Origin of the sequence: Thiosulfatihalobacter marinus (genome assembly GCF_016019955.1) — a bacterium.
Classification (GTDB): Bacteria; Pseudomonadota; Alphaproteobacteria; order Rhodobacterales; family Rhodobacteraceae; genus Shimia; species Shimia marinus_A.
Map to the genome: position 1 here is coordinate 1 of NZ_JAECRZ010000018.1, position 47,830 is coordinate 47,830.

Consider the following 47,830-nt stretch of genomic DNA (forward strand, 5'->3'; position numbering starts at 1 on the left):
CGTTTCGCCATCTCGTATCCCTCCAAAAAGTTCGGGATACACCTTAGCTAACTGTCCGGATTTCCGGGACCACTTCACTCCAAAAAGTTCGGGATACACCTTAGCTAACTGTCCGGATTTCCGGGACCACTTCAGGTGACAACGGATTTCGGTAGGAACTGTCAAGTGAACTAAGGAGGGGATCCCGCGATTGCGGGGTCCCTTTTTTCATGTTTGGGACGTGCGGTCAGCCGTGAAAACAGCATAGAATTCGGTCCAAGAGGGCATAGTCGGTATACCCAGTAGCTCTAAAAGGTGTCATAGTATGACACTTTTGGCCATAAGTCTCGATAACAGACATTGGCGCCACTTCCCTTGGGTGGGGAGAATTTTCACGCAATCTCAGGGGGATAGTGGCGGAGAGACAGGGATTCGAACCCTGGGTGGGCTTGCACCCACAACGGTTTTCGAGACCGCCCCGTTCGACCACTCCGGCACCTCTCCGCGGGGGTCTTGGTGAGGGCGTCGTTTAATGGCGTTTGGGAAGGGGCGCAAGAGCGATTTGCATTGTTTTGCGCAGGAAATTCGATAGCCTGTGTTCATGCTGACCAAATCGCTTTCCGCACACCGTGCGCACCCGCTTGGAATATGGATACTTGCAACCTTCATCGTGCTGTCGGTGTCGGCCATACCTGTGCGTGCGGCGGAGCGAGACAAGGTTGCGGCCTTTCTGAAGATCACCGGATTTGATGTGGCGATCGAGTCGATCGCCCAGTCGGCCAGAACCGCGCCGGAGATGCTGGGACTGGACGCCGGGGATTTTGGCAGCCAGTGGATGCTGCTGGCGGATACGGTGTTTGATCCGTCGTATATGCGCGATCGTGCCACAGACATATTGGAGGCCACTCTGGAGGACGACTTGCTGACCCATGCGGCAGGTTTCTACGCCTCAGAACTGGGACAGCGGCTTGTCGCGGCGGAAAATCAGGCCCATATGGCCGATGACGACGAAAAATACTCTCAAGGCGCGCTGTTGCTGGCGGAATTGCAGGAGGCGGACGACCCGCGGATTGACTTGTTCGATCGCATGGGGAAAGCCATCGATCCCAACAATATCGGCTTGCAAGCCATGACGGAAATTCAGGTCCAATTCATTCTTGCCGCGTCTTATGCCGGGGTCATCACGTTGCGGGTCGACGAGCAAGGGTTGCGCGCGGCGCTGGCCGAAAATGCCGAGGAAGTGGCAGCCTCAGTTGAGATTTCCGCGCTGCAAAATGCGGCCTACACCTATCGTGATTTCACCGTGGAAGAATTGAAAGCCTATGCCGCAGCATTGGAAGCGCCGGAAATGATGACGGTCTACGAGTTGATGAATGCCGTGCATTTCGAGGTGATGTCCAACCGGTTTGAGGCGCTGGCCCTGAGGCTGGGACAGTTGCAACCCGCGCAAGATTTGTAAGGCGGCGCAGAATCAGCCCGCGACCTTCTTGACGAATTGCGACTTAAGCCCGATCGGCCCGACACCGGGCACTTTGCAGTCAATGTCATGATCGCCGACAACCAGCCGGATTCCCCGGACTTTCGTGCCCACCTTGATCACGCTGGATGTTCCCTTGAGTTTCAGATCCTTGATCACGGTGACGGTATCGCCGTCGGCCAGGATATTGCCGACACTGTCACGCACGGCAGTTTCAAAAACCGCGTCTGGCGTCCATTCATGTCCACATTCCGGGCATGTCAGCAGCGCGTCCATCTCGTAGGTATATGAGGATCGGCAATTGGGGCAGGGGGGCAAGGTATCGGGCATGAACGCGCTATAGGGACGGATGCGGCGATCGTACAGCCCTAATTGATGGACTTGCGCCTGGTCTTCGCCGCAAGCGACTGCCGTGTAAACAGGCCGAGGCCGGGATAGCCTGCCGGGGGATATGTCTTGTGCAATCAGGCTTGGGGCAAGGCGGTTCATCCGGACCCCGCGCGCGCATTCCCTTGCACAAAGTTTTCGCTAGGACAGTGCCAGTTCAAACGTTACTTTCGCATGATGTCAGATCTTTTTACAAGAAAGTTGGCGGCAATTGTCGCAGCCGATGTCGCCGGATACTCGCGCATGATGGCAATGGACGAGTTTGGCACGATCAACGCCATTCGCCGATTGCACGAGGAAACAATTTCCCCCATTGCCGCCCGTCACGGTGGCAGGGTCGTCAAAACGATGGGAGACGGATTCCTGCTGGAATTCGCATCGGCAGTTGCCAGTGTCGAAGCGGCCGTCGGAATCCAGAGGGCGCTGGACAAGATCAACGGCGACGCCCCCGAAGACAGGAGTCTTCGGCTGCGGATCGGTATTCATGTTGGCGACATTGTTTTTGAAGGGGATGACATCTTCGGAGATGGTGTGAATGTCGCGGCCCGGATAGAACCTTTGGCGCAACCGGGTGGCATTGGCATATCCGACGAAGCCTATCGGCAAGTCAGGGATCGGGTTGCAATTGAATGGACGGATGGCGGCGCGCAACAGTTGAAGAATATCAGCCACCGGATGCGCATCTGGCATTGGAACGGGGCGCCGAATTCGAAGAATGTCTTTGTACCGGTGGAACCGGCACCGACCGAAATGCCATCTGTCGCGGTGCTGCCATTTGACAATATGTCAAACGACCCCGAGCAGGACTATTTTGCCGACGGAATGACGGAAGACCTGATCACGGATTTGTCGAAAATCTCGGGATTGTTTGTCGTGGCGCGGAATTCGACCTTTGCTTTCAAGGGGCAGGCGGTCGACATTCCTACCGTGGCACGCCGGCTTGGCGTGGCCAATGTCATCGAGGGGAGCGTGCGCAAGATGGGTGGCCGCGTCAGGATAAATGTTCAGCTGATCGATGCGGCGACTGGCGGGCATCTGTGGGCGGAACGCTATGACGGGTCGCTGGACTCGGTGTTCGAATTGCAGGACGCCGTGTCGCGCGAGGTTGTTTCGGCCCTTTCCGTGCGGCTGACGCCTTCGGAATCCAAACGTTTGTGCCATGTTCACACGACGAACCTGGAAGCCTACGAGCTTTTTGTTCAGGCCAAGGCAACGCCATATCCGCCGATCCCGGGGCGGATCGAGGCCGCGCGCGCGCTGTTTGAACAGGTGGTCGAAATGGCACCAGAATTCGCCGGCGGATATGCCGGCCTGTCCTGGTTGATCAGTTTCACAGCCTTATGGGGTCATGAAGACCCAGCCAAACTTGGCTTGCGTGCCGAGGCTTTGGCGCAAAAGGCCCTTGCGGCGGATGTCTGCTTTGGATGGGCCTACACGGCGCTGGCACTGGCGCTGTTGGCGCAGCGTCGGTTCGACGAGGCAGTAGATGCCGGGCGGCAGGGCCTGGATTATTTGCCCAATGACGCGGATACCAATGCCTTCATGTCGGTGATCCATGCCATGCGCGGCAACCACGAAGACGCAATCAAGGCTGCTGACCAGGCGGTGAAGCTGAGCCCGAATTTCATCAATGGCCCGTACCTGAACGTCATGAGCCATTGTCTGTTCATGGCCGGAAAATATGAAGACGCACTGGTCTGGTATGAAAGGAACATCGTGCGGGGCGGGCCGGTGGGCCCGCCAGCCCTATGCTGGGCAGCCGGCAGCTATCAGGTAACCGGCAATGTGGAGGCTGCTCAGAATGCAGTGGCCGAATTGAAGCTGCGCTTTCCGACATTCGGATTGAAGGGTTGGAATTTGCTGGCCCTGATCGAACATGACGCGGACAGGGCGCGGATCGAAGCCCTGTTCCGCAAAGCGGGAATCGGCGACTGACAGGCCTGATTGCGCAGAGGACGGGGCGAAGCGTGGCTGGCCGGTTGAACAGGAAAAGTTACCGCTTGACGGCGCCGCCAATTCAATGGATAAGCGCGCATCCCGGCGTGAAGCGCGTGCTTTGCGCCGTGTTTTATTGACACCACAGCCCGAAAAGGGCGCGCTGTTCGAGGCGGCTGAAAGCCAAAAACTCCCGGATGGGGGCCACAGGACGCGGTAGATCGAAGGATAAGGACATGTTCGCAGTCCTCAAGACCGGCGGCAAACAGTACAAGGTCCAGGCAGGTGATATCCTGCGCGTGGAAAAACTTGCTGCGGATGCCGGAGAAAAGGTTCAGTTCAACGACGTGCTGATGCTGGGCGGTGACAACACCGTTGTGGGCGCGCCGTTCGTTGATGGTGCCGCCGTGCAGGCAGACGTGATCGACCAGATCAAGGGCGAGAAGCTGATCAATTTCGTCAAGCGCCGTCGTAAGCACAGCTCCAAGCGTACCGTTGGCCACCGTCAGAAGCTGACCCTGGTCAAGATCACAGACATTCTGGCGTCGGGCGCCGATAAATCGGGTGTGAAGGCTGCCATGGGCGCAGGCTCGGTTGCCGCGGCCCCCGCCGCCGCTGCTGCCCCCGCCAAGAAGGCTACCAAGGCCGAGGCCCCCGCAGCCGCAAGCGACGATCTGACCGCCATCACCGGCGTTGGACCTGCCGCCGCAAAGAAACTGGCTGACGCCGGCATTACCAGCTATGCTCAGCTGGCCGCCGTGGATGTGGAAACGTTCGATGCCGTCAAAGTGAAGCCCGAGTGGGTTGAACAGGCCAAGGAACTGGCCAAGTAAGGCCCAAGGATTAGGAGAACAGCGATATGGCACATAAAAAAGCTGGTGGTAGCTCCCGTAACGGACGCGACTCTGCTGGTCGCCGCCTTGGCGTCAAGAAATACGGTGGCGAAGTTGTCGTTCCCGGCAACATCATCCTGCGTCAGCGCGGTACCAAGATGTGGCCCGGCGAAGGCGTTGGCATGGGCAAGGATCACACTATCTTTGCGACCGTCGACGGCAACGTGAAGTTCCACAAAGGCCTCAAGGGCCGCACCTTTATTTCGGTCCTGCCAGTGGCGGAGGCCGCGGAGTAAGCCGACCTTAAAGGTTTTCGAACATGAGGGGATCGGCACAAGGCCGGTCCCCTTTTTCGTTTTGCCGCAATGAGATTTTGCCATGGGCGTTGCCATCGCCAGTTTCAGCGTATTTGCCGCAAGTCAGGTGGGCACACCGGGGCCTGCCAATATGGCACTGCTTGCCACGGGCGCTCGCTATGGGTTCCGGGCGGCGCTGCCTTTTGTGGCGGGCGTGGCGCTTGGCAAACAACTGATCATCTGGCCCGTCGGATTCGGGCTGATGGGACTGGCGGCCCGGATGCCCTGGGTGTTCGAACTGCTGAAATGGGTGTCGGTGGCCTATATCTGCTGGCTGGCGTGGAAAGTGGCGCAACTGCGGCTTGACCCGGACCGGGCCGGACTGGACACCGCGCCGGGATTTTTCGCGGGGCTGTGGATACATCCGCTCAACCCCAAGGCCTGGGCGATGATTGTCGCGGGTTTTACCGGGTTCGTCACCCCCGGCACCCCGGCCTTGCAGGCCACGGCAACGATCGCCATCTCGTTGTTGGCCTGCCAGGCACTGTTTCACCCGATCTGGACCCTTGCGGGCGACCGGATCGCCCGGCTTGTCGCGGGACGCCCCGCGGAACGCTATCTGATGCGCACTCTGGCCGCGCTGACCGTGGCCTCGGTGATGGTTGTTGTGTTTTGAGGAGGACGCACATGAAACTTGATGCGATCGTGAACCAGCCCGTGATCGAAACGGAACGGTTTGTGCTGCGCCCTTTGCGCAGGTCAGACCAGGGTCTGATCGAATTCTATGCCAGCCAGGCGGACGTGGCCCGCATGACCACGTCGATCCCGCATCCGCTGCCGCCCGGCGCGGCGGAAGCCTTTATCGCGCGTGCGCAGACGGCGGACCGGATCGAGGATGTCTGGGCGATGGACGGGACAGCCTCGGGCGAGCCCGAGATCATGGGGCTGATCGGCCTTAAACGGCTGGATAATGAGGTGAGCGAAGTGGGCTATTGGGTTGGTCCGGCCTTCTGGAATACCGGACTGGCCTCGGACGCGGTACGCGCCCTGGTCCACGCAAATCCGCTAAAAAACCGCGCCTTGTTTGCCAGCGTGTTCCAGGACAACCCGGCCTCGGCGCGGGTGTTGACGAATTGCGGGTTCCAATATCTGGGGGACGCCGAAAGCTTTTCGGTGGCACGCAACGCGACGGTGCCAACCTGGACCTATACGCAAAACCTGCGAACAAATTGAATTGAGCCAAGGGCCGGACCGCGTTATCAGGCGGGCGTTGCCCCATAAAGGACATCGACATGAAATTCCTCGACCTTGCCAAGGTTTATATCCGCTCCGGCGCGGGCGGGTCGGGCTGTGTGTCCTTCCGGCGCGAAAAGTACATTGAATATGGCGGGCCGGATGGCGGCGATGGCGGCAATGGCGGCTTTGTCTGGGCCGAGGCGGTCGACGGGCTGAATACGTTGATCGATTTTCGCTATCAGCAGCATTTCTTTGCCAGAAACGGCCAGCCGGGTCGCGGGCAGCAACGCACGGGCGCCTCGGGGGATGACATCATTCTGCGGGTGCCCGTCGGCACCGAGATCCTGGACGAGGATCAGGAAACCGTGATTGCTGACCTGACCGAGGTGGGCCAGCGCGTCCTGCTTGCCAAGGGCGGCAATGGCGGCTTTGGCAACCTGCACTTCAAATCCTCTACCAACCAGGCCCCGCGCCGGGCCAATCCCGGCCAGGCCGGTGTCGAACGCACGATCTGGCTGCGGCTCAAGCTGATCGCCGATGTGGGCCTGTTGGGCTTGCCCAATGCCGGCAAGTCCACCTTTCTGGCGGCCACGTCCAACGCGCGGCCCAAAATAGCCGATTACCCGTTTACCACGTTGCACCCCAACCTTGGGGTTGTGGGTGTTGACGGGGTGGAATTTGTGGTTGCCGACATTCCGGGCCTGATTGAGGGTGCCTCTGAAGGACGGGGTCTGGGCGATCTGTTTCTGGGGCATGTCGAACGCTGCGCGGTACTGCTGCATCTGGTGGACGGGACCTCTGGCACGTTGTTGGATGACTATAAGACCATCGTGCAAGAGGTTGGCAACTATGCGGAAATTCTTGCCACCAAGCCACGAGTTACGGTGCTCAACAAAATCGATTCGCTGGATGAAGAGGAGCGTGCCTTCTTGAAGGAAGAGCTGGAAGTGGTCGCCGGCGGCCCCGTGTTGATGATGTCGGGCGCCAGTGGCGAGGGCACGGTGGACGTGTTGCGTGCATTGCGGCGCGAGATAGACGAAGACCGGCTGCGGCTGAAGAAGGTCGACGAGGAGGACGAGACTTGGCAACCCTGATCGGGGCGAAACGGGTTGTTGTCAAGATCGGGTCCGCGCTGTTGGTGGATCGGACAAGCGGCGCATTGCGCCATGACTGGCTGACCGCGCTGGCCGAAGATGTGGCCATGCTCAAGGCGCGCGGCACGGATGTTGTGCTGGTGTCCTCCGGCTCGATCGCACTGGGCCGCGGCGTGCTGGGCCTGCCCCGAAACGAGTTGCCGCTTGAGCACTCACAGGCTGCGGCCGCCGTGGGACAGATCCGGCTGGCACGGGCCTATGAAGAGGTTCTGGCGCCCCACGCGATCACCACGGCGCAGGTGCTTGTCACTCTGGAAGACAGCGCCAACCGCCGTCGCTATCTGAATTCCCGCGCCACACTGGAAGCGCTGATCGGCTTTGGCGTGGTGCCCATTGTCAATGAAAACGACACCGTGGCCACTGACGAAATCCGCTATGGTGATAACGACCGTCTGGCAGCGCAGGTGGCGCTGACCACCGGGGCGGACCGGTTGATCCTGCTCTCGGATGTGGATGGGTTTTATTCGGATAACCCGATGAAAAATCCGGCCGCACGCCGTTTTGACGTGATTGACGAGATCACACCCGAAATCGAGGCCATGGCCGGAGAGGGCACAAGTGGCCTTTCCAAGGGTGGCATGATCACCAAGCTGTTCGCGGCCAAAACGGCCATGACGGGCGGCTGCGCCATGGCGATTACCGAGGGCAGCGTCCTGCGCCCGCTCAGCGCGCTGGAAAACGGCGCCAACGCGACCTGGTTCACCGCACAGGGCACACCGCAACTGGCACGCAAACGCTGGATCGGATCGATGAAACCGCAAGGCGACATTACAGTTGATGCAGGCGCGGTCAGGGCGCTCAAGGCCGGTAAAAGCCTTCTCAGCGCAGGGGTGCGCGCGGTGAACGGGACGTTTCAGCGCGGCGATCCGGTGGCCATTCTTGGCCCCGATGGGCACAGGCTGGGGCAGGGGCTGGTGGCCTATGCCGCCAACGAGGCCGTCGCCATAAAGGGCGCGCATTCGTCGCAGATCGAGGCTATTCTGGGCTACCCTGGGCGCACGGCGCTGATCCACCGTGACGATATGGCCCTGTGATCTTCATTTTGCTAAAAATACTCACGCCGTAGGCTCCGACCTCGCACCACATACAAAGGACCAGGACGATGAAAGACATCGCGGATATCCCCAATCTGATGGCTGAAATTGGCACCAGCGCCAAGGCCGCGAGCGCGGAGCTGGCCTTTGCCCCGGCGACGGCCAAGACCCGGGCGCTGAACGCCGCCGCCGATGCTGTTTGGGCCAAACGGGCCGGGATCATTGCCGCCAATGTCAAAGATATGGCGTATGGCCGCGACAAGGGCTTGTCGGCGGCGATGCTGGACCGGCTGATGCTGGACGAGGCGCGTATTCAGGGCATTGTGGACGGGCTGCGCGCGGTGGCGGCGCAGGACGATCCGGTCGGAGAAGTGCTGACCGAGTGGGACATGCCGTCGGGCCTGCATATCCGCCGGGTGCGCACGCCGCTGGGCGTTGTGGGCGTGATCTATGAAAGCCGTCCCAACGTGACGGCGGATGCCGGGGCGTTATGCCTGAAATCGGGGAATGCCGTGATCCTGCGTGGCGGATCAGAGAGCTTCCATTCCTCCGGCGCAATCCATGCCTGTCTGGTCGAGGGGCTGAAGGCTGCCGGGCTGCCGGAAGCGGCGATCCAGCTTGTACCGACACGGGATCGCGCGGCGGTGCAGGAATTGCTCACCATGGTCGATACCGTTGACGTGATTGTTCCGCGTGGCGGCAAAGGTCTTGTCGGTCTGGTACAGCGTGAGGCGCGTGTGCCGGTCTTTGCGCATCTTGAAGGTATCGTGCATATCTATCTGGACGCAGCCGCGGATCCGCAAAAGGCGCTGGACGTGGTGATGAACGCCAAGACCCGGCGCACCGGGATTTGCGGCGCGGCGGAATGCCTGCTGATCCATGAAAGCCTTGTCGATACGATCGGGCAGGGAGTGCTGCGCGCCCTGATCGACGCGGGGGTTCGGGTCCATGCCAATGAAACGCTGCAAGGGATCGAGGGGACCTTGGCGGCCACGGCGGACGACTGGGGCAAGGAGTATCTGGACCTGGACATCGCCGCGCGGGTGGTACGTGACGTAGACGATGCCATTGCGCATATCCGTCAATATGGCTCGCATCACACCGATTGCATCATCACCGAAGATGACCCAACCGCCGAACGTTTCTTTGAGCGGCTCGACAGTGCGATCCTGATGCGCAACGCCTCAACCCAGTTTGCCGATGGCGGCGAATTCGGTATGGGCGCCGAGATCGGGATCGCGACGGGCAAGATGCACGCGCGCGGACCGGTGGGCGCCGCGCAGCTGACGAGTTTCAAGTATCTGGTGGACGGCAACGGTACCGTGCGCCCTTAGAAATGCAACGCGAGGCGGGTATCCTCGATGTCCACGGAAATCCGCCGCTCCAGTTCCTGGGCCACCAGAGGCAGTAGCGCAAACTGCACATGCGCCGGTGTCACCGCGGCGGGCGCGCGGGTCTGATCCAGCGCGGCCCATAGCGGCGGGTCGATACGCAGTTTGCCGGCGGTGGCGTGGATCGACCAGGCCGCGCCCACTCGCGAAATTGAGACCAAGCCGCCATAGGGCATCGCTGTTTCGGCACACATCAAGGCCAGAAAGGCCAGACGAAGTTCGGGGCGCGATACGTCGCCCTGCACTGTCCAGTCGAACGCGATTCGCGCGCCGGTGGCGATACCGTCAAGAACGGAATGAATCTCGGAAGCACCGATCTGTTGCCCAGTGCTACACAGACCAAAGGCGATGCGGAAAAACCGGATGCGGGCGCTGGCGTTGCTGACGCTGTCGCTGATCAGGTCAAGTTCGGGCCCGGCAGCGCCCCCCGACAGCCCGATCAATTCCAGCCCGTTGCCGATGGCCCCAACCGGGCTGATCAGGTCGTGACAGATGCGCGACCCTACCAAAGCCGCGATTTCCGTATTATCTGTCATGCGACACACTCCTTTCTGGCGGGGCCGACGATGCAAGACCTGAACGCGTTTCTGGAACCGGGCATGCTTGTTACCCATCCCGACCGCCCGGATTGGGGCACCGGCCAGGTGCAATCCAATATCGGCGGCAAGATTACCGTGAATTTTCGCGAAGCGGGCAAGGTGGTCATTGAAGGATCCCGGATCATGCTTTTGCCCGCCAGTGAGGCGTAAAGTGATTAACAAAGCGTTTACGCAACCTAGGGTGGAATGAGGGGCGTTGTCCACCCATGAGGGATCATTGCGTTTGCGCGTGGGGCTGATACAAGGCGCGCAAACGCCACTCCGACACAGCGCATGACCCGACCAGAGCCCAAATTTATCTTGAAACTGGCCGAGACCGAGGCCGAGCTGAAGGCCGCACAGCGCCTGCGCTATCGCGTGTTCGTCGAGGAACTGGGCGGGGCAGGGCCGATGGTGGATCATGCGCAGCGCTTGGAGCGTGACCGGTTCGATCCATTTTTCGACCACATGATCCTGATCGATGACGCTCTGGAGGCCGAGCCGGAGGACCGGGTGGTGGGGGTATACCGCCTGTTGCGTTCGGATGCGGCCCAAAAAGCCGGGCAGTTCTATTCGGAAGACGAGTATGATCTGGAGGTTCTGCGCACCGGAGGACGACGGCTTCTGGAGCTTGGGCGATCTTGTTTGCACGAAGCCTATCGCGGTGGCGCCGCCATGTTTCACCTGTGGAACGGGCTGGCGGATTACGTGGCCGATCACCGCATCGACGTGCTGTTTGGCGTGGCCAGCTTTCACGGCACGGATATTGATGCGCTGGCACAACCGCTGTCGTTGCTTCACGCCCGCCATCTTGCACCGTCCGATCTGCGGGTGCGCGCTCAGCCCGCCCATTTTCAGCGCATGGACCTGATCCAGAACACGCAAATTGACCGGCGCGCGGCCATGTTGCAGGTGCCCGCCTTGATCAAGGCCTATCTGAGGCTGGGCGGCTTCGTGGGCGAGGGGGCGTTTGTCGATCACGCCTTCAATACCACGGATGTGTGTCTGATCATGGATACCAAACGTATGAATGCGCGCAACAAGGCGCTGTACACGCGGGATCGCGCCCTGTGAGCCGCCCCTGGGACGATCCGGCCGATTATACCCGGATGCCGCCGATTCCGGCCATGGGTTGGCTGAGGGTTCTGCTGCGCGGCGTAACGCTGGCGATGCTGGTGTTCGGCTGTTTACTGATCCTGTTGCTGGTACGACTGATCGAGAGACCTGCGTTTGGAGTGCACCGTCCCTGGACGCCGTGGATCACCCAATTTGTCTGCCGCAATGCCTTTCGCATCCTGGGAATGCAGTTCGAAAGCGAAGGCGCGCTTATGCAGGAACGCGGCGCTGTGGTGGCCAATCATTCCTCGTGGCTGGATATATTTGCGCTCAATGCCCGCAAACGCATCTATTTCGTGTCCAAGGCCGAGGTCGCCAACTGGCCCGGAATCGGATGGCTGGCCAAGGCCACGGGTACTGTGTTCATCAACCGCGACCCGCGCGAAGCACGCGGACAGAAAGCGGTTTTCGAAGCCCGGCTTCTGGCCGGGCACAAGCTGTTGTTCTTTCCGGAAGGCACGAGCACCGACTCTATTCGCGTGCTTCCGTTCAAGCCGACACTTTTTGCGGCCTTCTTTGCGCCTGAACTGCGCGAGGTTCTGCATGTCCAGCCGGTGACGGTGGTATATTCTGCACCCGAAGGTGCCGACCGGCGGTTTTACGGCTGGTGGGGCGAAATGGATTTCGGTCCGCATCTGCTGCATGTGCTGGCGGCAAGGCCCCAAGGCAGCGTGCGGCTGATCTATCATGCGCCGGTGCGGGTGGCCGATTTTGCCAATCGCAAGGCGCTGGCGGCCCATTGCGAGGCGGTGATCCGGGCCGCGCACCCCGCCGCGATCGCTTAATCCTGCCCCAAACCCGAAAATACGGATCGGAGTGCTTGCATCCGGTCCGGGGATCATGTATCGCGCGCGCATTCAAACCCGCAGGCGGGGTTTGGGCTAGGGCAGGGGAGACATCCCTGCCGGTCCGCCGGTTGGAGCATCCGCTCTCACTTCACCCCGCCAAGGCGTAAACCGGAAAAGGAAATACAGCATGGCTCTTCCCGAGTTCACCATGCGCCAGCTGCTGGAAGCAGGCGTACATTTTGGCCACCAAACGCAACGTTGGAACCCCCGCATGGGCGAGTTCATCTATGGTGCGCGCAACGGCATCCATATCATGGACCTCACCCAGACCGTCCCGATGCTAGACGCGGCGCTGAATGCCGTTCGCGACACCGTTGCCAAAGGTGGCCGGGTTCTGTTCGTAGGGACCAAGCGTCAGGCCGCCGGCCCGATTGCCGACGCCGCCGAGAAATCAGCTCAGTACTATATGAACCACCGCTGGCTGGGTGGTACGCTGACCAACTGGAAAACCGTTTCGCAGTCCATCAATCGTCTGAAGGAAATCGACGAAAAGATGGAAACCGGCGCCGACGGGCTGACCAAGAAGGAACGTCTGGGCATGGAGCGTGACCAGACCAAATTGCAGGCGTCTTTGGGCGGTATCCGCGAAATGGGCGGTGTGCCAGACCTTCTGTTCGTCATAGATGTCAAGAAAGAGGCGCTGGCCGTGGCCGAAGCCAACAAGCTGGGTATCCCGGTTGTGGCCGTTGTTGACACCAACTGCTCGCCCGACGGCGTGGATTACATCATTCCGGGCAACGACGATGCGGCCCGTGCCATCTCGCTGTATTGCGACCTGGCCTCGCGCGCGGCTCTGGATGGCATGTCGGCCCAGATGGGTGCGGCAGGTGTTGACCTTGGTGCCTTTGAAGACGCCCCGGTGGAAGAAGCCGTGGCCGAAGATGCACCCGCTGCGGCTGCCGAAGCCCAAGCGTAACATATCTGGTCCGAAGGCAGGGTAAGCCGGCCTTCGGACTCCATTTTTCAGACGAGGAGAGCCGAAAATGGCGATCACAGCAGCTATGGTCAAAGAACTGCGCGAGATGACCGGCGCAGGCATGATGGACGCGAAAAAAGCGCTGACAGAGACCGATGGCGATCAGGAAGCGGCAATCGACTGGCTGCGCACCAAGGGTCTGGCCAAGGCCGCCAAGAAATCGGGCCGCATTGCCGCCGAGGGACTGGTGGCCGTAAAGGTTGACGGCGGCAAGGGCGTTGCCGTGGAAGTGAACTCGGAAACCGACTTTGTCGGCAAGAACGCCGATTTCCAGAAAATGGTTGGCGGGATCGCCGATGTCGCGCTGACCGTTGACAACACCGAGTCCCTTCTGGCAGCGGACATGGGTGGCAAATCTGTCGCCGATACAGTGACCGATGCGGTGGCAACCATTGGTGAGAATATGTCGGTGCGCCGCATGGCCACTGTCGAAGGTGAAACCGTCGTGTCCTATATCCACAATCCTGCCGTGCCCGGAATGGGCAAGATCGGCGTGCTGGTTGCGATGAAGGGTGGCGACGAGGCGTTCGGCAAGCTGGTCGCAATGCACGTGGCTGCGGCTGATCCGCGCCCGCAGGCGCTGACCTCCGATGATCTGGATCCCGCCGTGGTGGAAAAGGAACGTTCCGTTCAGATCGAGATCGCGCGTGAATCGGGCAAGCCCGAGCAAGTCATCGAGAAGATGATCGAAGGCCGCATGAAGAAATTCCTGGCCGAGATCACGCTGGTGAACCAGGCATTTGTGGTCAACCCCGACCTGACCGTTGCGAAGGCGGCAGAGGAGGCCGGGGCCGAAATCACCGGCTTCATTCGCATGGAAGTGGGCGAAGGTATCGAAAAGAAAGAGGAAGACTTTGCGGCAGAAGTGGCCAAGGCCGCTCAGGGCTAAAATTTGCCTTGTCGAAGAGTTGCAATGGGCCGCCGGTGTAATGCCGACGGCCCATTTTCATATTCGGCAGCGCGCCAAAAAAACGGCGCCGCACATGGGCGACGCCGTTCCTTTTCCAAGCCTCCGTAACATGGGGATGGGGAGGCCCAAGAAAACGCCAGCCAACAAGCAAAATAAGACTGCGACTGACATCCGGGTTGGATACCGGTCGACCCCCAGAGCCCCGAAATGGCGAAGGTAGGCGCCGAACTTGTCCCAATGGCCAAAGCCACCACTCACGGAACAAACACAGTTTGACAGCTTGACCCACGGTTAAGCAAGTCAGAAATACCGTACTTTTGACGCTATTATGCGTCAGCTTTGGGATTCTGGCAAGTAAATTTGGTGCATGAAGGACGCCTTGAGCAAGGCCTGCGCGGTGGTTTCGACATTCATGGCCTGGCGCGCCAGTCGCAAGTGCTTTTCCACCGTTGCGGGTGTGCGTTCTATCAGGGTGGCGATGTCCTGGATCGTCTTGCCATCACCAACCCATTCAAGAACCTCGCGCTGTCGTTTGGTCAGCTCGCGCTCGGGATAGGTGTAGGGCAGGGAGTGAATTTTCAGATGCGCGACGTTGTTGATCAGCACAATGTTGCCGCCATGCTGGGCCCAGATATCGTCTACGTCCCTTTGCGTCAGGCCGGAACGCCCTCCTAGGGAAATAGCGCCCTTGGTACGCGAAGAGACAGCCGGGAAACTGATTGTATAGCCAGCGGTCAAATTGAGAGATTGATTGACCCGATAAACTTCGATCTGTTCGGGTGACAACAAACCGGCATCATAGGCATCATGTACCGCTTGCCAGCTTTTGGCGCCGGAGTTGTTCAGCGTCCATTCCATCATCGGCGTATGAAAATACATGCCTTCGCCAAGGAACTTGTCAAGATATTCACGGGAATGATTGGACAGGATGAAGAAATCCTCAACGTCGCCCAAGGAAACACCGCTTCTGAAATTGGTATAGCCGTAGATCAGCCGATCGAACCCGTAATCCGACATGCGAGCCACGTGCATATCCCACAAGGCTTCGAGGCTGGTCTCGTTCATTACCGCTTTGATATATTCGAGCGTGTCCCGCATCCCAATAATTACACTTTCCAATTGCGTACAAATAAGCTCGGCCAGGACGCCAGGGGCCGTTGACGGTGTCCGCGCCGCAAAGCGCAGTCCGAAGTCGCTGCGAAATTGATAACTCTTGAATAATACCTATCGGAAGTATCTTTGTTCTGTCCAGTGCAACCACGACCGTGGGACACAAAAACGCAGGCTGGATCGGTTACGCCTTGTTTTTACATAATACCGATTATGCGAATTTAGCAATCTGAATAACTTGCGTAAATACAATTGGTTGGGAGGCATAGCTCGGGTTGAAATGAACTAATGTAGTACTGTCAACTCTCGTTCAGCCGCATCAAGCCTACAATATTTCCAATCATTTGACCGCATAAATCCACGGTTTCCAACCCACCGCGTTCATCCAAGCGCATAGCCGGCACCGCGAACGGTGCGCAGAGGATCCTCGCCTCCGTGTTCGCAAAGCGCCTTGCGCAGCCGCCCGATATGTACATCCACGGTCCGGCTGTCGACATAGATGTCCCTGCCCCAAACCCGGTCCAATAGCTGTTCGCGGCTCCAGACACGGCCGGGTTTTTCCATGAATGCCGTCAACAGGCGAAATTCGGTTGGGCCCAGCTTCAGCAACTTGTCCTGGCGGGTTACACGATGGGTCTCGGAATCCAGCAAGATGTCCTGGTACTCCAGAGTTTGGCCAGCCGCGGCCGGGCGCACCCGCCGCAACTGGTTGCGCACACGGGCCAGCAATTCCATAACTGAATACGGTTTGACGACATAATCGTCGGCCCCGGTTTCAAGCCCCCTCACCCGGTCCACCTCTTCCGAACGTGCCGACAGCATGATAATCGGAATACCCTTCGTACTGCTCCGGGTCTTCAGCCGTCGGCAGATTTCGATGCCTGACGTGCCTGGCAGCATCCAATCCAGAACAATCACATCGGGTGCAACTTCTTCCACCATCAACAAGGCATCGTCACCGTCTCCGGCGGTTTCAACGTTGTAGCCCTCGGCATGAAGGTTGTAGGACAATACCTCGCGTTGCGCCGGCTCGTCTTCGACAACCAGCACGGTGGGGTGGTCTTTGGTCATGGTCCGAATACTCCAGATCAGCAAGTTGGCGCGTCATTCGGCGTCGTAGCGCGTGGCCTTGGGGCGGTCATCCTCGGGCATTTTTCCGGTCACGAGGTAGATTACCTGCTCAGCAATCGACGTTACGTGATCGCCCATCCGCTCGGTGTTCTTCGCGATGAAATGCAGGTGCATACAGGGCGATATGTGACGTGGGTCTTCCATCATGAAGGTCAGGAACTCGCGGAACAGGGCATTGTACATCTGATCGATCTCGCGGTCGCGCTCCAGCACGTCACGCGCAAGTTCAGCGTCGCGTTGGATATAGGCATCCAGCACGTCCTTGAGCATCAGCTGCACCTCGCGCGCCATACGGCGCAGGCCACCTCGCGCGCCCTCGACCGGGGTCATGTGCACCAGAACAGAGGTGCGCTTGGCCATGTTCTTTGCATAGTCGCCGATACGTTCAAGGTTTCCCGTGATCTTCATCACCGTCAGCACCAGGCGCAGGTCGATGGCCGTCGGCGCCCGCAACGCGATCAATTGGGCGCATTGCGCATTGATAGTGTCTTCAAGTTCATCAATTGCCGCATCCGCCTTGCGCACTCTTTCCGCCAATTCCTCGTCACGGTTCTTGAGCGATTTGGAGGCATCCAGGATTGCCGCCTCAACCAGCCCCCCCATCTTCATCACAAGCGCCTGTACGCCCTCTAGATCCCGGTCGAATGCCGAGACAATATGCTGGTCGTTCATCGTCCGATCCTCTGTGTTAACCAATCCGTCCCGTGATGTAGCTTTCGGTACGCTCGTCCTTGGGATTTGTGAAAATTTGCGAGGTGTCGCCGTATTCCACAAGGTTTCCCAGATGGAAAAACGCGGTTTTCTGGCTGACCCGGGCGGCCTGTTGCATCGAGTGGGTCACGATCACCACCGAATACTGGTTTCTCAGCTCGTCGATCAGCTCTTCGACCTGCGCGGTAGCAATCGGATCGAGCGCCGAACAAGGTTCGTCCATAAGCAGAACCTCGGGTTCGGTGGCCACCGCGCGCGCGATGCACAGGCGCTGTTGCTGGCCGCCAGACAGCCCGGTTCCCGGGGCATGAAGCCTGTCCTTCACCTCGTCCCAGATCGCGCCGCGCCGCAGGGATTTCTCCACGATCACATCCAGATCAGCCCTGGAACGGGCAAGGCCATGGATGCGCGGGCCATAGGCCACATTGTCATAGATCGATTTGGGGAACGGGTTGGGCTTTTGGAACACCATGCCCACCTTGGCGCGAAGCTGTACCGGATCGACCTTCTTGTCATAGATGTCTTCGCCGTCCAAAAGGATATCTCCTTGCACGCGACATATATCAATTGTGTCGTTCATCCGATTGATACAACGCAGGAAAGTGGACTTGCCGCATCCCGACGGGCCGATAAAGGCGGTGACGGATTTCGATTCGATATCCACGTTCACGTCCTTGATGGCATGGGTGTCGCCATAATAGACCTGAACATTTCGGGCCGAGATCTTGGTTTCCTTCTGGTCCACGGTATCCCCCGGGCGTTGTGCGTCAAACATGTGAGAATTCCTTGACTTACCAGCGGCGCTCAAACCGCCGGCGCAGGATGACTGCAAGAGTGTTCATCGACACGAGGAAGATCAAGAGAATGATGATTCCGCCCCATGCGCGTTCATAAAAGGCCGGATCGGCGCGCTTGGCCCATTCATAGATCTGAGCCGGCATGGCCGAGTTGGGTGACAGCAGGCCCTCGCCAATGGTCTGAGGCATGTTCGAGGCGATAAATCCGATCATGCCAATCAAAAGCAGTGGCGCGGTTTCGCCCAGGGCCTGCGCCAGACCGATGATGGTGCCGGTCAGGATGCCGGGCGCGGCAAGAGGCAGAACGTGGTGAAAGACAGATTGCATCCTGGAGGCCCCTACCCCCAACGCCGCGTCGCGGATCGACGGTGGCACCGCCTTGAGCGAAGCGCGCGTGGAAATGATGATGGTCGGCAGGGTCATCAGCGTCAGCACAAGGCCGCCCACAAGCGGGGCCGATTGTGGCAGGTGCATATAGTTGATGAAAACGGCCAGCCCCAGGATGCCGAACACGATCGACGGAACAGCGGCCAGGTTGGAGATGTTCACTTCGATAACATCGGTGATCCAGTTCTTGGGTGCAAATTCCTCAAGATAGATAGACGCGGCGACACCAATGGGCAGCGACAACGCTAGAACGGTCAGCATCATGAACAATGAGCCCATCATCGCCACGCCGATCCCGGCGGCTTCTGGGCGCTGATCCGACGCATCCGCGCCAATGATGAAATCGATATTGAAGGTCTTTTCAAGAATGCCCGCGTTGATCAGTTGATCCGCGAAATCAAGCTGTTCTGCGTTGACGTTCTTGTCATTGGCGATACTCTCGCGGGTCACGCGCCCCTTGAGATACCCGTCGATCCGGCTGTTGGCAAGAAAGCGGAATTCGATCGTTTCACCAATTTTCTCAGGGTTGGCAATCACGTATTCGCGCAGTTGCGACGCGGCCGATTTTGACAGCAGCGCGGCCATTTCCTTGGACTTAAGGTCGGTTTCGATGCCCCTGTCGCCAACGACCTTTTCAAAGGCATCCTTGATCAAGGGCGCATAGCCAAAGGTCGTGACCTTCTTGATTTCTTCGATGTTTCGATTGCCCTTCTTGTCCAGTTTGGCCTCCTGCAATTCGACCTGCATGGTGACAAAGCTCTGGCTAAAGGCCCCGGCCCCTTTGGAGAGGATGGCGTAAACGAGCGTCACAAGCATCAACAGGCCAATTGCGATCGCAGCGATTCCGTATGCCCGGAACCGGCGCTCGGCGGCGTTGCGGCGTTTGGTGCGTGCGCTCATGTGGTGAATCGATGACTGCAATTCACCTTTGGGCGTGGTAGCGTCACTCATTCGTATTGCTCCCGGTATTTGCGCACGATCACGAGTGCAAGGACGTTCAGGCCGAGGGTGAGGACAAACAGGGTCAGCCCGAGAGCAAAGGCCACCAGCGTTTCCGGGCTGGAAAAATCGCCGTCGCCAGTCAGTTGGCTGACAATACGGGTGGTAATGGTGGTCATCGAGTCAAAGGGGCTCAGCGAGAACTTGGCTATCGCCCCGGCCCCCATGACCACAATCATGGTCTCCCCAATGGCGCGGCTGGCCGCAAGTAGGATCGCGCCTACGATACCAGGAAGCGCCGCCGGAATCACCACGTTGCGAATGGTTTCCGAAGGGGTCGCCCCAAGGCCAAGGGAGCCGTCACGAATGGATTGGGGTACGGCATTGATTATGTCGTCCGAGAGCGAGCTGACAAAAGGGACCAGCATGATTCCCATCACCGCGCCCGCTGTCAGAACCGATGTGGCCCCTGACATCCAGTTCACCCCCAGTGTGCCTGACTGCCCAAACAGACTGACCAGCAGCGGACCAACGGTCAGCAGGGCAAAGAGACCGTAAACAATGGTCGGAATCCCGGCCAGAATTTCCAGCAGGGGTTTGGCAATGGCCCGGGTCTTCGGACCCGCGTATTCCGACAGAAATATCGCTGCGAAAAGGCCAATTGGCACCGCCACCAGCAGCGCGATGAACGAAATATACAGCGTGCCCCACAACAATGGCAGAATCGACAGGTCTGAATCCCCGCGAAAATTGGGCGCCCAGGTGGCACCAAAGAAGAAATCCGAGACCGAATGCAGGCGGAAGAAATTGATCGATTCAAACAGCATCGAGAAAACGATTCCGATCGTGGTCAGGATCGCCAGCGAGGCTGCGGCCATCAAGAGCAGCAGGATAACGCGCTCCACCACATTGCGTGCGCGGAATTGCCCATGGCTGATGCGTATCGAGACGCCCAAACCGACCATCGCGAGCGCCAGCACAGTCACCGTCATGGCCAATGCGCCCGACGCCGACAAGTTGCGATAGCTCTGTGCGGCGCGCAGGACTTCGGGGCGCACCTCTTGCCCCAGCGCAACGCCGACCTGCCCCAGAACCGCGCGAATATCGGATGTTTCGGCCCGAAGTGTCCGGGCTTGCTCGTTGCTTATGGCTCCCTGCTGCACCGCCACGTTCAGCCCCTCGGCCACACGTCTTACATCGGCCATGACCAGGTTCAGGTTCGCCCCGTCGGGGATCAGGCTTGAGGGGATCATGCCGGACACCGACCGTTCAACCAGAATCGGCTGGGCCAGCAACCAGATCGCCAGCAGGCCCATCGCGGGAACAAGCACGCTGATCGCGGCACTCGCGCCGTAGTACACCGGCAGGGAATGCAGCACGCGGCTATCGCCGCCCACGGAATTCACCGCACGTATGCGGCCAATAAAATACCCCGCCACAGCCAGGGCGAGGAGGATCAGGACAAGCCAGAATACAGGCATTTCAGGGGAGCCAATTCAGCAGGTAAGGTCGGGCGACGCATAAGCGCCGCCCAAGAATTTCGATTACATGTTCGAGCCCATGACGGCTTCGTCCGCCACGGCTGCCTGGGTTTTCTCCAGTTCCGGATCCGACACCAGGCCGTATTCGGCCAACGGGCCGTCGGGGCCGGCAACCTCGTCGGCCACGAAGAACTCGGCATATTCCTTAAGGCCGGGGATCACGCCGATATGCGCCTTTTTCACATAGAAAAACAGCGGACGCGACACCGGATATTCACCGGTTGCAATCGATTCCGTCGAGGGAACCACACCCGACATGGTGGCAACTTGCAGCTTGTCGGTGTTGTTCTCGTAGAACGCCAGACCAAAAACACCGATGCCGTCCTTGTTGCTTTCGATACGCGCCAGGGTTTCGGTATAGTCGCCGTCGATATCGACCGACACGCCATCAGTCCGCAGCCCGATACAAGCCTTTTCGGCGGCTTTCTTGTCACCGCCATTGGCGGCTTTCAGCGCGTCAAACGCACCGGTTTCTTCACATCCGGCAAGGATCACCTTGTCTTCAAAGACTTCGCGCGTGCCGTGTTTGGTGCCGGGGATGAAGGCCTGGATCGGCTGTGCCGGGAAGGCCGGGTTCACGTCAGCCCAGGTCGTATTGGGGTTATCTGCCAGCGCGCCGTCCACCAGGATCTTGTCCGAAAGAGCAAGGAACCAGTCGCTCGGGGAAAATTCGAACCCATTGCCGTTGATGTCGCTGGCAAAGACGATGCCGTCATAGCCGATGCGCACCTCAATGATATCGGTCACACCATTTTCGGCGCAGGCCTTGATTTCCGAGTCCTTGATCTTGCGAGACGCGTTGGCGATGTCGATTGTGTTTTCGCCGACACCTTCGCAAAACCGCTTGAGCCCGGCCGACGAGCCGCCCGATTCAACAACCGGGGTCGGGAAGTCAAAGTTTTCTCCAAAGGCTTCGGCAACGATCGACGCATAGGGAAGAACGGTCGACGAGCCGGCAACCTGAACCTGCTCCCGCGCGGCGGCGGAAGTGGCTGTGACGACAGCGATGGCAAGGGCCGATGCGGTCAGTTTGACGGACATGTGTAAAGCTCCATTGTTTTCCTGACTGTCTGTTGATCAGTCTCGAACGTGACTTAGGCCGCGCTGGCCAAGCTTTTGTGACATGGGTGTAACGGTTTTATGACAGATGCGGGTTCCGCGAGTGAAATCGCTACGAACAGGGCAAAATCACGCGGAATGTGCTGCCCTGCCCCGGTGTGCTGTCGATTGCCATGCGCCCGCGATGCCGGTGGACGATGTGTTTGACGATGGCAAGCCCCAGCCCGGTGCCCCCCATCTCGCGCGACCGGTGGCCGTCGATTCGATAAAACCGTTCGGTCAGGCGCGGAATGTGAATATGTTCGATGCCCGGTCCGTCATCTGCGACAGCCAGAGCCACGGCGGGGCCACGCAGCGAACGGTCCCTGTCGACCCGATCAAGGGAGAGGCTCACGGTCGTGCCGTGACCACCATACTTCAACGCGTTTTCGACAAGGTTCGTCACAACCTGAACAAGCTGATCGCTGTCACCGGGAATACAAAGTGCCGTTGCTGGCGCTTCGAAGGACAGAGTGCAATCGCTACCTTGGGCCAACGGGGTCAAACTCCTTACAACGGATTGCACAAGCGCACCGAGATCAACGCTTTCGGTAGGCCGCACGCGCGAGTCTTCTTCTACCTTAGTGAGCGACAAGAGATCCCCAACAAGGCGATTCATACGCCCGGCCTCGGTAGCCATGGTGGCCAGGAATCTCTCTCGCGCCGCCGAATCGTCGCGTGCCGGGCCTTGCAAGGTTTCGATGAAACCCAAGATCGCGGTAAGCGGCGTTCGCAACTCATGGCTGACGTTGGCAACAAAATCGCGGCGCATCTGATCAAGCTGGCGTAGTTCCGTAATGTCGCGAAAACAGACCAGCGCTCCCTCCCCGAACGCGCCGTCTACCGGCGCGCAGGAAACCTGGAACCGCAGTTCCTGTGGGCCTTCGCTATGAAAATAAACCGCTTCTTGCGGGCTGCGCGTGTTCAGGCAGGTCTCGACAGCAGAGTTCAGTCCGGGCTGGCGGAACAGCAGAATAAAGGGGCGGTTCTCCCTCGCCTGTGGCTGAATCTTCAGCGCCCGCGCGTTTGCGCCACGAACCCGTGCGGCGCTGTCCACAAACAGCGCGGGCAGTGGGATCGCATCCAGGATCGAGGGGTCCATGGGGTTGGCCATCAGAGATCCTTGTCAATTCGCCTGCGTGGCGGGTCGCAGGCTGAACTTAACCAATCGGATGTGACGGTTGGGTGACGCTGGGCGCGACTGTAACACGATCCGCTCAGCACCACCTGGCGCGGATCGCTCAAACCTCCCGCAGCCCCGCGCGGAACCGGCGCATATTGTCCTGGTAGTGGCGGGCCGACATTTCCAGCCCCTTCACGGCGACCGGGTCCAGTTCGCGCACGACCTTGCCGGGCGTCCCCATCACCAGAGAGCGGTCCGGAATGTCCTTGCCCTCGGTGATCAAGGCCCCTGCCCCGATCAGGCAGTCCCGCCCGATACGCGCGCCGTTCAACACCGTGGCGCCCATACCGATCAGCGCGCCGTCTGCGATCCTGCATCCATGCAGCATGGCCTTGTGGCCGATGGTACAGTTTTCTCCGATGATCAGCGCAAAGCCCGGATCGGTGTGCATCACGGTGCTTTCCTGCACGTTCGATCCCTTGCCGATCACGATCTGTTCATTGTCACCCCGCAAGGTACAGCCAAACCAGACCGAAGCACCCTCCTCGATCACCACATCGCCGATAATGTTGGCATCCGGGGCGATCCAGGTATCTTCGGCAATGGTCGGGCGGCGCCCGTCAAGTTCGTAAAGCGGCATTATTGCATCTCCTCGAATTCAGCTTGCAACTTGCGGACGTGATCCACCAGCGCAGGCTGCTGAATACGGCGCAGCCGGGTGGCGGTGACGATCGAAATCAGGTCGCGCTCGGTCGCGTCGAGATCATCGTTGATCAGGACGTGATCATAACTGCCCCAATGGCTGATCTCGTCCCAGCTTTTCTGCATCCGCTTGGCAATCACCTCATCGCTGTCCTGCCCCCGGCTGACCAGACGGCGGTGCAATTCGGTGATCGACGGCGGCAACAGAAAGATCGACAGCGTATGTTGTCCAAGATCAGAATTGCGGATCTGTTGCGCGCCCTGCCAGTCGATATCGAACAAAAGATCCTGCCCTATGTCGATGGCCTGTTTCACCGGTCCCTTGGGCGAACCGTAGAAATTCCCGAAAACAAAGGCATGTTCCAGCATATCGCCCGCCGCCACATCCCTTTTGAAGACTTCCTCGGGCATGAAGTGATAATCCTGCCCGTCAACCTCTCCATCGCGCGGTTTACGCGTGGTGGCCGAAACCGAAAACCGGATTGTCGGATCCCAGGCGCGCAAGCGTTTGGACAGGGTGGATTTTCCCGCGCCCGAGGGCGAGGAAAGGATAATGAGAAGGCCGCGTCTGTTGGTCATGTTGTTATTCCACGTTCTGTACCTGTTCGCGCATCTGGTCGATCACCGCTTTGAGGTCCAGCCCGATCCGAGTAAGTGCGACCGATTGCGCCTTGGAACACAGGGTGTTGGCCTCCCGATTGAATTCCTGCATCAGGAAATCGAGCTTGCGCCCGGCCGGGCTGCCCTTGGCGATCAATTCGCGCGCGGCCTTGACATGTGCGTGCAAGCGATCCAGTTCTTCGGTCACATCGGTTTTTACGGCGATCAGCGCCAGTTCCTGCGCGACGCGGTCAGGATCGGCCCCATCTGTATTGTCCAGCACGCGTGCAAGATTGACCTGTAGTGCGGCGGCGGTTTCCGCGCGCCGGGCCTCGGCGGCGGCGGCGGCATCGGCGGTGAGGCCTTCGATCCGGTCAAGCTGGCTCCGCAGTACGATCTCCAGCGCCGCGCCTTCGGTCTGGCGCATTTCCAGAAAGGCGGTGATCAGGTCAGGCAATTGTGCAACAAGCGCCTGTTTCAGGGCCGCGCTGTCGCCGTCATCCGAGGCGGTTTCCAACACGCCGCGCGTGGCCAGAAGCTCTGCTCCCGAAGTCGGGGCCAGCGTAACACCGCGTTTGGCAGCTGTGTTTTCAACGTCCTGCAAAGCGGCAAGAATGCTGTTTAGCTGCGCCGGATTCACCACCTGTGTCGTTTGCGCCTCCTCGCGCTGCACCCGCAGCCCCAGGCTCACCGACCCGCGCGCCATCGCCTTGCCAAGCGCACCGCGCACAGCAGGCTCCAGACCGTCGATCCAATCGGGCACCCGCAGGCGCAGATCCAGACCTTTGGCATTTACGCCACGCATGTCCCATGTCCAGCCATAGGCCCCCTGTTCGCCCTTGAGCGTGGCGAACCCTGTCATCGAATGCAGCAAATGTGCCTCCTGATACTGTGTGCACTGCACCTAAACCCAGTCAGGCGTGCAGGGCAAGCCGGGGGCGGTTCGGTTAACCAATCGCATCGCTTTTTCACCCATTTAAGGAAAAATGCGACATATTAAGGAAGTGGTAACTTAGGTTGGGCAGAGGTTAAGGCGCGGATGGTCGGGGGACCGGGGCGGGCAAAGGGGCGGACAGGTTCGTCTTATGCCGCCACGCGCCACACCGGCCCAGCCGCAATGTCAAGGGTGAGTGACGTGGCTTTCTTGCGGGGAAAAAGACCAACCGATACCGAATTGCGCAGTCATCCGGTATTGAACGAAGTAACAAGCTATTGGGAGGCGCTGCGGCACGGGTCGTCAGTGCCGTATCGGTCCGAGGTAGATCCACGTGGGATTCAATCTGCGCTGAAACATGCGTTTGTGCTGGAACGCATGGCGCCGGGCATGGCGCGCATCCGGGTTGCCGGACAGGTTCTGACGGATGTGATGGGCATGGAAATGCGTGGCATGCCGATGTCGTCGCTGATCGCGCCCGACACGCGTGAAATGTTTCGTCGCGCGTTAGAGGATGTGTTTTCCGGCCCCGCAACCGCCAGCTTGCGCATGTGCGCGGAATCAACCGGTTTGTCGCGCCCGGCGCTTTCGGCGCAGATGCTGCTTTTGCCGCTGCGCGGAGAGACCGGCAAAGTGTCACGCATTTTGGGGGCCATGGTGGTCGAGGGCCGTATCGGCCGCGCGCCGCGCCGGTTTCACCTGGAGGGCAGTTTTCTGCGCCAGTTGGAGGGAGGGGATCTGCGCCGCCGTCTGACCCCGCAGGCCCCCGAAGCCGCCGCCATCAGGGCAGCCACTAAACCGACACCCTACCCGCACCTGCGGGTGGTGCTGACGGACGGTTAGGAGATTCAGACTGTCCGACAAGGCAAAGGCGGGGCCCACCGGACATGGCACCCCGCCTTTTCCATTTTCTACGCGTTGTTGCGTTCATACAGCCTGCGCTGCGCGGGTTTCCCGCAGCGCGGACAGTTCCTCGGCGACAAGGAAGGCCAGTTCCAGCGACTGCGACGCATTCAGACGCGGATCGCAGGCCGTGTGATAGCGATCCGACAGGTTCTCGTCTGTCACGGCCCGCACGCCGCCGATGCATTCGGTCACATCCTGGCCGGTCATTTCGAAATGCACACCACCGGGAATGGTGCCCTCGGCCTTGTGGATGGCGAAGAACTCGCGCACCTCACGCAGCACGCTGTCAAAGGGTCGTGTCTTGTAACCGCTGGCCGACTTGATCGTGTTGCCATGCATCGGATCACAGGTCCACAGCACGTTCGCGCCCTCTTCCTGAACGACCTTGATCAGGCGCGGCAGGTGTTCGCCCACGCTGCCCGCACCAAAGCGCGCGATCAGGGTCAACCGGCCCGCTTCGTTTTCCGGGTTCAGCTTTGCCATCAGCACCTTGAGATCGTCGGCAGTGGTGGTGGGGCCGCATTTCAGACCGATCGGGTTGAGCACGCCGCGCGCAAATTCCACATGCGCGCCATCGGGTTGGCGGGTACGATCGCCGATCCAGATCATGTGGCCCGACCCGGCCAGCCATTTGCCAGAGGTCGAATCCAGCCGCGTCAGCGCCTCTTCATATTCCAGCAACAAGGATTCGTGGCTGGTATAGAAGCTGACCGTGCGCAGCGCCTCGGCGGTGTCGCTGCCAACACCAGCGGCCTGCATGAAATCAAGCGTATCGCTGATCCGGTTGGCCAGATCGCGGTATCTTGCGGCCTTTTCGCTTTCGGTAAAGCCCAGCGTCCAGGCATGGACCTGATGCACATCGGCATAGCCCCCGGTGGAGAAGGCGCGCAGCAGGTTCAGCGTGGCCGCCGCCTGGGTATAGGCCTGAAGCATCTTGCGCGGATCGGGGATTCGCGCCTCGGGTGAAAAGGCCAGTTCATTGATGATATCGCCACGATAGCTGGGCAGTTCGACTCCATCCACCACCTCGGTAGGAGCCGAGCGCGGTTTGGCGAACTGACCGGCCATGCGGCCCACCTTCACCACCGGCACTTTGGCGCCATAAGTCAGCACCATGGCCATCTGCAACATCACCTTGAACGTGTCGCGGATCGCATCCGCGCTGAACTGTTCAAAGCTTTCCGCACAGTCGCCGCCTTGCAGCAAAAACGCCTCGCCGCGAGAGGCGGCCCCGAGTTTCGCTTTCAGCGACCGCGCTTCTCCGGCAAAGACGAGCGGCGGATAGCTTGCAAGCTGCGCCTCGACGGCTTTCAGCGCTTCTGCATCCGTATACTCAGGCATCTGAACTCGCGGCTTGGCGCGCCAGTCAGATTTGTGCCATTCTGCCATAGTCTTTACTCCGGTTGGACAGGTTGAGCCCGCCTTATACAAAAGCGGACCACCAAGAGCCATAGAGGAATTGCCGCCTTGACGCGCCCTGCGTTTTGGGGGCTAAAGTCCACCTCTAACGCCCATACGACCCCGTCGGTGACGGAGGCAAGGAAAGGCAGTCATGTCGCTCAAGGCAACCCGCGCCCCCGACTCCCAGGAAGCCAAATCGCGCCGTTTCGTTTTTGTGCTGCTGGAGAATTTCACGTTGCTGTCTTTTGCTTCGGCCATGGATTGCCTCCGGCTGGCAAATCGGCATTTGGGGCGGGATTATTATAGTTGGCAGCTTGTTGGCGAAGGTGGTGAAACGGTCAGCTGCTCTACGCGCACCACCTTCACGCTGGATGGCGATCTGGGCGAATTGCATCGCGACGACACCATTATCCTGTGCGGCGGCATCGACATTCAAAAGGCGACCACCAAGAAACTTTTGAACTGGTTGCGGCGCGAGGCCCGCAAGGGCCTGCGTATTGGCGGGTTGTGCACAGCGTCCTATACAATGGCCTGCGCCGGGTTGCTCGAAGGCAAGAAAGCGACCATTCATTGGGAGAACCAGGACAGTTTCGCCGAGGAGTTCGAAGATGTCCTGCTGTCAAAATCGGTTTTTTCCATCGATGGCAACCGCATGACGACAGCGGGCGGCACCTCTTCGATCGACTTGTTTTTACAAATCATCGCCGACGATCTGGGAGAAGACGTGGCCAATTGGGTTGCGGATCAGCAAATTTACAGTTCGATCCGAACCGATCAGGACAACCAGCGCCTGAGCGTACCGACCCGCATCGGGGTCCGTCACCCCAAGTTGAGCATGGTCATCCAGATGATGGAGACCAATATCGAAGAACCGATCAGCCCTTCTATCCTGGCCAAAGAGGTGGGTTTGTCCACCCGACAACTGGAGCGGCTGTTCAGGCGCTATCTCAACCGCTCGCCCAAGCGATACTATATGGAATTGCGTCTGCAAAAGGCGCGCAACCTGCTGATGCAGACGGATATGAGCGTGATCAATGTAGCGCTGGCGTGCGGCTTTGCCTCGCCCAGTCATTTTTCGAAATGTTACCGCGCGCATTACGACACCACGCCCTACCGGGAACGAGGCGCGCACGCGTCGCGCCTGTCGGTATAGGCGCGCAATATTGTGCAAACCTGCATCGATGCCCGCCGACGGCGGGCACTTGCGTTTGCATGCAGGGTGTCCGGCATTGGTGCTCTCAGGTGTTGCTTTGTCCGTTACCCGGGTATTTGCCGGCACAATGCCGCAGCAGGATTCTGGGCAAACCTTATCTGAAAAGACGACTGACGCTTGAAGAAACCTGTCGGCAACCGATTTAGCTTTGGCTTAGAACAGGCGGAAAAGTTTATCAAAATCCGTATCATACTGGATTGAAAGAACGACCCGTCTGCCATCGCGCGCGTGCAGTAGCAGATAAACGTAGAAATATTCGCCTTTCTCGGTCCAAAAGGCCAACATTTCCTGGCGGAAACCGCCCTTCAGCGCCTCGGACCGCACTGTGTCGCTACCGGTGAAGGCGCCCTCGTAAAGTGCCTGAAGCTGGCCGTTCAACCCGGCGATTTCGTCGTTGCTCAGCGCGGCGTCGGGGCGCAGAAAGTCCACTGCATTGCCCAGTTCCCCAGCCATGATCAATTCACTGAACCGGGCCAGCCCCTCGTTAAAGGCGGTGCGCTGATTTTCCTGGGCTGTCAGCGGTAGCGCGGCCAACAACAACAAAAGAACCGTCGGAAGAATTCGAAACATTAAGCTAACCTGTTATTGTCTATGCAATTATGTGTACCCTATCCGCCCGGTGTCAGCCGGTAAAGCGCTCCGCGCCCCTCCGACAGGAACCAGATGCTGCCATCCGGTGCTTCACGGATGTCGCGTACCCGTATGGTGTGGGACGATGCGATGCGTTCGCGTTCCTGCATCGGCTGCCCGGACAGGCGTGAAATGAGATCGAATTTCAGGCTGCCGACAAATATCTGCCCCCGCCAGGCAGGCCACAGCTTGCCCGAATAAATCATCATGCCCGAGGGTGCGATGGACGGATCCCAGTAATAGGCGGGTTGTTTCATACCGGGCCTGGCGGTGCCTTCGCCGATCTTGCGCCCGGAATAATGCACCCCGTACGAAATGACCGGCCAGCCGTAATTTGCTCCCCGCTCGATCCGGTTGATTTCATCGCCGCCCCTGGCCCCGTGTTCCACGGCCCAAAGTTGCCCTGCGCTGTCCAGCGCGCCACCCTGAGGGTTGCGGTGCCCGTAGGACCAGATTTCCGGCTCGACCCCGGCCCGCCCGAGAAAAGGATTGCCCGGTGCCGCGCGCCCGTCGCGCGTAATACGCAGGATACTGCCATTGTGGCGCGACAGGTCCTGGGCCGAGTCAGGGTCGGCCCTGTCGCCAAGGGTGACAAACAGGGTGCCGTCACGCGCCTCGACAAGGCGGCTGCCGAAATGGCGCCCGCCGTCGCTGCCCGGCGTCATTTCCAGGATCGTCGTGACATCGCCAAGCCGGGCGCCGTCCTGCGACAGCCGCGCCCGCGCCACCGCGGTACCCGCGCCGCCCCTTTGCCGTTTGGAATAGGTGAGGAAAATCTCGCGACGCCGGGCAAAATCGCGTGGGATCAGAATGTCCATCAAACCGCCCTGCCCGCGCGCCACCACATTGGGTACACCCGCGACGTCATGCAGCCAGCCGTCCTCGTCCAAACGCCTCAGCTTGCCGCTGCGTTCGGTGATCAGAACCTCGCCCGATGGCAGAAAGCCAAAGCCCCATGGAGTGCGCAGGCCCGAGGCCATCTCTTCGATCCGGGCAAGTTCGGCACCGGTCTGGATCACCTCGGCCTGAACACCGGTCACGGCGACGGCCCAGAACAAAATGGCGAGGGTCTTGAAAAACATGGACAATACTCCGGCGGAATCGGTCTGTCGGAAACTAGCACGAATTGCGATACACCCCGTGAACTAGGTGATCAAATTCTGGTCAGTTGCCCCTTTTCTTTTGAATGCCCCCCGCTTAGGCTCTTTGCTGGAACAAAAAAACCAATCTGGGAGTGTACCAATGAAAAAACTGCTTTTGGCGACAGCCGCGGGCGCGTTGCTGGCTGGAGCGGCCTCGGCCGAGGAAATCAAGCTGGGCGTGATCATGGGCTTTACGGGGCCGATCGAATCCCTGACGCCGGCGATGGCCGCGGGTGGCGAACTGGCGATGAAGGAAGTCAGCGAATCCGGCAAGCTGTTGGGCGGTTCGACTGTTGTCCCCGTGCGCGGCGATTCGACCTGCGTGGATGCCGGCGCGGCGACCGCTGCCGCCGAACGCCTGATCACCTCCGACGGAGTCAAGGGCATCGTGGGCGCGGACTGTTCCGGTGTCACGGGCGCGATCCTGTCGAATGTGGCCATGCCCAATGGCGTTGTGATGATCTCGCCCTCGGCGACCTCACCGGCGCTGTCGAACGCCGAGGATAACGGCGTATTCTTCCGCACGTCGCCGTCGGATGCGCGCCAGGGTCAGGTCATGGCGGATGTGCTGATGGAAAAGGGCTTCAAATCGGCCGCCATCACCTACACCAACAACGACTATGGCAAGGGTCTTGCGGACAGCATCGCCGCCGCCTTCAAGGAAAAGGGTGGCGAAGTCACCGCGGTAACAGCGCATGAAGACGGCAAGGCAGACTATTCGGCCGAAGTTGGCGCGCTGGCATCTGCCGGAGGCGATATCCTGATTGTCGCCGGTTATGTGGACCAGGGTGGTCCCGGCATCATCCGGGCGGCGCTTGACACCGGTGCATTCGACACATTCGCGCTGCCCGATGGCATGATCGGCGCGGCCCTGGAAGCCAACTTTGGCGACGAAATCGAGGGCTCTGTCGGTACGGTGCCAGGTGGCGAAGCCACCAACACGGATATGATCGTCAAGATGATCATGTCGGATTCCTATGACTCGTCTGGCCCCTACATCGGAGAAAGCTACGATGCGGCGGCGCTGATTATGCTGGCCATGCAGGCCGCCGGCTCGTCCGATCCGCAAGTCTACAAGGACAAGGTCATGGACGTGGCCAACGCGCCGGGCGAGAAAATCAATACCGGTGAACTGGCCAAGGGTCTGGAAATTCTGGCAGCCGGCGGCGAGATCGATTATGTCGGTGCGACGGCGGTCGAATTGATCGGCGGCGGCGAAGCGGCTGGCGGCTATCGTGAAATCGTCATCGAAGGTGGCAAGATCACAACCGCCCAGTTCCGCTGATCTCACGACTGAAAAGAAAAAAGAACAGCTCGGCGCTTGTCCGGGCTGTTTTTCCATATATAAGGCGCGGCCAGAATCGCGGACACGCATAACTCACAGGGGGGGGCGTGAGACATGATCGTCGTGCAGGACGTTCACAAGCACTTTGGCGGCTTTCGGGCCGTGGATGGTGCGTCGCTGGCCATTGAACCAGGCTCCATCACCGGGCTGATTGGCCCAAATGGCGCCGGAAAAACTACCCTTTTCAATGTGATCGCCGGGGTTCTTGAACCAACCTCCGGCACAGTCACCATGGATGGCGAGGATATCACGGGCTTGCCGCCGCACGCGCTGTTTCACAAGGGGTTGCTGCGAACTTTCCAGATCGCGCACGAATTTTCGTCAATGAGCTGCCGGGAAAACCTGATGATGGTCCCGGGCGGACAATCTGGCGAAACGCTGTGGAACACGTGGTTCGGGCGCAAACGTATCGCTGATGAGGAACGCGCGCTACGCGCCAAGGCGGATGAAGTTCTGGAATTCCTGACCATCGAACATCTGGCCGATCACAAGGCCGGTCAGGTTTCGGGTGGTCAGAAAAAGCTGCTGGAACTGGGGCGCACCATGATGGTGGACGCCAAGATCGTGTTTCTTGACGAGGTGGGCGCAGGGGTGAACCGTACCCTGCTCAACACCATCGGCGACGCAATCATCCGGCTGAACAAGGAACGCAATTACACCTTTGTCGTGATCGAACACGACATGGATTTCATTGGCCGCCTGTGCGACCCGGTGATCTGCATGGCAGAGGGCAAGGTGTTGGCCACCGGTACGCTGGATCAGATCAAGGCCAACGAACAGGTGATCGAGGCCTATCTGGGCACCGGTCTCAAGAACAAGGACAAGGTAGGGGCATGAGCAACGGCGACTATGGCGACCGGGGCAACAAGGATGCCTCGATTGCGAACCCCAGGGGCAGCGGCGAAATGCGACCTTCCGGGGGAACCGGCAAGGAAATGAACACCCACAGCGCCTTTCTGGTTGGTGACAGCATGACCGGCGGATATGGAAAATCCGGCCCGGATATCCTGCATGATTGCACCGTGGCCGTGGATCCGGGCGAAATCGCGGTCATCGTCGGCCCCAACGGAGCGGGCAAATCCACGGCAATGAAGGCCGTTTTCGGAATGCTCGATCTGCGACAGGGGTCGGTCCGGCTGGACGGCGAGGACATCACCAACCTGTCGCCTCAGGACCGGGTGGTCAAGGGGATGGGGTTTGTGCCGCAAACCTCCAACATATTCACTTCGATGACGGTCGAGGAAAACCTGGAAATGGGTGCCTTCATCCGGCGCGACGATTTCACCGAGACGATGGCGCAGGTCTATGACCTGTTCCCGATCCTGCGCGAAAAGCGTAACCAGCCGGCCGGAGAGCTGTCCGGCGGGCAGCGTCAACAGGTGGCCGTGGGCCGCGCGCTGATGACCAAACCCAAGGTGCTGATGCTGGATGAACCCACCGCCGGTGTATCGCCGATCGTGATGGACGAATTGTTCGACCGCATCATCGAGGTGTCCCGCACCGGCATTCCGATCCTGATGGTGGAACAGAACGCCCGCCAGGCGCTTGAAATCGCAGACAAGGGCTATGTCCTCGTTCAGGGTCGCAACGCCTATACCGGCACCGGCAAGGACCTTCTGGCCGATCCCGAAGTCCGCAAATCCTTTTTGGGGGGCTGACCATGGATTTCCTAAACGCCATCGTGGCGCTGTCCAACTTTGTCCTGATCCCCGCCATTGCCTATGGCAGTCAACTTGCGCTTGGTGCGCTGGGGGTGACACTGATCTATGGCATCCTGCGCTTCTCCAACTTCGCCCATGGCGATACCATGGCCTTTGGCGCGATGATTGCCGTTATGGTAACATGGTGGTTCCAGTCCATGGGCCTGAACTTTGGCCCGTTGCCCACCGCGCTTCTTGCATTGCCCTTCGCTATCTTGGGCACGATGGTACTTGTGCTGATAACAGATCGAATGGTCTACAAGTTCTACCGCGAGCAAAAGGCCAAGCCGGTGATCCTGGTGATCGTGTCCATGGGCGTGATGTTCATCATGAACGGTCTTGTGCGCTTCATCATCGGCCCGAATGATCAGAAATTTGCCGATGGCGAACGTTTCATCATCTCGGTACGCGACTTCAAGGCCATGACCGGCCTCAAGGAAGGTCTGGCCATCAAGACGACCCAGGGTATCACCGTGGTGGTGGCCGTGATCTGTGTGGCCCTTCTGTTCTGGTTTCTTAACCGCACCCGCACGGGCAAATCCATGCGCGCCTATTCCGATAACGAGGATCTGGCGCTTCTGTCGGGCATCAATCCGGAACGCGTGGTCATGTACACATGGCTGATCGTGGCCGCGCTGGCCACCACGGCGGGGGTGCTTTATGGCCTCGACAAAAGCTTCAAGCCGTTTGTCTATTTTCAGTTGCTGCTGCCGATCTTTGCAAGCGCCATCGTCGGCGGCCTCGGCAGCCCAGTGGGCGCCATCGCAGGTGGTTTCGTGATCGCATTCTCCGAGGTCACAATTACCTATGCCTGGAAAAAAGTACTGGTCTACCTGATGCCGGAAAGCCTCGAACCTGACGGGCTCGTTCAACTGCTCAGCACGGACTACAAGTTCGCGGTCAGCTTCGTGATCCTGATCGTGGTGCTGCTGTTCAAGCCCACCGGCCTGTTCAAGGGGAAATCGGTATGACTGATGTTTTGAAAAATACCCTTCTCTTTGCTGCCGTTGGAACGCTGATCCTGCTGACAGGGCTCATGCAAAGTTGGAATTCGGCGCTGCTGATCCTGAACATGGGGCTGATTTCGGCCATCATGGCGCTGGGGGTCAATCTGCAATGGGGATTTGCAGGTTTGTTCAACGTGGGGGTCATGGGGTTTGTCGCCCTGGGTGGGCTTGGCGTGGTTCTGACCTCGGTAGATCCAGTAGGCGAAGCCTGGGCGGCGGGCGGCATCCGCGTGATCATCGGTCTGCTGGCCGGTGCCGGAACAATCGTCGGGGCGGCCTTGGTGTACCAGAACCTGCCGGCCGGGCGTAGCCGCAACTTGCTGTTGATCTTGGTTCTGTTGGGCGGGTTCTTCCTCTATCGCGCGATCTTCGATCCCGGCGTGGCCGCCGTCGAGACCGTGAACCCTGCCGGAACAGGTTTCCTCGGCGGGCTTGGCCTGCCTGTACTCCTCGCCTGGCCCATAGGCGGTCTGTTGGCCGCCGGCGCCGCCTGGCTGATCGGCAAGACAGCCCTGGGCCTGCGGTCGGACTATCTGGCCATCGCCACGCTTGGCATTGCCGAAATCGTGATCGCGGTGATGAAAAACGAAGATTGGCTGGCACGCGGCGTCAAGAACGTGGTCGGCCTGCCGCGCCCCGTGCCCTACGAGATCGACCTGCAACAATCCGCCAGCTTTGTCTCCCGCGCCGAAGGTCTTGGGATCGATCCGGTCACGGCCTCGACACTCTACGTCAAGCTGGGCTACGCGGCGCTGTTTGCCACTGTGCTGCTGATCATCTTCCTGATGGCCCAGGCCGCGCTGAAAAGCCCTTGGGGCCGCATGATGCGCGCGATACGCGACAACGAGGTCGCCGCCGAGGCCATGGGCAAGGATGTCACGCGCCGCCATTTACACATCTTCGTGCTCGGGTCCGCTGTCTGTGGCATTGCCGGAGCGATGATGACCACGCTGGATGGCCAGCTCACGCCAGGCACCTACCAGCCGCTGCGCTATACCTTCCTTGTGTGGGTCATGGTGATCGTGGGCGGATCCGGCAACAATCTTGGCGCGGTCCTTGGCGGCTTCCTGATCTGGTTCCTCTGGGTTCAGGTCGAGCCGATCGGCCTGTGGCTCATGGAAATGATCACCATAGGCATGGCCGAGGACAACGGCTTGCGCCAACACCTGATCGACAGCGCCGCCCATATGCGCCTCCTGACCATGGGAGTGATTCTTCTGGTGGTCCTTCGGTTCAGTCCGCGTGGCCTGATACCCGAAAAATAACATCAAAAGGGGCGCCCAATCCCGATGGGCGCCCCTATCTTCATTTTGCCTGAAAATACTCCGGGGAGTCGCCGGATGGCGACGGGGCAGCGCCCCGCCCGACGCGCATCGCGCGTCACGCCCTGCGCGCCGCATGGCGCACTCTGAAATTACCTTCCCCTGAACAAACCGCCCAGGATCCCGCGCACGATCCGCCGTCCGGTCGTGCCCGACAGCTCCTTCACCACCATCTTGGTCATCGCCTCGCCGAATGTGTCATCCGCCCGCACCCGCAACGTGCGCGACGTGGACCGGCTCACGCGCGAACCGGAATAGCGCCGCGCCGCATTGAACTCCCGACGCGCCGTGTCCATCTCCTCTTCCTGCGCCTCGGCCCGCTCTGCCTGCGCTGCCGCCTTGGAGGCGCGTTCGCGCAGGATCTCATAGGCTGACCTCCGATCAACGACCTCTTCGTACTTTCCGGCAACCGGAGAGATGGCAATCACCTGCTGCCGCATTGCCCCGTCAAGTGGTCCCAATTGTGACGAGGGTGGGCGGATCAGCGTGCGCTCCACGATCCCGGGCACCCCCTTCTTCATCAGCATCGATGTCACCGCCTCGCCCACGCCCACTTCGCGGATCGCGGCCTCGGTATCAAATCGCGGGTTTTCGCGATAGGTTTCGGCCGCCATGCGCAGCGCCTTGCGGTCACGCGCGGTAAAGGCGCGCAGTGCATGTTGCACGCGATTGCCCAACTGGCCCAGAATATCCTCGGGAATGTCATCAGGGTTTTGTGTGACGAAATACACTCCAACCCCCTTTGAGCGGATCAGGCGGGCCACCTGCTCCACCTTGTCCACAAGCGCCTTCGGAGCGTCCTCGAACAGCAGATGCGCCTCGTCAAAAAAGAAAACCAGCTTTGGCTTGTCCGGGTCGCCCACCTCGGGCAATTCCTCGAACAGTTCCGACAAAAGCCACAACAGGAAAGTCGCATATAGCCGGGGGGCGCCCATCAGCTTGTCCGCCGCCAGGATGTTGATCCGTCCACGCCCATCGACATCCGTGCGCATGATATCGCCAAGATCCAACGCAGGTTCGCCAAACAGCTTGGCCCCACCCTGGTTTTCAAGCACCAGCAACCGCCTCTGAATCGCGCCGATCGAATTCACCGATACATTGCCGTAACGCAGTGCGAGGTCAGCACGGTTTTCACCGACCCACACCAGAAGCGATTGCAAATCCTTCAAGTCCAACAATGGCAAACCTTGCTCATCAGCCAATCGGAACGCGATGTTCAAAATGCCTTCCTGCGCCTCGGTCAACTCCATCAGCCGGGCCAATAGCAAGGGGCCCATCTCGGCGACCGTCGTTCGCACCGGATGACCTTGCTCGCCAAACAGATCCCAGAACGTGACCGGAAAGCTGTCATAGCGGTAGTTGTCAAAACCGATTTTCGCGGCGCGCTCGGCAAACGCGCCATGCAGTTTGAAGCCGTCGCTGCCCGCTGCCGCCAACCCCGACAGATCGCCTTTTACATCGGACAGGAATACCGGCACGCCAGCTGAACTAAACCCTTCCGCCAGGATTTGCAGAGTCACCGTTTTTCCGGTGCCTGTCGCCCCCGCAATCAGCCCGTGTCGATTGGCATATTTCAGGGCAAGCCCCTGTTTTTCAGTATAGTTTTCCCCACCGCCACCAACGAATATCTTGCCGTCCATCGCCTGTTGTCCCTTTGTGCCTGGTAACTTTCCGTTCCTAAAGGACATTCTTAACCATTCTCGTCCAGTGTGAAACCTGCCTCGGGGACATGTCCTCCTTGCCTCGGGGTGACTTCCTCCCTGTCAGACTGGGCCGTGCACACTGCACGGCCATTTTTTCGTGGAATATCAGGCAACAGCCCGATTTTTTACTGTTGACGGTCCTCTGGATTCTGCGTACCGTTTCGGCAATGAACAAGTCGGCCAGTCCGACGGGGAGTGAAAAGACGGAAAAGGAGCCTTCGGGCTCCTTTTTCTATTGCCGCAACCAACGCGCTCGCACGCGAAATCTTGCTTGCGGCACGCGATATTCATAAGTCTGAGCACTGACATTTCGGACGGCCCGTGTTAAGCGGGACAAGACAATTCAACGCACAGGGATTCCCATGCCCAAGAAACTCAATCTGATCCTTGCCGCCATACTCGCCTTGGCTGCGGAACCCGTTCTGGCCCAGGGGGTTGGCTCACTCTCCGACGGTTCGCTCGCCATGGGTGAAAAGGTCGAGCAGCCATCGACCGTGCCAACACCCACCTCGCCCGACGATGTCACGGCCGAGACGATCGGTGACTGGGTGCTGGAATGCACCAAGGCCGGCCCCGAGCCACGTCCTTGCCGCCTGTATCAGTTGATGGAGGACGACGCCGGCAACCCGGTGGCCGAGATCACCTTGTACAAGCTGGCGACACCTGCGGGCGGCGCGGTCGCGGGCGCAACCATTGTCGTGCCATTGGAAACCATGCTCACGGCGCAGCTTACCGTGGCCGTGGACGGCGCCAACGCCAAACGCTATCCATTTGCATTCTGCAACCAGATCGGCTGCTTTTCTCGGATCGGACTGAGCCAGGAAGATATCGAAGGTTACAAAGCCGGCACGACGGCCGACATGATCATCGTCCCTGCGGCCGCACCCGATCAGATCGTCAAGGTCAACATGTCCCTGAGCGGCTTTACCAAGGCTTTTGACAGCGCCACGGGCGTGATCGAATAGCCGCACCCGATCCAATCACGACAGAAAGCCGTCCCTTGGGGCGGCTTTTTCATGCGCGATCACACTTTTCGCAACGCCAGTACGGCGTTCAACCCGCCAAAAGCAAAGGCATTGGACAACGCCACAGTCACATTGGCGTCACGGGCTTCATTGGGAACAACGTCCAGTGCGCATTCCGGGTCTGGCTCTTCATAGCCGATGGTGGGCGCAATCACGCCATCGCGAAGCGCCATGATGCAGGCCAGAAGTTCCACTGCGCCGGTGCCGCCGATCAGGTGCCCGTGCATGGATTTGGTCGATGATATCAACAACCTGTCGGCATGCGGCCCAAATACATCCGCCACAGCGCCGCACTCGGTCTTGTCATTCGCCGTCGTACCGGTGCCGTGGGCATTGATGTACCCCACCTCGTCGCGGTTAATTCGGGAATCGGCAAGCGCCCCGGCAATCGCGCGGGCGGCCCCTTGTTTTGACGGCATCACGATATCCGCCGCATCGGAACTCATGGCGAATCCGATTACCTCGGCCATGATTTCGGCGCCCCTCTTGCGGGCGTGCTCCATCTCTTCGAACACAAACACCCCGGCGCCCTCGCCCTGCACCATGCCGTTGCGATTGGCGGAAAACGGGCGGCAGGCATCCTTGGACATGACACGCAATCCCTCCCAGGCCTTGACCCCGCCAAAGCACAGCATGGACTCGGTTCCGCCCGTGATCATCACCGGGGACATGCCGGAACGCACCATCTGGAATGCCTGTGCCATGGCATGGTTAGAGGATGCACAGGCCGAGGCAACCGTGAAACTCGGCCCCTTGAGGTTGAACTCCATACTCACATGGCTTGCGGCCGCGTTGTTCATAAGCTTGGGCACGACAAACGGGTGGACCCGGTTCTTGCCCTCTTCATAGACCGACCGGTAATTTTCATCCAGGGTTTGCATTCCACCGCCGGAATTACCCAGAACCACACCAGATTTGGCTGACAATTCGCCGGAAAACTCCAACTCCGCCTGGCTCAAGGCCTCGCGGGCGGCAACCAGCGTAAACTGGGTGAACCGGTCAAACAGCGCCAGCTGCTGGCGGTTGAACAGGCTTTCAGCCTCGAAGCCACGTACCTGGGCGCCGATCTTGACCGCCAGCCGATCCACATCGCGCATGTCCAACTCGCCAATGCCGCAACGTCCCTCGCGCATGGCCTCCAGCGTATCCGGCACGTTATGCCCCAAAGCATTGACCGTTCCGGCCCCGGTGATGACGACGCGTTTCATTGTGATGTCCAGTCTACGCCTTCTGCGCAATGAGCAGCTTTTCTATGCCCGCTATGATCGAAGCTACAGTGGAGATGTCGAAATCGCTTTGCATGGGTTCGTTGGCATTGAACGGAACCGAAATGTCAAAGGCTTCTTCAATTGCGAAGATACTTTCCACAAGGCCCAGGCTGTCAATCCCCAAGTCTTCGAGAGTGCTTTGCGGGGTCACATCCGATGGCTCGAGTACCGCTTGTTCCGCGATGATTTCAATGACCTTGTCCTTGACGCTCATGCTGTGTTCCTTTCGGCTGACGGAGTCAGGCCCGATTTAGTCATTCGACCCGTTTTTTGAAACAGATTTCTGAAGTGCCGCGACCTGTTTGAACAGGCGCGGCAGGCGGCGCAAAGCCTTATACATTTCCAGATGCGTGTCCATCTTGACGGCGGGATAGCCCAGTATCACTTGACCGCCCGGAACCTTGCTCAGCACCTTGGTACCACCACCCGCGATCACGTTGTCACCGATGACCGTGTTGTCGGTCACGCCCACATGACCGCCCAGCACAACGTTGTTGCCAATTCGTGTGGACCCGGCAATGCCGACTCCGGCCGCAAACAGACAATCGGTACCGACGGTCACGTTATGTGCCACATGAACCAGGTTGTCGATCTTGGTGCCATTGCCGATGCTGGTGTCGCGGATTGTGCCATAGTCCACGCAGGTATTGGCCCCGATCTCGACGTCATCCCCGATCGACACGGCACCAAGCGAATGGATGCGCGCCCATTTTTGCGCCTTCACATCTCCCTGGTCTCCCAAAGAGCCCCGGGCCCTTTCCACCCCCGAAACCTCGGGTGTAACAAAAGACATGCCGTCCGCCCCGATCCGGGCGCCCGGCTGGGCACGAAAACCTGCACCGATTTTGACACGGGCACCAATTGAAACGTGGTCACGCAGAAAGGCGCCCTCTCCCAATACGCTGTCGGCGCCGATATGGCAGAACGGGCCAATGGTGCTGTTTGCCCCGATCCTGGCGCGCGGGCCAATCACCGCATAAGGCGCGACGCGTATGTTCTCGGCAAGGTCCGCCGACGGGTCTATCAAGGCGGTTTCATGAATGCCCCGCGGAAAGTGTTGTCCGGGGTCCATCATTGCGGTCAGCCCCGCCAAGGCAAAGCGCCCGCGCGATGCAACGATCGCCGCCTCAAGCCCCAGCGCCTGCCAGTCGGCCCCCGGCCACAACAACGCCACGCGCGCCGCGCCCCGTGCCAGCCCATCCACGAATTTTGGATTGGTCAGAAGGGCAAGATCGTCTGGCCCGGCGCTGGCCGGTTCGGCCACCTTCGCTATTGCCAGACCGGTGTTTCCGTAGCATTCGGCGTCCAGCGCCGTTGCGATATCCTGAACCGTGTACGCCATGCGCCCCCCGGGGTTGTCGGGGGCGTATTTATCCCTGATGCGAGCGCAAGACCACCCCTTCATTCGCCATCGCCTTCCAGATCTTGGCATCGCGACCATAGACATCACGGCGATACTGAACCGGGCCCTTCGCCTGGGTATAGGCGGTGCGATAGATGATGTGCACCGGAATTGGCTGTTCAAGATCCACCTGGGTTTCACGCTTGGTTTTCAGCCGCTCCTGGAAGAATTCCTTGGGGTTTTCGACTTGCCTGGCCAATAACGCATAGGCAAATTGGAACGGTTCCTGCAACCGGATGCAGCCATGGCTGAAGGCGCGAACCTCTTGATTGAACAGCCTTTTTTCAGGCGTGTCGTGCAGATAAATGTTGTATTTGTTCGGAAACATGAATTTGACCAGTCCCAGCGCGTTTGAATTGCTGGGCGGTTGCTTCATGTCGAAGGGGAAGTTGCGGGCCGAGTAATTGGCAAAATCGACATTGGCCCGATTTACCGTGCGGCCCCGCGCATCGACAAGACGCATATAGCTGACCGCGTTCGGGTTGCGTTTCAGCATCGGCAGATACTCTTTGGTCGCAATGGAACGGGGCACGTTCCATGTCGGGTTAATGACCATGTGTTCCATGGTGTCGGAAAATTCCGGTGTGCGCCGGTCACTCTGGTTCTTGCCCACGACCGACCGGGTCCGGAATGTCACTTTGCCATCGTCATAGATCTTGGCGGTGAAATCGGTCAGGTTCACCGAGATTTCCCGCCCCTCATTGGCCCGGCTAAGCCAGCGTTCACGCTCCATCGCCACCATCACCGATTTCAACCGGTATTCGGGCGGGCGATTTATTTCGTCAATCGTGCTCTTGCTGGCAACACCATCCGCCGTAAGTCCGTGTGCAAGCTGAAAGGCCTGTACCGCCCTCTCGATCTCGCGATCATAAATTGCCGTTGCGCTGCGTCCCATAAAGCCCATTTCGATCAAACGATTTCGCAGGATCACCACGCGCGGGCCACTGTCCCCGGGCGCCAGCTTCGCGCTACCGGGAACTTCGGCCCCCCAACCCCCGGTCGCAACCAACCGCTCCAGCCGAAGTTTTTCCTTCATCAGGCGCAGGTATTCCGGTGACTGCGGCGGCAAGCTACGCAGGAATTCCCGGGGGTCCGGGCTGGCAGCAAAACTGCGGATAAGTTCGCCACGATCGCGGCGCACAACCTCGCGCACCATTCCGCTGTCGATGTCCGAAGGCACGAACATGCCTGATGACACATCGCGTGCGTAGGTCAGAAAGGCCTCGGTCAGGGCCACTTCGACCAATCCCAGAGCGCGGGCGCTGCGCGCGGTTGACATCTCTGAAAGCAGTTGGCCGGCTTCGTACCGCGCGCCGGGCAAGGCATGGTCCTCGGCCCGCGACAACGCCTCGATCAGTGCCTTGCGCCGCGCTTTGTCCAGCGCGCCTTCGCCCGTCCAGACAGGCGCATATTTCCTGTCACGATAGAAAGCGGCGGCATCGGCATCATGCGCGGCCGCTTCGGCCACGGCCTGCTTGAAGGCGGTAACGGCCTGTGCCGGCACTGCGCTCAAAGACACTGTCATCGCCAGGATCACAGCCGGAATGGAAAAGGATTTCAGCCAGAGAATTCGAAACATGAGCAATATCCTCTTGCAGACAGGAAAAGTGCTGACAAGTGTCGGCATTTGTACGCTTCCTGTCCACTTTCTTTTGACCCGGTATTGAAACACTGCACCGGCTGTCGCCCAATTCCAGCGTCGGAGCGCCGAAGCCACAAGTTGGACCAATTAAGCAAATTTTTGCTCAAATGTGTTGATCTGCCCTGCGCGACGAAAACACCTCTTGGTCGGCGAATCGTTCTATGCCATAAAACGCGCACATCTGGGGATGTACACTCATGTCACGTAACATCGTGACCAGGATAGCGACGGGACAGGCGCCGAAACTATGAAAGACAGCAGCTCTTTGAGCATATCCAGACGTGGCCTGCTGGCCGCCTTTGCCGCCACCACCGTGGCCGCAGCACCGACATTTTCCAATGCAGCAGGGTTCTTGCGCGGCGGCGGCGACATCCGCCGCATTCGAATGTATTCCGGGCGCACCGGCGAGAAACTTGATACGATTTACTGGATCGAAGGTGAATATATCAAGGAAGCCGTGAACGAGATCAACATGTTCATGCGCGACTGGCGCACCAGCGATGTCAAGAAGATCGATGTTCGCGCCATCGACATCATGGCCGCGTCACATAATCTTCTGGATGTGAGCGAACCGTATCTGTTGCTGTCTGGATACCGCAGTGCCGCCACGAATGCGATGCTCCGCTCGCGTTCGCGAAACGTGGCGAAAAACTCGCTGCACATCAAGGGACAAGCGGCCGATCTGCGATTGGCATCACGATCGGTCAATCAGATCGCCAAAGCTGCGGAAGTCACCCGTGCCGGCGGTGTCGGGCGTTACACCGGATCGAATTTCGTGCACATGGATAGCGGACCGATCCGCAAATGGGGCCGGTAAGCCGGCCAGATTATCCATGCACCATGAGGACTTGACAAAGGCGCCATGCGGCGCCTATTTCATGTTGGATGCACCGCAGGCGGACCCATGATCAGATCAAATTTCACACGTACCGCGCTCAGTTCCTTGTAAAAACCCAAAAGCGCGCGCCAGGGGGCGCTGATCCTCTCCAGCGCCGCAATCGACGCCACCACGGTTCCGACATCGCTTCGTCCGTGCATCATCAGAACGCCTCCGATGAGCAAAATTCCCACCAGTCCAATGCCGTTCAATAGGTTCATCGCAAATTTCATCGACAACTTCAGCCGAAAGATGCCGCGCCGCGTGGTGTAGATGTGGTCAAAATCGTCCAGAACGCCCTGCTGGGCATCGCGAATCCGTTCCAGGTTTTCTTCGGAAATCGTCGAACTGGCCTCGCGCAATACCAGGGTGCGTTCCTTGACCCTCCGGTTCACGCGCTCCTGTAGCACCAGAACGATGGCCGCTTGCGGCAAGACAATCAACACCAGGAAAACGCCAAGATAAGGCTGTGTGGCGGCAATATAGGTAATCACAGACAGCAGCGTCCCCACCTGTAACAATGGGTTGGCAATGGCCGCTCCGACAAAGCGGCCCACCTCTTCGGATTCGGCAGAGATGATCGTGGCCAATGTGCCGGTGTCGCGGGTGGTTTCCGTTTCGGCAGAGAAACGCGCCTTGTAGATGCCCTGACGAATATCGCGAATTGTGTCTTCGCCCAAAAGGGAGCTGCGGTAGTTCAACACGTACTTGAAGATATTGGTAAGGACGATCACCCCAAGATACCCGGCACACAGCCAGACCAGTCGGGCAAGCTCCATATCCGGACCAAGACCGTTGATAATATCCTTTTGGTACCGCAGCGGGGCGGCCGCCAAAGCCGCGACAATCAATGACAGGACGATCAGCAGGATCTGGCGACGACCGGTATGTGCCCAGATACGTTTGTAAAAATTCAGCATGCTCCGCTCCTGCCTGGCCTTCGGCAACCTTAGGCCAGGCAGATAACGGGTTTCCAGCCCGATGCGAAAACGCCATGGATCAGCCGTTGTAGCGCCAGTTTCCCTTGCGCTCCGATACTTCGGTCTCGCCCGGCAAGAGCGTGCCAAGCCGCACGTCTCCAGCCATGTCGGCCCCGGCCGAACCGGTTGCAGCCTGCTGATCCGCAGCCGGCGAGCCACTGGCGCTGACTTCCGGCTGCGGCGTTGGTGTATCTGCCGCAACAACCGGTTCCGCTTCGGGCGCGTGGGTGGGTACAGCCACGGGCGCCATCACTTCCGGTTCCGCCGTTGCGCGGCCGCTTTCTCGCTTGAGACGAGACACGGCGACATAAACGATTGCGCCCAGAACCACCGACACGAGGAGCGACATCCCCAGCACCGCGGCGCTCACAAGGATCACGGCGATACCGGCTGCCGCGCCTATCATCACCTGCTTCGTTTCCAGTTTCGATGTCATGTTTTCCTCCCCAGATTGGTCGCAAACCCATGCCTGGCGGAATACACAGGCGCCGGTTAGCGGCCTCACTATACACGGGCTTCCGGAAATACACCTAGGTCATGTTGCCGACAGACTGTTCCAATGCCGAAATGGCTTGATGTTCGGGGCGCCAGAAAACGATCTTGCGATCGTGGTTTCGCAGGTGGCGCCCCTGAACGGCGCCTTTTGTCGGTTTGCGAGGCTCCCGAACCGGATGGTCGGGGAAGACCCCGATGAACTGATCCGGCGTGCATCCAACGACAAGGCGTTCCTGGTGTTGCGTGGCCTGGCGAGCCATACCGGTCTGTGTTCTGGCCAAAAGGCGGAGTCACATTGCGTCAAGCGCCGCTTGCCCTTGTCGCAACAGTGCCCCATATCTTTGTTATGCTCAAGTTCACGCCCATCCTGATTGCCCTGATCTATGGCCTTTTGATGTTCCGGTTTTCGGCCTGGCGCACGTCACGCGAACTGGACGCGCGATCCACCGAACTGGCGGACCCTTCGCTTGTGCCCCTGGTCCGGACCATGGCCCGGGCGCTGGACCTGCCCCGCATCCGAGTACATATTTACGAAATCGAGCCGGTCAACGGGCTCGCCGCGCCGGATGGGCGCATTTTCATCACACGCGGCTTTTATAATCGTTATCGCGCCGGCGACGTGACCGCGCCGGAAATGGCCAGCGTCATTGCACACGAACTGGGCCATGTGGCGCTGGGACATTCCCGTCGCCGAATGATCGACTTTTCCGGCCAGAACGCGCTGCGAACGGCCCTGGCCATGGTATTGTCCCGTTTTCTGCCCGGTATCGGACCGATGATCGCCAATTCTGCCATGTCGCTGTTGATGGCGCGCCTGTCACGCTCGGACGAATACGAGGCTGACAGCTATGCCGCCGCACTGCTCACCAAGTCCGGCATCGGCACCGGACCACAGAAATCCCTGTTCCAAAAGCTTGAAAAGCTGACCCAATCAGGCGCCGCGCCCATGCCTGCCTGGTTACTCAGCCACCCCAAGACCGGCGAACGTATCGCGGCCATCGAGGCACTGGAGCACAAATGGGGCATACCCCAAACCTAGCGAAACCGCCGTCAATCAGTAAAAATAAAATTGGCAGGATTATTGACCTGAGCGGCTGAAAACGTGCCCATCAAACCAAGCCCTCCATGGTCCCCGACAAATACGACAACTCCGCCCTGCACATCCTCGAACCGCAGATCGGCAACGGAATTGATGTCGTCATAGTCCAGTTCAATCACGTCCTTTCCGATCTCGAAGTCAGTAATCAGATCGCCCTGGACCATATCATCAAGCTCAAAGAAGAACCGGTCCGCACCTGACCAGCCAGTCAACGTGTCACGGCCCTCGCCGCCCAAAAGCGTATCGGCGCCCTGCCCGCCATTCAGCGTATCGTTTTCGCTGTTGCCGCGCAAAACGTCATCCCCCTTGCTGCCCAGCAACGTATCGGCCCCCTGGTTGCCGGCAAGGGTGTCATTGCCATCATAGCCCTTCATGTCATCATCGCCGCCATGCCCATAGATCGCATCGTCGCCTTCTTCGGCATGAATAAAATCATCGCCGCGTCCGCCCTTGATCTGGTCATCTCCGGTCCCGCCAAAGACGACATCAGTGCCATCCCCGGCCAGGACCGTGTCATTTCCACCCAGGGCGTCAATCTGGTCATTTCCACTTCCGGTTTCGATGGCGTCAGCCCCTTGCGTTCCGGTCACGAAGCGACCGGGATCCGCACCGTTCGGATCGTCTGCGTCCAGGGTAAAGACCATCTGCACCACCTCATAGGGTCTCAACCGCAGCGAAATCTCGTTGTTGTCCAGATTGTTACTGTCCAGAACCAGGTCTTCGATTGTCGCAAGAACGTCGTGTTCGTTGAAATAATAGCGCTCGCCATCCACGATACGGTATTGGGCTTCCACAAGGTTGCCGTCACGGTCGCGGTAGATACCGTCCGAGCTTTCGCTGGATTGGTCATACCCGATCCTAACCGCGCTGGCTGTCTCGAACCGCGTAAACAGGCTCGACACGTCCAGTTCCAGATCCACCGGCTCATCCGTACGCGACAGGATCTGGAATACGATCTTGTCGTCGGACTGATAGGTGATGACTTCCATGCGCCCGTCATCATTGCTGAACTCGGTGTGAACCAGTTCCATCCCCACCAGTTCCGTAGACATCACATCAAACATCGCCCCCCGGGTCGAATTATGCACCCGATCTTCGTCATCCAGCAGAGGCATGTCCGAGCGTGTACCCGCCAGATGTGTCGTCGTGTTGTGGATCGCCGGCCAGCTTTGCGCAGCATCCGCACCCATGTCGATCATATAGGAAAACTGCTTGGCGATCACTCCTGCCCCGCGCATGCCGTTCTGGGGAAAATTCGACGTGCGCACATTCCATTCGGTAATGTGAAGGTCCAGTTCCTTGTCAAAGTTCTGGTCCCAAATCTCGTAATCCTTGTCGATAAATTGTCGTTCGTTGCTGTGTTCGCGGAATACTGAAGTGGTCCCGGAAATCCGGACAGTTAGCTAAGGTGTATCCCGAACTTTTTGGAGGGATACGAGATGGCGAAACG

At 59.3% G+C, this 47,830-nt stretch carries 49 protein-coding genes and 1 tRNA gene; 24 read left to right on the forward strand and 26 right to left on the reverse strand.

The genetic code is table 11. The features are described from left to right. Positions 1 to 393 precede the first annotated feature (393 nt). Positions 394 to 483 (reverse strand) — tRNA-Ser (locus I3253_RS17975). 97 nt (positions 484 to 580) lie between these two features. Between I3253_RS17975 and I3253_RS17980 the strand changes: the two genes are divergently transcribed. Further along, on the forward strand, positions 581 to 1,438 hold the full coding sequence (locus tag I3253_RS17980; protein WP_197919203.1) for a DUF2059 domain-containing protein: 858 nt from the start codon (positions 581 to 583) through the stop codon (positions 1,436 to 1,438). A gap of 12 nt (positions 1,439 to 1,450) precedes the next feature. Here the strand turns inward: I3253_RS17980 and I3253_RS17985 are convergent, their stop codons facing one another. Further along, positions 1,451 to 1,786, reverse strand: coding sequence for a zinc ribbon domain-containing protein YjdM (locus I3253_RS17985; RefSeq protein WP_197919204.1), 336 nt, complete (start codon positions 1,784 to 1,786; stop codon positions 1,451 to 1,453). A gap of 234 nt (positions 1,787 to 2,020) precedes the next feature. On the opposite strand from I3253_RS17985, the gene I3253_RS17990 reads away from it, so the two are divergent. The 8 genes from I3253_RS17990 to I3253_RS18025 all read left to right on the forward strand — a co-directional run bounded on the left by I3253_RS17990 (position 2,021) and on the right by I3253_RS18025 (position 9,665). Further along, the gene (locus I3253_RS17990; protein WP_197922722.1) at positions 2,021 to 3,778 is read left to right on the forward strand and encodes an adenylate/guanylate cyclase domain-containing protein; all 1,758 of its coding nucleotides are present in this window, start codon (positions 2,021 to 2,023) and stop codon (positions 3,776 to 3,778) included. Between the two features lie 236 nt (positions 3,779 to 4,014). Continuing rightward, positions 4,015 to 4,611: a 50S ribosomal protein L21 gene (locus I3253_RS17995; protein ID WP_197919206.1), complete on the forward strand. Its 597-nt coding sequence runs from the start codon at positions 4,015 to 4,017 to the stop codon at positions 4,609 to 4,611. Positions 4,612 to 4,637: 26 nt separating this feature from the next. Then, complete coding sequence (gene rpmA, locus I3253_RS18000) at positions 4,638 to 4,907, forward strand: 50S ribosomal protein L27 (protein ID WP_127112085.1); 270 nt, start codon at positions 4,638 to 4,640, stop codon at positions 4,905 to 4,907. Positions 4,908 to 4,989: 82 nt separating this feature from the next. Then, complete coding sequence (locus tag I3253_RS18005; protein WP_197919207.1) at positions 4,990 to 5,583, forward strand: LysE family translocator; 594 nt, start codon at positions 4,990 to 4,992, stop codon at positions 5,581 to 5,583. An 11-nt stretch (positions 5,584 to 5,594) separates the two neighbouring features. Next, on the forward strand, positions 5,595 to 6,140 hold the full coding sequence (locus tag I3253_RS18010; protein WP_197919208.1) for a GNAT family N-acetyltransferase: 546 nt from the start codon (positions 5,595 to 5,597) through the stop codon (positions 6,138 to 6,140). 59 nt (positions 6,141 to 6,199) lie between these two features. Beyond that, a complete protein-coding gene (gene obgE, locus I3253_RS18015) occupies positions 6,200 to 7,237 on the forward strand; it encodes a GTPase ObgE (RefSeq protein ID WP_197919209.1) in 1,038 nt (345 codons plus the stop codon). Beyond that, entirely contained in the window at positions 7,225 to 8,331 is a 1,107-nt protein-coding gene (gene proB / locus I3253_RS18020) for a glutamate 5-kinase (RefSeq protein WP_197919210.1), read from the forward strand. The genes obgE and proB overlap by 13 nt, the downstream gene beginning before the upstream one ends. A 68-nt stretch (positions 8,332 to 8,399) precedes the next feature. Next, complete coding sequence (locus I3253_RS18025; RefSeq protein ID WP_197919211.1) at positions 8,400 to 9,665, forward strand: glutamate-5-semialdehyde dehydrogenase; 1,266 nt, start codon at positions 8,400 to 8,402, stop codon at positions 9,663 to 9,665. Here the strand turns inward: I3253_RS18025 and I3253_RS18030 are convergent. Continuing rightward, entirely contained in the window at positions 9,662 to 10,258 is a 597-nt protein-coding gene (locus I3253_RS18030) for a histidine phosphotransferase family protein (RefSeq protein ID WP_197919212.1), read from the reverse strand. The genes I3253_RS18025 and I3253_RS18030 overlap by 4 nt on opposite strands. A 30-nt stretch (positions 10,259 to 10,288) precedes the next feature. On the opposite strand from I3253_RS18030, the gene I3253_RS18035 reads away from it, so the two are divergent. From I3253_RS18035 to tsf, 5 genes are all read left to right on the forward strand, one after another. Further along, positions 10,289 to 10,471 carry a DUF3553 domain-containing protein gene (locus tag I3253_RS18035; RefSeq protein ID WP_197919213.1) on the forward strand — a complete coding sequence of 61 codons (183 nt, stop codon included), beginning with the start codon at positions 10,289 to 10,291 and terminating at the stop codon, positions 10,469 to 10,471. A 123-nt stretch (positions 10,472 to 10,594) separates the two neighbouring features. Then, the gene (locus tag I3253_RS18040) at positions 10,595 to 11,374 is read left to right on the forward strand and encodes a GNAT family N-acetyltransferase (RefSeq protein ID WP_197919214.1); all 780 of its coding nucleotides are present in this window, start codon (positions 10,595 to 10,597) and stop codon (positions 11,372 to 11,374) included. A gap of 35 nt (positions 11,375 to 11,409) precedes the next feature. Further along, the gene (locus tag I3253_RS18045) at positions 11,410 to 12,201 is read left to right on the forward strand and encodes a lysophospholipid acyltransferase family protein (RefSeq protein ID WP_197919248.1); all 792 of its coding nucleotides are present in this window, start codon (positions 11,410 to 11,412) and stop codon (positions 12,199 to 12,201) included. 190 nt (positions 12,202 to 12,391) lie between these two features. Beyond that, a complete protein-coding gene (gene rpsB, locus I3253_RS18050; protein ID WP_197919215.1) occupies positions 12,392 to 13,180 on the forward strand; it encodes a 30S ribosomal protein S2 in 789 nt (262 codons plus the stop codon). Positions 13,181 to 13,247: 67 nt separating this feature from the next. Continuing rightward, positions 13,248 to 14,129: a translation elongation factor Ts gene (gene tsf, locus I3253_RS18055; RefSeq protein ID WP_197919216.1), complete on the forward strand. Its 882-nt coding sequence runs from the start codon at positions 13,248 to 13,250 to the stop codon at positions 14,127 to 14,129. A gap of 354 nt (positions 14,130 to 14,483) precedes the next feature. On the opposite strand, the gene I3253_RS18060 is transcribed toward tsf, so the two are convergent. The 11 genes from I3253_RS18060 to I3253_RS18110 all read right to left on the reverse strand — a co-directional run bounded on the left by I3253_RS18060 (position 14,484) and on the right by I3253_RS18110 (position 25,163). Then, positions 14,484 to 15,215 (reverse strand): LuxR family transcriptional regulator, encoded by a 732-nt coding sequence (locus I3253_RS18060; RefSeq protein WP_232272187.1) that lies wholly within the window; start codon positions 15,213 to 15,215, stop codon positions 14,484 to 14,486. 426 nt (positions 15,216 to 15,641) lie between these two features. Further along, positions 15,642 to 16,331 (reverse strand): phosphate regulon transcriptional regulator PhoB, encoded by a 690-nt coding sequence (phoB, locus tag I3253_RS18065; protein ID WP_197919218.1) that lies wholly within the window; start codon positions 16,329 to 16,331, stop codon positions 15,642 to 15,644. Positions 16,332 to 16,364: 33 nt separating this feature from the next. Beyond that, complete coding sequence (phoU, locus tag I3253_RS18070) at positions 16,365 to 17,063, reverse strand: phosphate signaling complex protein PhoU (RefSeq protein WP_197919219.1); 699 nt, start codon at positions 17,061 to 17,063, stop codon at positions 16,365 to 16,367. A 16-nt stretch (positions 17,064 to 17,079) separates the two neighbouring features. Beyond that, a complete protein-coding gene (gene pstB / locus I3253_RS18075; RefSeq protein WP_197919220.1) occupies positions 17,080 to 17,877 on the reverse strand; it encodes a phosphate ABC transporter ATP-binding protein PstB in 798 nt (265 codons plus the stop codon). Between the two features lie 16 nt (positions 17,878 to 17,893). Continuing rightward, positions 17,894 to 19,237: a phosphate ABC transporter permease PstA gene (pstA, locus tag I3253_RS18080; RefSeq protein ID WP_197919221.1), complete on the reverse strand. Its 1,344-nt coding sequence runs from the start codon at positions 19,235 to 19,237 to the stop codon at positions 17,894 to 17,896. Then, entirely contained in the window at positions 19,234 to 20,706 is a 1,473-nt protein-coding gene (pstC, locus tag I3253_RS18085; protein ID WP_197919222.1) for a phosphate ABC transporter permease subunit PstC, read from the reverse strand. Before pstC ends, pstA begins: the two co-directional genes overlap by 4 nt. Positions 20,707 to 20,769: 63 nt before the next feature. After that, entirely contained in the window at positions 20,770 to 21,807 is a 1,038-nt protein-coding gene (locus I3253_RS18090; RefSeq protein ID WP_197919223.1) for a substrate-binding domain-containing protein, read from the reverse strand. Between the two features lie 130 nt (positions 21,808 to 21,937). Next, positions 21,938 to 22,978, reverse strand: coding sequence for an ATP-binding protein (locus tag I3253_RS18095; RefSeq protein ID WP_197919224.1), 1,041 nt, complete (start codon positions 22,976 to 22,978; stop codon positions 21,938 to 21,940). A 127-nt stretch (positions 22,979 to 23,105) separates the two neighbouring features. Beyond that, a complete protein-coding gene (locus I3253_RS18100; RefSeq protein WP_197919225.1) occupies positions 23,106 to 23,627 on the reverse strand; it encodes a gamma carbonic anhydrase family protein in 522 nt (173 codons plus the stop codon). Then, a complete protein-coding gene (gmk, locus tag I3253_RS18105; RefSeq protein ID WP_197919226.1) occupies positions 23,627 to 24,268 on the reverse strand; it encodes a guanylate kinase in 642 nt (213 codons plus the stop codon). The genes I3253_RS18100 and gmk overlap by 1 nt, the downstream gene beginning before the upstream one ends. 4 nt (positions 24,269 to 24,272) lie before the next feature. Continuing rightward, positions 24,273 to 25,163 (reverse strand): YicC/YloC family endoribonuclease, encoded by an 891-nt coding sequence (locus I3253_RS18110; RefSeq protein WP_232237192.1) that lies wholly within the window; start codon positions 25,161 to 25,163, stop codon positions 24,273 to 24,275. A 261-nt stretch (positions 25,164 to 25,424) separates the two neighbouring features. On the opposite strand from I3253_RS18110, the gene I3253_RS18115 reads away from it, so the two are divergent. Continuing rightward, complete coding sequence (locus I3253_RS18115; protein WP_197919227.1) at positions 25,425 to 26,066, forward strand: PAS domain-containing protein; 642 nt, start codon at positions 25,425 to 25,427, stop codon at positions 26,064 to 26,066. Between the two features lie 84 nt (positions 26,067 to 26,150). Here I3253_RS18115 and I3253_RS18120 read toward each other — a convergent pair whose 3' ends face one another. Continuing rightward, positions 26,151 to 27,518, reverse strand: coding sequence for a class II 3-deoxy-7-phosphoheptulonate synthase (locus I3253_RS18120; protein ID WP_197919228.1), 1,368 nt, complete (start codon positions 27,516 to 27,518; stop codon positions 26,151 to 26,153). A gap of 163 nt (positions 27,519 to 27,681) precedes the next feature. On the opposite strand from I3253_RS18120, the gene I3253_RS18125 reads away from it, so the two are divergent. Further along, positions 27,682 to 28,683 (forward strand): GlxA family transcriptional regulator, encoded by a 1,002-nt coding sequence (locus tag I3253_RS18125; protein WP_197919229.1) that lies wholly within the window; start codon positions 27,682 to 27,684, stop codon positions 28,681 to 28,683. A 213-nt stretch (positions 28,684 to 28,896) separates the two neighbouring features. Here I3253_RS18125 and I3253_RS18130 read toward each other — a convergent pair whose 3' ends face one another. Then, positions 28,897 to 29,313, reverse strand: a complete 417-nt coding sequence (locus I3253_RS18130; RefSeq protein ID WP_197919230.1) for a hypothetical protein — start codon at positions 29,311 to 29,313, stop codon at positions 28,897 to 28,899. A gap of 38 nt (positions 29,314 to 29,351) precedes the next feature. Continuing rightward, positions 29,352 to 30,455, reverse strand: coding sequence for a PQQ-dependent sugar dehydrogenase (locus I3253_RS18135; protein ID WP_197919231.1), 1,104 nt, complete (start codon positions 30,453 to 30,455; stop codon positions 29,352 to 29,354). 160 nt (positions 30,456 to 30,615) lie between these two features. Between I3253_RS18135 and I3253_RS18140 the strand changes: the two genes are divergently transcribed. The 5 genes from I3253_RS18140 (at position 30,616) to I3253_RS18160 (ending at position 35,832) form a co-directional block, all read left to right on the forward strand. After that, on the forward strand, positions 30,616 to 31,800 hold the full coding sequence (locus tag I3253_RS18140; protein WP_197919232.1) for an ABC transporter substrate-binding protein: 1,185 nt from the start codon (positions 30,616 to 30,618) through the stop codon (positions 31,798 to 31,800). Positions 31,801 to 31,914: 114 nt separating this feature from the next. After that, on the forward strand, positions 31,915 to 32,697 hold the full coding sequence (locus I3253_RS18145; protein ID WP_197919233.1) for an ABC transporter ATP-binding protein: 783 nt from the start codon (positions 31,915 to 31,917) through the stop codon (positions 32,695 to 32,697). Then, positions 32,694 to 33,518, forward strand: coding sequence for an ABC transporter ATP-binding protein (locus I3253_RS18150; protein ID WP_197919234.1), 825 nt, complete (start codon positions 32,694 to 32,696; stop codon positions 33,516 to 33,518). Before I3253_RS18145 ends, I3253_RS18150 begins: the two co-directional genes overlap by 4 nt. A gap of 2 nt (positions 33,519 to 33,520) precedes the next feature. Further along, positions 33,521 to 34,531, forward strand: a complete 1,011-nt coding sequence (locus I3253_RS18155) for a branched-chain amino acid ABC transporter permease (protein ID WP_197919235.1) — start codon at positions 33,521 to 33,523, stop codon at positions 34,529 to 34,531. Further along, a complete protein-coding gene (locus I3253_RS18160) occupies positions 34,528 to 35,832 on the forward strand; it encodes a branched-chain amino acid ABC transporter permease (RefSeq protein ID WP_197919236.1) in 1,305 nt (434 codons plus the stop codon). The genes I3253_RS18155 and I3253_RS18160 overlap by 4 nt, the downstream gene beginning before the upstream one ends. A gap of 149 nt (positions 35,833 to 35,981) precedes the next feature. Here I3253_RS18160 and I3253_RS18165 read toward each other — a convergent pair whose 3' ends face one another. Continuing rightward, complete coding sequence (locus I3253_RS18165) at positions 35,982 to 37,529, reverse strand: helicase HerA-like domain-containing protein (RefSeq protein WP_197919237.1); 1,548 nt, start codon at positions 37,527 to 37,529, stop codon at positions 35,982 to 35,984. Positions 37,530 to 37,954: 425 nt separating this feature from the next. On the opposite strand from I3253_RS18165, the gene I3253_RS18170 reads away from it, so the two are divergent. Further along, complete coding sequence (locus I3253_RS18170; protein WP_197919238.1) at positions 37,955 to 38,557, forward strand: invasion associated locus B family protein; 603 nt, start codon at positions 37,955 to 37,957, stop codon at positions 38,555 to 38,557. Between the two features lie 59 nt (positions 38,558 to 38,616). Here the strand turns inward: I3253_RS18170 and I3253_RS18175 are convergent, their stop codons facing one another. From I3253_RS18175 to I3253_RS18190, 4 genes are read right to left on the reverse strand one after another with little or no spacing between them, the layout of a single operon-like run. Then, positions 38,617 to 39,825 carry a beta-ketoacyl-[acyl-carrier-protein] synthase family protein gene (locus I3253_RS18175; RefSeq protein WP_197919239.1) on the reverse strand — a complete coding sequence of 403 codons (1,209 nt, stop codon included), beginning with the start codon at positions 39,823 to 39,825 and terminating at the stop codon, positions 38,617 to 38,619. A 13-nt stretch (positions 39,826 to 39,838) separates the two neighbouring features. Then, positions 39,839 to 40,099 (reverse strand): acyl carrier protein, encoded by a 261-nt coding sequence (locus I3253_RS18180; RefSeq protein ID WP_197919240.1) that lies wholly within the window; start codon positions 40,097 to 40,099, stop codon positions 39,839 to 39,841. Positions 40,100 to 40,135: 36 nt separating this feature from the next. Next, entirely contained in the window at positions 40,136 to 41,227 is a 1,092-nt protein-coding gene (locus tag I3253_RS18185; protein ID WP_197919241.1) for a UDP-3-O-(3-hydroxymyristoyl)glucosamine N-acyltransferase, read from the reverse strand. Positions 41,228 to 41,255: 28 nt separating this feature from the next. Next, a complete protein-coding gene (locus I3253_RS18190) occupies positions 41,256 to 42,866 on the reverse strand; it encodes a L,D-transpeptidase family protein (protein ID WP_197919242.1) in 1,611 nt (536 codons plus the stop codon). Between the two features lie 310 nt (positions 42,867 to 43,176). Here I3253_RS18190 and I3253_RS18195 point away from each other — a divergent pair, with 310 nt between their 5' ends. Continuing rightward, positions 43,177 to 43,746 carry a YcbK family protein gene (locus I3253_RS18195; protein ID WP_197919243.1) on the forward strand — a complete coding sequence of 190 codons (570 nt, stop codon included), beginning with the start codon at positions 43,177 to 43,179 and terminating at the stop codon, positions 43,744 to 43,746. 59 nt (positions 43,747 to 43,805) lie between these two features. Here I3253_RS18195 and I3253_RS18200 read toward each other — a convergent pair whose 3' ends face one another. The 3 genes from I3253_RS18200 to I3253_RS18210 all read right to left on the reverse strand — a co-directional run bounded on the left by I3253_RS18200 (position 43,806) and on the right by I3253_RS18210 (position 45,541). Further along, positions 43,806 to 44,726, reverse strand: a complete 921-nt coding sequence (locus I3253_RS18200) for an ABC transporter transmembrane domain-containing protein (RefSeq protein ID WP_197919244.1) — start codon at positions 44,724 to 44,726, stop codon at positions 43,806 to 43,808. 79 nt (positions 44,727 to 44,805) lie between these two features. Beyond that, positions 44,806 to 45,222 carry a hypothetical protein gene (locus I3253_RS18205; protein ID WP_197919245.1) on the reverse strand — a complete coding sequence of 139 codons (417 nt, stop codon included), beginning with the start codon at positions 45,220 to 45,222 and terminating at the stop codon, positions 44,806 to 44,808. A gap of 94 nt (positions 45,223 to 45,316) precedes the next feature. After that, entirely contained in the window at positions 45,317 to 45,541 is a 225-nt protein-coding gene (locus I3253_RS18210; protein WP_197919246.1) for a hypothetical protein, read from the reverse strand. Positions 45,542 to 45,627: 86 nt separating this feature from the next. On the opposite strand from I3253_RS18210, the gene I3253_RS18215 reads away from it, so the two are divergent. Then, positions 45,628 to 46,320: a M48 family metallopeptidase gene (locus I3253_RS18215; protein ID WP_197919250.1), complete on the forward strand. Its 693-nt coding sequence runs from the start codon at positions 45,628 to 45,630 to the stop codon at positions 46,318 to 46,320. Positions 46,321 to 46,331: 11 nt separating this feature from the next. Here the strand turns inward: I3253_RS18215 and I3253_RS18220 are convergent, their stop codons facing one another. Continuing rightward, positions 46,332 to 47,618, reverse strand: coding sequence for a calcium-binding protein (locus tag I3253_RS18220; protein ID WP_197919247.1), 1,287 nt, complete (start codon positions 47,616 to 47,618; stop codon positions 46,332 to 46,334). Positions 47,619 to 47,830 lie beyond the last annotated feature (212 nt).

Excerpts from the sequence above, each read along its gene's own strand:
- I3253_RS17980 (WP_197919203.1), top strand. The coding sequence starts at position 581 with ATGCTGACCAAATCGCTTTCCGCACACCGTGCGCACCCGCTTGGAATA.
- I3253_RS17985 (WP_197919204.1), bottom strand. The coding sequence starts at position 1,786 with ATGCCCGATACCTTGCCCCCCTGCCCCAATTGCCGATCCTCATATACC.
- I3253_RS17990 (WP_197922722.1), top strand. The coding sequence starts at position 2,021 with ATGTCAGATCTTTTTACAAGAAAGTTGGCGGCAATTGTCGCAGCCGAT.
- I3253_RS17995 (WP_197919206.1), top strand. The coding sequence starts at position 4,015 with ATGTTCGCAGTCCTCAAGACCGGCGGCAAACAGTACAAGGTCCAGGCA.
- rpmA (WP_127112085.1), top strand. The coding sequence starts at position 4,638 with ATGGCACATAAAAAAGCTGGTGGTAGCTCCCGTAACGGACGCGACTCT.
- I3253_RS18005 (WP_197919207.1), top strand. The coding sequence starts at position 4,990 with ATGGGCGTTGCCATCGCCAGTTTCAGCGTATTTGCCGCAAGTCAGGTG.
- I3253_RS18010 (WP_197919208.1), top strand. The coding sequence starts at position 5,595 with ATGAAACTTGATGCGATCGTGAACCAGCCCGTGATCGAAACGGAACGG.
- obgE (WP_197919209.1), top strand. The coding sequence starts at position 6,200 with ATGAAATTCCTCGACCTTGCCAAGGTTTATATCCGCTCCGGCGCGGGC.
- I3253_RS18025 (WP_197919211.1), top strand. The coding sequence starts at position 8,400 with ATGAAAGACATCGCGGATATCCCCAATCTGATGGCTGAAATTGGCACC.
- I3253_RS18030 (WP_197919212.1), bottom strand. The coding sequence starts at position 10,258 with ATGACAGATAATACGGAAATCGCGGCTTTGGTAGGGTCGCGCATCTGT.
- I3253_RS18035 (WP_197919213.1), top strand. The coding sequence starts at position 10,289 with ATGCAAGACCTGAACGCGTTTCTGGAACCGGGCATGCTTGTTACCCAT.
- I3253_RS18040 (WP_197919214.1), top strand. The coding sequence starts at position 10,595 with ATGACCCGACCAGAGCCCAAATTTATCTTGAAACTGGCCGAGACCGAG.
- I3253_RS18045 (WP_197919248.1), top strand. The coding sequence starts at position 11,410 with ATGCCGCCGATTCCGGCCATGGGTTGGCTGAGGGTTCTGCTGCGCGGC.
- rpsB (WP_197919215.1), top strand. The coding sequence starts at position 12,392 with ATGGCTCTTCCCGAGTTCACCATGCGCCAGCTGCTGGAAGCAGGCGTA.
- tsf (WP_197919216.1), top strand. The coding sequence starts at position 13,248 with ATGGCGATCACAGCAGCTATGGTCAAAGAACTGCGCGAGATGACCGGC.
- I3253_RS18060 (WP_232272187.1), bottom strand. The coding sequence starts at position 15,215 with ATGAACGAGACCAGCCTCGAAGCCTTGTGGGATATGCACGTGGCTCGC.
- phoB (WP_197919218.1), bottom strand. The coding sequence starts at position 16,331 with ATGACCAAAGACCACCCCACCGTGCTGGTTGTCGAAGACGAGCCGGCG.
- phoU (WP_197919219.1), bottom strand. The coding sequence starts at position 17,063 with ATGAACGACCAGCATATTGTCTCGGCATTCGACCGGGATCTAGAGGGC.
- pstB (WP_197919220.1), bottom strand. The coding sequence starts at position 17,877 with ATGTTTGACGCACAACGCCCGGGGGATACCGTGGACCAGAAGGAAACC.
- pstA (WP_197919221.1), bottom strand. The coding sequence starts at position 19,237 with ATGAGTGACGCTACCACGCCCAAAGGTGAATTGCAGTCATCGATTCAC.
- pstC (WP_197919222.1), bottom strand. The coding sequence starts at position 20,706 with ATGCCTGTATTCTGGCTTGTCCTGATCCTCCTCGCCCTGGCTGTGGCG.
- I3253_RS18090 (WP_197919223.1), bottom strand. The coding sequence starts at position 21,807 with ATGTCCGTCAAACTGACCGCATCGGCCCTTGCCATCGCTGTCGTCACA.
- I3253_RS18095 (WP_197919224.1), bottom strand. The coding sequence starts at position 22,978 with ATGGCCAACCCCATGGACCCCTCGATCCTGGATGCGATCCCACTGCCC.
- I3253_RS18100 (WP_197919225.1), bottom strand. The coding sequence starts at position 23,627 with ATGCCGCTTTACGAACTTGACGGGCGCCGCCCGACCATTGCCGAAGAT.
- gmk (WP_197919226.1), bottom strand. The coding sequence starts at position 24,268 with ATGACCAACAGACGCGGCCTTCTCATTATCCTTTCCTCGCCCTCGGGC.
- I3253_RS18120 (WP_197919228.1), bottom strand. The coding sequence starts at position 27,518 with ATGGCAGAATGGCACAAATCTGACTGGCGCGCCAAGCCGCGAGTTCAG.
- I3253_RS18125 (WP_197919229.1), top strand. The coding sequence starts at position 27,682 with ATGTCGCTCAAGGCAACCCGCGCCCCCGACTCCCAGGAAGCCAAATCG.
- I3253_RS18130 (WP_197919230.1), bottom strand. The coding sequence starts at position 29,313 with ATGTTTCGAATTCTTCCGACGGTTCTTTTGTTGTTGTTGGCCGCGCTA.
- I3253_RS18135 (WP_197919231.1), bottom strand. The coding sequence starts at position 30,455 with ATGTTTTTCAAGACCCTCGCCATTTTGTTCTGGGCCGTCGCCGTGACC.
- I3253_RS18140 (WP_197919232.1), top strand. The coding sequence starts at position 30,616 with ATGAAAAAACTGCTTTTGGCGACAGCCGCGGGCGCGTTGCTGGCTGGA.
- I3253_RS18145 (WP_197919233.1), top strand. The coding sequence starts at position 31,915 with ATGATCGTCGTGCAGGACGTTCACAAGCACTTTGGCGGCTTTCGGGCC.
- I3253_RS18150 (WP_197919234.1), top strand. The coding sequence starts at position 32,694 with ATGAGCAACGGCGACTATGGCGACCGGGGCAACAAGGATGCCTCGATT.
- I3253_RS18155 (WP_197919235.1), top strand. The coding sequence starts at position 33,521 with ATGGATTTCCTAAACGCCATCGTGGCGCTGTCCAACTTTGTCCTGATC.
- I3253_RS18160 (WP_197919236.1), top strand. The coding sequence starts at position 34,528 with ATGACTGATGTTTTGAAAAATACCCTTCTCTTTGCTGCCGTTGGAACG.
- I3253_RS18165 (WP_197919237.1), bottom strand. The coding sequence starts at position 37,529 with ATGGACGGCAAGATATTCGTTGGTGGCGGTGGGGAAAACTATACTGAA.
- I3253_RS18170 (WP_197919238.1), top strand. The coding sequence starts at position 37,955 with ATGCCCAAGAAACTCAATCTGATCCTTGCCGCCATACTCGCCTTGGCT.
- I3253_RS18175 (WP_197919239.1), bottom strand. The coding sequence starts at position 39,825 with ATGAAACGCGTCGTCATCACCGGGGCCGGAACGGTCAATGCTTTGGGG.
- I3253_RS18180 (WP_197919240.1), bottom strand. The coding sequence starts at position 40,099 with ATGAGCGTCAAGGACAAGGTCATTGAAATCATCGCGGAACAAGCGGTA.
- I3253_RS18185 (WP_197919241.1), bottom strand. The coding sequence starts at position 41,227 with ATGGCGTACACGGTTCAGGATATCGCAACGGCGCTGGACGCCGAATGC.
- I3253_RS18190 (WP_197919242.1), bottom strand. The coding sequence starts at position 42,866 with ATGTTTCGAATTCTCTGGCTGAAATCCTTTTCCATTCCGGCTGTGATC.
- I3253_RS18195 (WP_197919243.1), top strand. The coding sequence starts at position 43,177 with ATGAAAGACAGCAGCTCTTTGAGCATATCCAGACGTGGCCTGCTGGCC.
- I3253_RS18200 (WP_197919244.1), bottom strand. The coding sequence starts at position 44,726 with ATGCTGAATTTTTACAAACGTATCTGGGCACATACCGGTCGTCGCCAG.
- I3253_RS18205 (WP_197919245.1), bottom strand. The coding sequence starts at position 45,222 with ATGACATCGAAACTGGAAACGAAGCAGGTGATGATAGGCGCGGCAGCC.
- I3253_RS18210 (WP_197919246.1), bottom strand. The coding sequence starts at position 45,541 with ATGGCTCGCCAGGCCACGCAACACCAGGAACGCCTTGTCGTTGGATGC.
- I3253_RS18215 (WP_197919250.1), top strand. The coding sequence starts at position 45,628 with ATGCTCAAGTTCACGCCCATCCTGATTGCCCTGATCTATGGCCTTTTG.
- I3253_RS18220 (WP_197919247.1), bottom strand. The coding sequence starts at position 47,618 with ATGCGCGGGGCAGGAGTGATCGCCAAGCAGTTTTCCTATATGATCGAC.